Here is a 56,863-nt window from a genome sequence, read left to right on the forward strand (position 1 = left end):
CAGATCCACCACCCGGATTCGGACCTCAGCCGCAAACACCTTCGGCATGACAACACTCCCTCACTCAGCGTTGCCTCGACCGATTGATTCCGCCGGATTCACAAAGCGTCATCGTCTAGTAAAAGGTCCGATCGTCCGATCTGCAGTTGACAGCTCACGCACGAACGCGGGCAAGAAACGCTCGCGTGCGCTCTTCAACCGGGTCGCCGAAGAGCTGCTCCGGCTGACCCTGCTCCAGCACTCGCCCACCGTCAAGGAAGCAGACCTTGGTGGCGACCTCGCGGGCGAAGGACATCTCGTGGGTGGCGAGCACGAGGGTCGTACCCGCCTCCGCCTCGGCGCGGACGATCTCCAGCACCTCGCCGACAAGCTCGGGATCGAGGGCCGCGGTGATCTCGTCCAGGAGAAGCAGGCGCGGCCGCGTGCACATCGCGCGCACCAGCGCGACCCGCTGCTGCTGACCTCCCGAGAGGGCGTCGGGGTGGGCGTCGGCCTTGTCGGCGAGGCCGAACCGGGCCAGCAGCGTCCGCGCCCGATCAGCGGCCTCATCAGCTCGGACGCCATGGACGCGCACCTGCGCCAGCGTGCAGTTGTCGAGCACGGAGAGATGCGGGAAGAGGTTGTAGGCCTGGAAGACCATCCCGATCTCGCGGCGCACCGAGCGCGGGTCCACGAGCGGGTCGGAGATCTCCCGGCCGTCGAAGGTGATGACCCCGTCGTCGATCGTCTCGAGCAGATTCAGGCAGCGCAGCAGGGTCGACTTTCCCGACCCCGACGCACCGATCAGGCAGACCACGTCGTGCTCGGCGACGGACAGGTCGAGGTCGTCCAGGACGACCCTCCCGCGGTAGGCCTTCCGCAGCCCCTTGGCCTCCAACAACCCATATCCGGTCATCGGCCCTGCTCCTTCTCGATCTGTCGCCGCATCAGCCAGTCGGTGAGCCGGGTGAGCGGGACCGCGACGATGAGGAAGTACGCAGCCGCGACCAGCAGCGGCGTGCCGTTGAAGTTGTAGCCCTGGTAGTCCTGGGCCGCCCGGAGCGCCTCGAAGACACCCACCGCCGAGATCAGCGCGGTGTCCTTCTGCAGCGAGACGAGGTCGTTCATGAGCGGCGGTACGACGCGGCGTACGGCCTGGGGAAGGACCACGAAGCGCATCGTCTGGGTGTGGGTCAGGGCCAGCGCCTCGGCCGAGGCGACCTGAGTCGGATGGATCGCCAGGATCCCGGCACGGAAGACCTCGGCGACGTAGGCGCCGTAGCAGAGCACCAGGGCGAACGTGGTCAGCCAGAACAGCGAGCTGGTCACCCCCGAGAGTCCCAGCGCCGGGATTCCGATGCCGCAGATGACGACGACCAGGATCGACGGCACCCCGCGGAAGAGGTCGGTGTAGCCGGTCGCCAGGAGCCGCAGCGGCGCCAGCCACGGTGAGGTCGTCTGGCGGGCGATGGCGACGAGGGCACCGAGGATGAGTACGCACGGCTCCGCCACTAGGAAGATCCGGATGTTGATCCAGAACCCCTCCGCGATCGCCGCGAACGACTCGCGCGCGTGCGACCAGCTCAGGAAGTAGTCCCGGACCCGGTCCCACCCGGGCGAGGAGAGGACCAGCAGCACCAGCCCGACCGCGACCACGGCGGTCACCACCGTGGCGATGGCCGTCTGCTGGAGCCGCTGCCGGCGACGTACAGCCTGTCTTTCGAGCTCCCGCTCGCTGGGTTCCCAGCTCACACCGTTGGCCGAGCTTGTCGAGACCCCCATCACTTCAGCACGGGCACCGAGACGACGTCGGACAGCCACTCCTTCTCGAGCGCAGCGAGGGTGCCGTCCTCCTCGAGCGCGGTCAGCGCCTCGTCGAGGCAGGGCGCCAGTCCGCTGTCCTTCTCGGTCAGCAGACCGAACTCCTCCGGCTTCTCGCTGCTCTCGAACTGCCCGGTGATCGTGCTGCCCTCGATCTCGGCGGCGGTGATGTAGAACGCGGTCGGCAGGTCGAAGACGAGCGCGTCGACCTGACCGTTGAGCAGCGCCTGCTTGGCCTGGTCGCTGGTGTCGAAGACCAGCGGGTCCGTGGTCGGCTGCACGTCCTCGCGGATCGCGGTGAGCGACGTGGTCGCGGTCTGGGCGCCGAGCTTGAGGTCCTTCAGGTCGGCCAGCGACCCCGCCGCAGCGGCACCATCCTCCATGGTCACGACCGCCTGGGACGCCGTGTAGTAGCCCTGCGAGAAGTCGACGACGTTCGCACGCTCGGGCGTGATCGAGATCTGGTTGATGTCGAAGTCGAACTTCTTCTCGCCCGGTGTGTAGGAGGTGTTGAACGCCTGCTTGACCCAGACGACGTCGTCCTTCGCGAACCCGAGCTGCTCGGCGACGGCGTAGGCGACCGCCGACTCGAAGCCCTTGCCGTTGCCGGGGTCGTTGTCGGAGAACCACGGCTCGTACGCCGGGGAGTCGGTGCCGATGGTCAGCTTGCCGTCCTGCTTCAGCGGCAGGTCGGCGGCCTCGCAGGAGGCCGGTGCGCCGCCCTCGGCGCCGGTGTCGTCCTCGCCTCCGCACGCGGTCAGGGCGGCGGCGAGAGCGAGCGGAGCGACGAGAAGGGCAGTAAGGCGAGTGCGCATGTCCTGAATGGTAAATGGAACGGGCACTGGCCGCTTCTTATTACTCATGAGTAGCATACGGGCCATGGCGTACCAATCCCTGCTCTCACCGCTCACCATCGGGTCGCTCACGCTGCGCAACCGGGTGGTGATGGGGTCGATGCACACCGGCCTCGAGGACCACGCGTGGGACATCCCGAAGCTGGCCGCCTACTTCGCCGAGCGGGCACGGGGAGGCACCGGGCTGATCATCACCGGCGGCTACGCCCCGAACAAGCGCGGCTGGCTCAAGCCGTTCGCGAGCGAGATGAGCTCCCGGCTGCACGCCGCCCAGCACCGCCGGGTCACCGGCGCGGTGCACGAGGAGGGCGGCGCGATCGCGATGCAGGTGCTGCACGCGGGTCGGTACGCCTACACGCCGTTCTCGGTCAGTGCCTCGGCCGTCCAGGCGCCGATCAACCCGTTCAAGCCCGCGGCCCTCTCCGACAAGGCCGTCGAGACGACCGTGAACGACTTCGCCAAGAGCATCTCGCTGGCGAAGAAGGCCGGCTACGACGCGGTCGAGATCATGGGGTCGGAGGGCTATCTGATCAACCAGTTCCTCGCCGAGCGGACCAACCAGCGCGAGGACCGCTGGGGCGGCACCGCGACCAACCGGATGCGGTTCCCGGTGGAGATCGTGCGGCGCTCGCGCGAGCTGGTCGGTGACGACTTCCCGATCATCTTCCGGCTCTCGATCCTCGACCTGGTCGAGGACGGCCAGACCTGGGAGGAGACGATCGAGCTTGCGTACGCGCTCCAGGATGCCGGCGTCTCGGTGTTCAACACCGGCATCGGCTGGCACGAGGCGCGGGTGCCCACGATCATCACGCAGGTCCCGCGCGGCGCCTGGCTCGACATGACCGCGCGCCTCAAGGCCGAGGTGAACATCCCGGTCTGCGCCTCCAACCGGATCAACACCCCCGAGCTCGCCGAGTCGGCGATCGCCGAGGGCAAGGCCGACCTGGTCTCGATGGCCCGCCCGCTGCTGGCCGACCCCGAGTTCGCCAAGAAGACCGCCGAGGGCCGCACCGACGAGATCAACACCTGCATCGCCTGCAACCAGGCCTGCCTGGACCACGCCTTCGCCAACAAGGCCGCCTCCTGCCTGGTCAACCCGCGCGCGGCGCGCGAGACCACGCTGGTGCTCAGGCCGACCAAGCTCAAGCAGACCGTGGCCGTCGTCGGCGCCGGACCGGCCGGCCTCGCCGCCGCGACCTCGGCCGCCGAGCGTGGCTTCGCGGTGACCCTGTTCGAGAAGTCCTCGCAGGTCGGAGGGCAGTTCCGGCTCGCGATGGCGGTGCCCGGCAAGGAGGACTTCAAGGACACGCTGCGCTACTTCACCCGGCGCCTGGAGGTGCTGGGCGTCGAGGTACGTCTCGACACCGAGGCCACCACCGCCGACCTGAAGCCCTTCGACCACGTCATCGTCTCCACCGGCGTCACGCCGCGGCTCCCGCAGATCGCCGGCTCCGAGGACGACCGGGTCGTGACGTACGCCGACGTGCTCGCCGGCCGGGTCGTCCCGGGCCGCCGCGTCGCGGTGATCGGCGCCGGCGGCATCGGCGTCGATGTGTCCGCCTGGCTGACCCACCAGCCAGAGACCCTCGAGGAGTGGAAGGCCCGTTGGGGTGTCGGTGACCCGGCGACATTCCGCGGCGGTCTGACCACGCCGGTCCTGGACGCGCCGGCTCGCCAGGTGACCCTGCTGCAGCGCAAGTCCACCCCGATCGGCATCGGCCTCGGCAAGACCTCCGGCTGGGCCCACCGCGCCCACCTGAAGCAGGACGGCGTCAAGCAGGTGCGAGGCGCGACGTACGACAAGATCGAGGCCGGCGACGACTCCCTCACCCTCCACTACGCCGTCGACGGCGAGCCGCGCACGCTCGAGGTCGACCACGTGATCCTCTGCGCCGGCCAGGAGTCGGTGCGCGATCTGTGGACCGAGAAGCCGAACTGGCACCTGATCGGTGGCGCCGACGTCGCCGCCGAGCTCGACGCCAAGCGTGCGATCCAGCAGGGCACCGAGGTCGCCTCGGGCCTGTGACCCGATAGCCTCGGGACATGAGCGATCCCGACTGCCTGTTCTGCAACATCGTCGCGGGCAACATCCCCTCGACGAAGGTCTACGAGGACGAGGAGACGTACGCCTTCACCGACATCGCCCCGGCGGCCGAAGGTCACACGGTGGTGGTGCCGAAGACGCACACCAAGGACGTCCTCGAGGCCGACCCGGCGGTCTTCGCCGCGACCGCCAAGACCGCCCAGGCGGTCGCGAAGCGGGCGGTCGACGTTCTGCAGGCAGACGGGGTCAACGTACTCAACAACTGCGGGCCGGCCGCGTGGCAGACGGTGTTCCACCTGCACTTCCACGTGATCCCGCGCTACACCGACAAGACCAGGGACTCGCTCACGCTCCCTTGGGTGCCGCACCCGGGCGACATGGACGCGATCAAGGCGATCGGCGAGAAGCTCGCCTTCTAGTCACCCCGTCGGGGCTCCCTCGGCGTGGGCGGCGACCATGTCGGCGTACCAGCCGAAGGAGCGTTTGGGCGTACGCACCCCGGCAGCGTCGACGTGCACCAGGCCGTACTTCCCGCCCACGCCGTCCTCCCAGTCCTTGCCGGTGAACGGCGCCTCCCAGCCGTCACGGTCGAGCAGGGTGTAGGCGTAGAAGCCGCGTACGTCGACACCGCGCTCGATCGCGGCCGAGACCGCTTCCAGGTGTGCCTCGAGGTAGTCGATCCGCGCCTGGTCATCGACCTCACCGTCGACCAGCGGAGCGTCGTACGCAGCACCGCACTCGGTCACCACGATCGGCGGCATCGCGGCGCGATAGCGGGACCGGGTGATGATCAGCCACTCCCGCAGGGCGGTGGGCACCACACCCCAGCCGGTGTCGGTGGCGGGATAGCCGACGAGCGGCACCATCCGGAACGGGATGTCGTCGCCCTCGGCGGAGGCGCCGATGCGCTGCGGCGCGAAGAAGTTGACCCCGTAGAAGTCGAGCGGTGAACGGATGACGGCCATGTCGCCCGGCATCGTGACCTCGTCGGCGAGACCGGCGATGTCACGGGGGTAGCGGCCCATCAGCATCGCCTCGAGAGGCACCGCGTTCCAGGCCAGATCGATGAGCTTGGCCGCGCCGACGTCGGCGGGATCCTCCGAGAGCGGCCAGATCGGCTCGTGGTGGTTGGCACACCCGACCGACTCGACCCCGGCGGCACGCAGCACCTGCACGCCGCGGCCGTGGGCGAGGAGCAGGTGGTGCATCGCCGCGACGACTCCCCAGCCCGCGCGACGGCCGGGCGCGATCGTGCCGAGCCCGTAGCCGAGGTAGCCGGCCACGTTGGGGTCCTGGACCGGCACCCACTCCGGGATCCGGTCGCCGATCAGGTCCACGACCGTCTCGGCGTAGTCGCCGAACGCGTCGACGGTGGCGCGGTTGAGCCAGCCACCATCGGCGGCCAGCGGCTCCGGCAGCTCGCCGGCGTAGAGCGTGGCCGACGGTCGCAGACCGGCCTCGAGCAGCTCGTCGACCAGACGGTCGTAACGAGCGCGGGCATCGGGATCGAAGACACCGCGCCCACCCGGCTGAAGCTCACGCCAGGAGACCGCGAACCGGTATCCCGGCGCACCGAGACGTTGAAGCAGCGCAACATCCTGCTCGCCCCCCGGCCGGGTGGCGTCTGCAGTGCCGAACACGAAGCCAGTCGGGAACTTGGGAAACGCCACGGCACAATCATGACTGTGACTGCCCAGATCCGCCGAGGAAACGCCCGATTCACGGAACGTCCCCCCGGCCTCCGGCCAGGAAAAATTACCTGGCACACCTACTCATTCGGTTCCCACTACGACCCCGAGCGCGTCGGCTTCGGCCCGATCGTGACCTACGACGAGCACCTGCTGCGCAACGGTGAGGGCTTCGAGACCCATCACCACGCCGGCGTCACGATCGTGACCTGGCCGCTGTCCGGCGAGGTGACCCACACCGACTCGACCGGCGCCACCGGGACCGTCGCCCCCGGCCAGGTCGGCGTCTTCACCACCGGCGACGGGGTCGACCACTCCGAGTTCGCCTCGGCCGCCGGCACCCGGTTCATCCAGGTGTGGATCGCCGGCAGCACCGGCGCGCCGGCGTACGCCGTCCATGACGTCGCCGCGGTCGAGGGCGAGTGGACCGAGGCGGTCCGCCTGGACCAGGGGACACTGCGGGTGGGCCACGTCGGCACCGCCGGCCCTGGCGAGATCACCCTCCCGGAGGCGAGGCTCCGCCATCTCCACGTGGCCTCCGGCGCCCTCCTGCGCAGCGGAATGGCCGAGCCGCTCACCGCCGGCGACGCCTTCGAGGTGACCGCCGGCGACGACCTGCCGCCAGAATTCACGGTCAGTGCGGGCGTACCGACCGAGCTTCTGCTCTGGACGTTCGACCAGGCCGATTAAAGCGCGGACAGGCAGCATCAGACACGGATAGGGTCCGCCTAAGACTGCTGCTCAGTGTGGAGACTCTGCCGAAGGATTTGGTGTGACGACGTTCCTGATCATCGGAGCCGTCGGGCTGGGCCTCCTCCTGGTGTCGCTGGTGATCGGCGACCTCCTCGATGGCTTCCTCGGCGGCCTGCTGGACTGGCTGGCGAGTGACTCCTACTCCACCGCCGCGCTGGCCGGGTTCGTGTCGGCGTTCGGGTTCGGCGGTGCCATCGCCCACGGGCCGCTGGACCTCGGCCTGCTGCCGTCCATCCTGATCGGCTCCGTCGTCGGAGCACTCTTCGCCTGGTTCACGTTGTGGCTGACGCGCCTGCTGAAGGAGGACCAGACCGACGCGGCGCCCTCGGGGGAGGCCGCCGTCGGCCTGGACGCTGCCGTGATCACCACGATCCCGGCGGACGGGTTCGGCGTGGTGCGGGTCGCCCTCGGGGGCCACACGGTGACCTACAACGCCAAGGCGCCCGACTCCGACGAGGCGATCACGCCCGGCACCGCCGTGCACGTGACCGGAGTCCTCTCACCGACGGCAGTCACCGTCGCGCCGACGTGGCGCGAGATCACCTCCTGACTGAAGGAATCCTCATGGAACTGCTGGTGCCGATCGCCGGCCTTGTCGTACTTCTCATCCTGCTTCTGCTGCTGGTCACCAGCCGCTACAAGGTCGCCGGTCCCAACCAGGCCTTCATCGTCACCGGCCGCAAGGGCAAGGCGGTGCTCAACCCCGAGACCGGTCAGCTCACCACCGACCTGTCGGGCCAGAAGGTCGTGCTCGGCGGCGGCGTCTTCGTGGTGCCGTTCGTCCAGAAGCTGGCCACGATGGACCTCTCCTCGCGCCGGATCTCGGTCCAGATCCGCGGTGCGGTCTCCGGGCAGGGCATCAAGCTCAACCTCGAGGGTGTCGCGATCGTGAAGGTGGGCGGCAACGCCGACCAGATCCGGCTGTCCGCACAGCGCTTCCTCTCCCAGCAGGAGGAGATCGAGCCCTTCACGCAGGAGGTGCTCGCCGGCGCGCTGCGTTCGATCGTCGGCGGTCTGACCGTCGAGCAGATCATCCGTGACCGGGCCGCATTCGCGCAGCGGGTCGCCGACGAGTCCGAGTCGTCGCTCACCGGTCAGGGCCTGATCCTGGACACCTTCCAGATCCAGGACGTCACCGACGACGGCTCCTACCTGACGAACCTGGGCCGCCCCGAGGCCGCCCGCATCACCCAGGCCGCCTCGATCGCCGAGGCCGAGGCCCGTCGTGCCGCCGAGCAGGCCCGGATCAAGGCCGAGGAGGAGATCGCGATCGCCCAGCGCGCGCTCGCGCTCAAGCAGGCCGAGATCAAGGCGGAGACCGACGCGGCGGCCGCCAACGCCGCCGCCTCCGGCCCGCTCGCCCAGGCCGACCGCGATCAGGCCATCCTCACCGAGCAGGAGAAGGTCGCCGTACGCCAGGCGGCGCTGACCGAGCGCCAGCTGGAGACGCAGGTCCGCAAGCCCGCCGACGCCGAGCGCTACCGCGTCGAGCAGGAGGCGGAGGGTCGTCGCAGCTCGGAGATCGCCGCCGCGGAGGCCCGCAAGGCAGCCACCATCGCCGCGGCCGAGGCCGACGCCGAGCAGGCCCGGCTCTCCGGCGAGGCCGAGAAGGCCCGCCGTGCCGCTCTGGCCGAGGCCGAGGCCATCGAGGGCGCCCGGCGCGGTGACGCGCAGAAGTCGCTGCGTCTGGCCGGCGCCGAGGCCACCCGGGCCGAGGGTGAGGCGAGCGCTGCCGCCACCCTGGCCGTCGGTCACGCCGAGGCCGAGGCGATGGAGAAGCGCGCCGCGGCGTTCGCGTCCTACAACGACGCCGCCGTGCTGCAGATGCTCATCGAGGTGCTGCCCCAGGTCGCCAGGGAGGTCGCCGCACCGATCAGCGCCATCGACAACCTCACGGTGCTCTCCACCGAGGGGGCCGGCGCCATTCCGAAGCAGGTCAACGACAACGTCATCCAGACCCTCAACATGCTCAAGACCACGACCGGTGTCGACCTCGGCGCGATGCTCCGCAAGGCCGCCGACTCGACCCCCGCGAACGGCACCGTGGAGATCCCGGCCGGGCAGTGACCGATCCACACATTGCTAACACCCGGTCACATATCCGGTAGAAAACCGACATAGACGTGACAGCCAGGAACAAGTCTGGTTATGTATCCACGTCGACGTAGGGAGGGAGCACTCCAAACCTCGACCGGGCCTCGCGGCCGAAAGGCCGCCAGGCTCGCCCCCCGAGCTTCTCTACTGTTCCCCCCGTCGGTAGAGAAACACCGAGGGAAATCGAATGTGGCCCGGCCTCACGGCCGGGCCACATCCTATTTGGCGGTCCTCAGCGCTCGTTGACCATCCGCAGGAACGCCTCGACGAGCGGGCCGGAGGTGGCGGCACCGTTCTCGCCCTCGTCGACGTAGACGGCCACGGCCAGGTCGCCCTGCGCCGCGATCATCCAGGTGTGGGTGAGGCGCTTGCCGTTGCGGTCGAACTCCGCCGTGCCCGTCTTCGCGATCACCGGCTTGCCCGGTACGTCTCGCAGCCCGCTGCCGGTGCCGTCGGTGACCACACCCCGGAAGATCGTACGCAGCTGCTCGGCCTCGTCGGCGGCGAGCGGCTCGACACCCGACGGCTTGGCGACCTGGCCCTCGACGAGGGTCGGGACCACGGTGTGACCGGCCTGGATGGAGCCGATGACAGTGGCCATCACGAGCGGCGAGGCGAGCACCTTGCCCTGTCCGATCAGGTCGGCGGCGTGCTCGGTCTCTCCCGCCGGCTCCGGGATCTGGCCGAAGTAGGAGGTGAAGCCGGCGTCGCGGTCGATGCCGAAGCCCAGCGAGGCGGCGGCGGAGGCGATCTCGGCGTGGCCGACCTCACCGGCGACGCCGACCATCGCGGTGTTGCAGGACTCGGCGACGGCGTGGGCGAGGGTGATCTCGCCGAGGGCCGACTTCGGGTACCAGGAGTCGTTCTTGAAGGTCTTGCCGTCGACGGTGGTCTTCGCCGGGCACTTGACCTGGCTCTCGGCGTTGAGGCCCTTACGCAGCAGGGCCAGCGTGGTCGCGGCCTTGAAGGTCGAGCCCGGAGCTGCCTGGCCGTAGGTGGCCAGGTTCATCTTGTTGTCCTCGCCGTTGGCGGCGACCAGCACGGCACCGTCGCTGGGCCGGATCGCGACCAGGGCGCTCTCGGGCTTGACGCGCTTCAGGATCTTTTCTGCGCCCTTCTGCAGCCGCTCATCGAGGGTGACGGTGAGCGACTTCCCGTCGATCGGGTCGGTGCTGTAGAGCCGCTTGAGCACCTCGCCTTCGTCACCGAGCACCGCGACCTGGAGCCCGGGCTTCCCGCGCAACTGCTCGTCGTAGCGCGCCTGCAGGCCGGAGAGACCGGCGAGATCACCCGGGAGGTAGGTGCCGGGCTTCTTCTTCATCATCTCCGCCGTGACCTCACCGACGATGCCGACGACCGGCGAGGCGAACTCCTTGGTCGGGCCGAGCGGGAGGGTTCGGTTGAGCATCGCGGCGCCCTTGATCTTGGCGATCTTCGCGGCTTTGGCCTTCGTCATCATCGGCTTGCGGATCGAGAGCGCCTCGACGAACGCCTTGTCACCGGCCGCCTTGACGCGCTTGGCGTAGCGCTTCGGGTTGATGCCGACGATCGCGGCGATGTCGCGGGCGGCCGCGGGAGCCGCCACCGGGTCGATCAGGGTCTTGTCGATGCCGACCGTGACGACCGGTCGATCCGCGACCAGGGTCGCTCCGGACGTACTCAGGATCTCGCCGCGCTGCTGCTGGACGGTCTCGACGTGGAGGCTACGTCCTTCGGCGAGCGTCGGGGCGACGACCGTCGGCTCCCAGACGAACTCCCACTTCTCGTCGGTCTTGCGGAGCTCGACCTCAGACTCGTAGGTCCATCGGCCGCCCGGCAGTCCCCACGCCCAGGTGAGGGTCGACTTCGCGCTGTCGGTGCCGTGGCCGGAGAAGACCGGCTTGGTCGCGGACACGTCGGGCGCGCCCAGCTTCCCGAACAGGTTGCCGGTCAGATTGCTGTAATCGGTGGCGACGGCAGCGGGATCGGTCTTCGCCACGAAGTCGACCTTGGTGAAGGTGCCGGTCTCCAGCGCCGTGGTCAGGGTCGACATGCTCGGACCCGGTTCCTTGGCCCCACCACATGCGGCAAGCAGCGGTAGGGCAACAGCAAGGGCCGCTATGCCCCGGGAGACTCGCATGGAACGGTTCTATCAGCCTTGCCCCCAAGATTGGGTTACACCCGTCCAACGCGGAGGTTGTGAAGCCGAGCGCGCCTGGTGGGCACGCCCGGCTCCACCACCATCTGGATCAGTGCGTCGCCAGCCAGGCGTCCAGGTCGACGCCGCGCTGGTCGGCGAGCTTCTCCAGACGCTCACGGGTCGGCGGCTGGAACACCTTCGGCTCGATGTGGCGGTCGAGAGCGGCGTACTTCCTCTGCTTGGCGGCCTGCGCGGGACCGGTCGCCTCGGCTGCGGCGACCACGGCGGGGCTCGCGGTGACGGCGGCGCCGGTGAGCGGCGAGCTCACCAGCGGGGTGTAGCCGTCACGATGGCCGGCGGCGTTGGCGTGGTAGGACTCCTCGATCGGGTTGGAGAGCCCGTTGATCCACTCGACGTCGTCGCAGACCGCGTGTCCGGTGAACCGGCTGATCGGGTTGACGTAGCTGAACCCGGCGGCGCTCGCCCGCGAGGCCGTGGTGTTGTTGAGGAGTACGGCGGTGTCGTTGAGGATCGCCTCGTCCGACGGGCTGAACCAGGTGGCCGCGTTGCAGTCCTCGCCCATGAACAGCTTCGGATAGCCCACGACCACCACCTTCGCGCTGGGCGCGGCCGACCGGATCCTCGAGTAGAGCGTGCCGAGGCTGGCCGGAAGCGTGTTGCGGATGTAGTTCTGCGCACCCGCGACGGCTCCCGCGCAGTCGCTCGCCCAGGCGGGGAGAGCGCACTCGGTGATCACGTCGGCGAAGCCGGCGTCGTTGCCACCGACGGAGATGGTCACGTAACGGGTCGAGCTGGACAGCGCGCTGAGCTGGCTGTTGGTGACGTCGGCGACGACCGCACCCGAGCACGCGCGGAAGTTGAGGCTGTAGCCCTTCGCCGCGGCGACCAGGCTCGGGTACGCCAGGGTCGACCGCATGCAGTTGCTGCCGTCGTTGATGTAGCTGCGAGTGCCCACTCCGGAGGAGTAGGAGTCGCCGAGCGCGACGTAAGGCTCCCCGGCCGCGTTGGCCGGGGAGCCTGGGGCGACGGCGAGGCCGGCGCCGAGAAGGGCGATGGAGGTGAGGGAGACCGCGAGGCGGACTTTGGACAGGCGGAAGGTCGAACCGTTCATGGCAACTCCCGAAAGCCAGGGACCGCTTGGGGGTGCGGTCCTTCCCTTCGGTTGTACGCGCCCTTACGGACGCCCGCAGGAAATTTGTTGCACGTCCAAGTAACTGTCCGGAACCCGCTTACCCAGGTTCATCAGACGTTCTGCAGACGCGGCAGGAGCCGGTCGAGCCACTTCGGCAGCCACCAGGCGCGGGCGCCGAGCAGCCGCATCACCGCCGGCACGATGAGGCACCGCACCACGACCGCGTCGAGCAGCACCGCCACCGCCATCACGAAGCCCATCTCCTGCAGCATCCGGTCCGGGCTGAACCAGAAGGCACCGAAGACCACGACCATGATCGCGGCGGCCGCGGTGATGACGCCGCCGGTGTGCGCCAGCCCCTCCCGGACCGCCTCCTGGGCATCGCCGCTGCGCAGCCACTCCTCGCGCATCCGCGAGATCAGGAAGACCTCGTAGTCCATCGAGAGCCCGAAGACGATCGCGAAGGTCATCACCGGCAGGAACGCCTCGATCGGGCCGGGCTCGACCCCGAGCAGCCCCTCCTGGAAGACGTACGTCATCGCACCCATCGAGGCGCCGATCGAGAGGACGTTGAGGATGGCCGCCTTGATCGCGACCGCCACGGACCGGAAGACGCACATCAGCAGCAGCGCGGAGAGCCCGACGACGAGCCCGATGAAGAGCGGCAGCTTCTCGCCGACCGCGTCGGAGTAGTCGATCAGCGCCGCGGTCGATCCGCCGACGAGGACGTCGTCGCCGAGATCCTCCCGGAGGTCCTTCACCAGCTCGGTGGTCTCGGCGTCCTGCGGGCCCGTCTCCGGGAAGGCGATGGAGGTGTACACCGCACCGTCGGCCGACGGCTGCGGCGGGGTCACGGAGGCCACGCCTTCGTACCCCGTGACCTCCTCGTACGCAGCGACCGCCTGCTCCTGGGAACCCTCGGTCATGACGATGAGCGGGCCGTTGGCACCGGGGCCGAACTTCTCGCTGACCAGGTCGTGCGCCTTCCGCGTGGTCGAGGACGGGTCGTCGTTGCCGGCGTCGGCGAAGCCGAGCTGGAGGCCGAGGACCGGGGTGGCCAGCGCGCCGAGAGCGACCAGGGAGACGATCAGCGCGGCCCACGGGTGCCGCTGGACACCGGAGGCCCAGGCGCGCCAGCGCTGGCCGGGCTCACGCCGTGACCGGGCGGCGTGCTTGCGTACGGACTTCTCCAGGCGCTTGCCGAACAGCGTCAGCAGCGACGGCAGCAGGGTGACCGCGGCGATCATGGTCATCAGGACGGTGAGGGCGACGCCGAGCACGACCCCCTGGATCGAGGTCAGCTGCAGCACATAGAGGCCACAGAGCGCGAGGATCACGCTGACGCCGGCGAAGAGGACCGAGCGACCGGCGGTGTCGATCGCGGTCGCCGTGGCATGCTCGCGGGTGGCGCCGCCGAGCAGCTCGCTGCGGTAGCGCGAGAAGACGAGCAGCGCGTAGTCGATGCCCACGCCGAGCCCGACGATCATCAGCATCGGCGCGGTGTAGTCCGGGATCGTGGTCACGTGCGAGAGCAGAGTGACCACGCCGAAGGTCGTGCCGACCGCGAAGATCGCGGTGATCAGCGGCAGGCTCGCCGCCAGGAACGAGCCGAACATGAACAGCATGATCACCAGCGCGGCGAGCATGCCCATCCCCTCGGAGCTGCCGCCCTCGCCCTCGTTCACCTCGCGCATCGAGTCGCCGGCCATCTCGACCTGGAGGTCGTCGGTCGACGTCTCGTCCGCCAGCTCGAGGAACGGCTCATAGGCGCTCACCGGGAGCTCGCCGGCCTCGGCGTCCATCACGACGGTGACCAGCGCGGTCGTACCGTCCTCGCTCACCGACCCGCGCTGTGGATCCGCCGCTTCGACGGTCTCGACGTGCGGGACCTCGGCGAGGTCGGCGAGCAGCTGGTCAACGGCCTGCTGATCGGTGTTCCAGCCGCGCTCGTCGTGGATGACCGCCCGCACCTGGTCACCGGTCGACCCGCCGTGCTCGGCCTGGAGGTCGGCCATCTCCTGCGACTGGGTGCCAGGGATGTCGAAGGAGTTGCGGTAGTCGTCGCCGATGCTCTGCGCCGCCGCCGTCACGCCCACCAGGACGACCACCCACAGCAGCAGCGCGGTCCAGTGATGGCGTTGGGAGAAGGACGCCAGCCGCCGCAGCGGACTGGGTCTCGTGATCGTCTGTGTGGTCATCATGTCTCCTGTCGTGTCTCGCCTGGCTATAGGTAGCCTGGCAACATGTATGAAGACAATGTACGGCGGACTGTGTAGGCTGTCTACATGAAAGCCGATGCCCTCCGTGGCCACCTCGACTCGCTGATCCTGGCCGTCGTCGAGAAACAGCCCCTCCACGGCTACGCGATCATCGAGGCCCTGAGCGCCCGCAGCGGCGGCGAGCTCGACCTCCCCACCGGCACCATCTACCCCGCGCTGCGCCGGCTGGAGAAGGCGGGCTACCTCGACAGCTCCTGGTCCGAGGTCGGCGGCCGCAAACGCCGCACCTACGAGCTCTCCTCCGCCGGCCGCAACGCCCTCGCCGCCCACCGCCAGGAGTGGCGTACCTTCGCCAAGGTCGTCTCCGGCGTACTCGGCGAAGCCTGACCCCCAGCCGAGACGGCAGTTGCGCCGGCCGAGACGGCACTTCTGGCGAGTCATTCAGGGAGTTCCCTGATGTGCGCGACACCGCTGAGGACGGAGGATTGACCGCATGAGCGCCGTCGACGTCTACCTTGCGGACCTGCGCGCCGCGATCCCCGGCCCGAGCTGGACCCGGCGTGACCTCCTGCGGGAGGCCGGCGACCACCTCGAGGACGCGACCGATGCCTACACCGCCGCCGGCTACACACCCACCGAGGCCGAGGCGCTCGCCCTGCGCGACTTCGGCTCGGTCGACGACATCGCCCCCGGCTTCCGCGACACCGTCGCGATCGGTGCCGCCCGACGTACGGCCATCCTGCTCGTCCTCGTCATGGTTCCCCAGGCCTTCCTGTGGGACGGCGGGATCGAGCTCGGCGCGAGCGCCCACTCAGCCGCTCCGGACAGCGGCCTCTTCCACGTCCTCGACATCGTCATCGGGTACGTCGGCACAGCAGGCGCCCTCGGCGCCCTGGTCGCCCTGGCGGTGACCGCGATCGGTCAGCGTTGGCTCCGGGTCGGGCGCCGTACGGCCCGGCTGACCGCCGCCTGGTCCCTGGCCACGGCCATGATCGTGCCGATCATCGGCTTCACCATGCTGGCCCTGACCGGCGGCCTCACCGTGTTCCTGGCCCTCAGCGCCCTGGCCCTGATGGCCGCACCGTTCGCCCTGGTCGCCCTCTCGGCCCAGCGCACCCTCGCCGCCTGCTGAAACACGAGTGCCGCTAGGCAGCGGTCGGTGAGTCCACGGTCGTCCTGGGCCGCCAGCGGGCCGTCCCTCTCGCCACTTCAGTCACAGCGTTCGGGCAATGCCTGCACTTCTCAGGCATTGCAATGCCTGAGAAGTGCAGGGATACCCGGTTAACCGGGTATCCCGACGTCAGTCGAACTTGCGCTTCTGCCGCGGCTTGCGGGGACGGTCACCGAAGTCGGAGCTGCCCGGTCGGCCGCCCTTGTCGAAGCGACCACCGGAACGGCGCACGGGGCCGCCGCCGGAGTCCTCGGAGAGCTCGATGAGCTTGCCGGAGATGCGGGTCGACTCGAGGGCCTTCCAGGTCTCGGGAGCCAGGTCCGCGGGGAGCTCGACGAGCGAGAAGTCGTTGCGGATGGAGATGTTGCCGAAGTCGGCGCGGCGCAGGCCACCCTCGTTGGCGATGGCGCCGACGATCTGGCGCGGCTCGACGCGGTGGCGCTTGCCGACCTGGATCTTGTAGGTGGCCAGCGGCTGCCCGGTGTGACGCGACGTACCGGTCTCGCGGCGGGGGCCACGGTCGCTGCCGCGGTCGTCGCGGTCGCGACGTCCGCGCCGGTCCTCGTAGGCGGGCTTCTCGGGCTCGGGGTCGAGGAGCAGCGGCTCCTCGCCGTGGAGCACCGCGGCCAGAGCGGCAGCGACGTCGACCTCGGGGACGTCGTGCTCCTCGACGTAGTGACGCACCACGTCGCGGAAGAACTCGATGCGCTCGCCCTCCTGCAACGCGGCGGTGATGCCGTCGTCGAAGCGGGAGAGGCGGGTCGCGTTGACCTCGTCGACCGAGGGCAGCTGCATCTGCACGGGCTGCGCCTTGGTGTGCTTCTCGATCGCGCGCAGCAGCCACCGCTCACGCGGGGTGACGAACGAGATCGCGTCGCCGGTGCGGCCGGCACGCCCGGTGCGGCCGATGCGGTGGACGTACGCCTCGACATCGGTCGGCAGGTCGTAGTTGACCACGTGCGAGATCCGCTCGACGTCGAGACCGCGAGCCGCGACGTCGGTCGCGACCAGGATGTCCAGCGAGCCGTCCTTGAGCTGGTTGACGGTCTTCTCGCGCTGGGCCTGGGCGATGTCGCCGTTGATCGCGGTCGCAGCGAAGCCACGCGCGCGCAGCTTCTCGGCCAGCGACTCGGTCTCGGACTTGGTGCGCGTGAAGACGATCATGCCCTCGAAGTTCTCGACCTCGAGGATGCGGGTGAGCGCGTCGACCTTCTGGGGGTAGGACACCATCAGGTAGCGCTGGGTGATGTTGGTGGCGGTCTGGGTCTTCGCCTTGACCGAGATCTCCTTCGCGTCGCGAAGGTACTTCTTCGACAGCCGGCGGATCTGCGCGGGCATCGTCGCCGAGAAGAGCGCTACCTGCTTGTCCTCGGGGGTGTCGGCGAGGATGGTCTCGACGTCCTCGGCGAAGCCCATGTTGAGCATCTCGTCGGCCTCGTCGAGCACCAGGAAGCGCAGCTGGGAGAGGTCGAGCGTGCCCTTCTCCAGGTGGTCCATGATCCGGCCGGGGGTGCCGACGACGACGTGGACGCCACGGCGCAGCGCGGTCAGCTGCGGCCCGTAGCCCTGGCCGCCGTAGACCGGCAGGATGCGTACGCCGTCGAGGTTGGACGCGTAACGCTCGAACGCCTCGCACACCTGGAGGGCGAGCTCGCGCGTCGGCGCGAGCACCAGCGCCTGGGGCGCGTTCTGGTAGACGTCGAGGTTCGAGAGCACCGGCAGCGCGAACGCGGCGGTCTTACCGGTGCCGGTCTGCGCGAGACCGACGACGTCACGGCCCTCGAGCAGCGACGGGATGGTCGCCGCCTGAATCGCCGAAGGCGTCTCGTAGCCGAGCGCCTTCACGGCCTCGAGGACGCCGGCGGAGAGGCCGAGTGAGTCGAACGTCGGACCCTGCTCAGCCTCCACGCTGGACCCACCGCTGGGCGCACTCGGCTCCTCGGGCGCGGTAGTGGTGGATACGGCAGATTCAGGGTCGGTGCTCACCATCCAACGGTAGGCCCTTATAGCACGATCTCGGCATTCCTCGGCGCGGTGGCCCCCGTCACTCAGGAGACGATGACCTCGTCGCCGACCGCGATCTCGCCGGGATGGGCGACGGCGAGATGCACCGCCGCCCAGACCTTGCCGTCCCAGCGGCGGTGCTTGGCGAGAGCCCGGAGCGGGTCCTTGCCCGACTCCAGCGTGTCGGCGTCGATGGTCGTCATCACGCACCGGTCGATCGGGGCTGCGACCCGGAACCGAGCGCCACCGATCGCGACCTCCCGCCAGCCGTCCTCGGCGAACGCCTCCGGGGCGCCCTCGATCAGCAGGTTGGCACGGAAGCGCTGCGCAGGGACGTCGCCCTCGGCCCACGCGTCGATCTGGTCGGCCGAGGCGTCGGTGAGCAGCGACACCGGCGAGGAGTCGTGGAACGCGGCGAACTCACCGGGCCGATACTTGTCCGGGTTCATCGCCCGTTTCGTCGGGTCGGCACACCACATCAGCCTCAGATCGTCGCGGCCGAGCGCCTTCCTCAGCCACGCGTCGGCAGGCTCCCCGACGGCCTGCGCGGTGAGCGACTTCGCGAAGAAACGTACGCCGACGGCCGGCTCCTCCCGTTCGGGCACCGCCACCTCCAGCGGGTCCATATCGGGAGCGTTGAGCAGCAGGTCCACGCCCGCCGGCCCGCCGGTCGACGGCGTGTCCGCCACGACCGTGAACAGCTCCCTCACCTCACGAGCCGTCACCAGCTTGCCGCTGCCGTCGACGACCATCCACTCGCGGTCGCCCACGATCCCGGCCCTGCCGACGTACGCCTCCTCGACCGGTCTGATCGCCGTCGACTTCACCGGATGGATGTTGATCCCTGCGAGGCGCATGGGGCCCATTGAAGCGGACACCGCTACTCGACCGTGACCGATTTAGCGAGGTTCCGGGGCTTGTCGACGTCGTGGCCGAGGGCCTTGGCGGCGTGGAAGGCGATCAGCTGGAGCGGGATCGTCAGCAGGATGGGATCGAGCTCGACCTCGTTCTTCGGTACGTCCACGCGCAGCGCGTCGAGCTCGCCGAGGTCGACGTCGGGGTGGGTGACGACGACCAGCGGCCCGCGGCGGGCGCTGATCTCGTGCAGGGCCGCGACGTTGCGGTCGGTCAGCTCGTCCTGCGGCACGATCGCCACGGTCGGCACGGACTCCGAGATCAGCGCGAGCGGACCGTGCTTGAGCTCGGAGGTCTGATAGGCCTCGGCATGCCGGTAGGAGATCTCCTTCAGCTTCTGGGCGCCCTCGCGCGCGACCGGGTAGCCGCGTACGCGACCGACGAAGAACATCGACTCGGCCTCGGCCAGCCGCGCCGCGACCTCCTCGAGGTGGGACTCGCTCTTGAGGATCTCCTCGATCTGGGTCGGCAGCGCCTGCAGGCCGGCGATGAGCCGCTTGCCGTCGGCGATCGAGAGGTCACGCACGCGGCCCAGCTGGAGCGCCAGCAGCGAGAACGCGACGAACATGTTGGTGAGCGCCTTGGTCGAGGCGACCGCGATCTCCGGGCCGGCGTGCAGGTAGATGCCGCCGTCGACCGCGCGCGCGATCGCCGAGCCCACGACGTTGACGACGCCGAGCACCCGCCCGCCCTTGCGCTTGATCTCCTGCACGGCGAGCAGCGTGTCGATCGTCTCGCCGGACTGGGACACCGCGACGTAGAGGGTGTCGGGCTCGATGATCGGGTTCCGGTAGCGGAACTCCGACGCCGCCTCGGCGTCGGCGGGGACCCGGGCGAGCTCCTCGATCAGTCCGGCGCCCATCTGGCCGACGTAGTAGGCCGAGCCGCAGCCGAGGATCTTCACCCGGCGGATCGCGCGCAGCTCGCGCGGATCGAGGTTGAGACCACCGAGATGCGCCGTGCCGAACCGCTCGTCGAGCCGGCCACGGAGCGCCCGCTCGACCGAGGACGGCTGCTCCAGGATCTCGGTGAACATCCGCGGCTCGTCGGCGAGCTCGCCGTACTCGTACGCCGACGGATCCACATCGACCTCGCGAGCCGTGGTGGTGGTCGTGGTCAGGTCCTGGCGGAAGGTCGTGAACCCGGTCGCGGTGATGGTCGCGAGCTCCCCGTCGTCGAGGTGGGCGACGGTGGTGGTGTGGCGTACGACCGCGGCCAGGTCCGAGGCGACGTACATCTCCCCGTCCCCGACGCCGACGATCAGCGGCGAGCCGTTGCGGGCGACGACCATGCGGTCCGGGTAGTCGGCGTGCATGACGGCCAGGCCCCAGGTGCCCTCGATCTGGGAGAGCGCGTCGACGACCTTGGCCTCGAGCGTGTCGGCGGTCGACGCTCCGATGAGGTGGGCGAAGACCTCGGTGTCGGTGTCGCTGACCAGCTCGACGCCCGCCTCGGTGAGCCGCTCCCGCAGCGAGGCGGCGTTGTCGACGATCCCGTTGTGGACGACGGCCACCCGACCATCGGCGGAGAGGTGCGGGTGGGCGTTGGTGTCGTTGGCAGGGCCATGGGTCGCCCACCGGGTGTGGCCGATGCCGACCTTTCCGGAGAACCGCTTCGGCAGGGCATCGACCAGATCGCGTACGCGGCCGGCCTTCTTCACCACCTGCAGCCTGCTGCCCAGCACCGCGACGCCCGCCGAGTCATAGCCGCGGTGCTCCAGCCGGGCCAGCCCCTCGGTGAGCAGGCCGGCGGCCTGCTGGGGTCCGATGTAGCCGACGATTCCGCACATGTGTCCCGTCCAATCTATCCGTCGTTCTATCCGTAGATGAGCCGCCGCAGCTGCCGTTCGGTCAGCTGCGGCGCGGCAACGACCCGCGCCCGAAGCTCCTCGGCGAGCTGCGCGAAGATCGCGTCGTTCTTCGCGCCGTACGTCTTCAGCTGTGCATGCCGGCGGCGTACGTAGGCCTCGACCGGTTCGTCGAAGTACGCCACCACGTCCTCGATCACGCGCGCCGCCTCCGCGGGCCGCAGCCCGGTGGTGGCGATCAGGTGGTCGATCAGCGCTTGCTCGGCCTTCACTCCACCAACTGTGAGCCACCCACCGGAGAAGGTTCAAATTTCTGCCCGATTTCGGGCAGAACCTGCCTTTTCGGCCCAAGTGGGGCGCCACACACCGCATCGCACCTTTCGGTGTCACGAAGTGGAGCGCCGCACGTCATCTGGTCGACTGCTTGGACATCGGAGTGGGGGTGCGGTACCTTAGGTGAACACAAGGTGAACAGGAGGTGTCTGATGAACGGAAATAAAGTGACTGGCAAGCTCGAGCTCCGCTGGCTCCCCGTCGTCGACCGCCGCGGCCGTAAGCACATGGAGGCCCGCTGGGTCGAAGTCAGTGCGCCCGCGACCACTCGTCACGCTGCCTGACAACCGCTCAACGCTCTCGCGGCCCGCTCCCGACAGGGGAGCGGGCCGCGTGCATTTAGGGATAGCGTTGTCACTGCAACCAATTTTCCCTCGTCGTCAGGAAAGGCCACGCGAGCGGGAACATTGGGACAGATTCCCCCGTTATGATGCTTGCAGTTTCAACCAATTCTTCCAGGAGCACATTCGCTATGGGCATTTTCAGCAAGAAGGACACGGCACCCGCCGCGACCGAGTTCGACACCCCCACCGCCGCCATCGAGGACATCGCGGGTGATTACACCCTCGACGTCGCCCACACCCGCCTGGGCTTCTCGGCTCGCCACGCGATGGTGACCACCGTCCGCGGCTCGTTCAAGGAGTTCGAGGGCACCGCGACGATCGACACCGCCGAGCCGGCCAAGTCCAAGGTCTCGCTGACGATCAAGGCTGCCTCCGTCGACACCGGCAACGCCGACCGCGACGGCCACCTGCTCTCGGGCGACTTCTTCGAGAACGAGGCCCACCCCAACATCACCTTCGAGTCGACCGAGGTCGAGTTCGACGGCGAGACCTGGAACATCACCGGCGACCTGACCATTAAGGGCGTCACCAAGTCGGTCACCGTTCCGTTCGAGCAGACCGGCTCCGCCAAGGACCCGTTCGGCAACACCCGCGTCGGCTTCGAGGGTGCCGTCGCGATCAACCGCACCGACTGGGGCCTCTCCTTCAACGCGGCCCTCGAGACCGGCGGCGTCCTCGTCTCCGAGAAGATCAAGCTCGAGTTCGACATCTCCGCGATCAAGAACGCGGACGAGGCTGCCTGATCCTGAGGTCGATCTGACCCACGAATGCGTCGGGGCCACCGGGAGATCTCCCGGTGGCCCCGACGCATGTCATCCGCGGATCGCTCAGGGCGCGTCCTGGACGTAGTAGTGCTTCTCCGCCCCGACCCGACCGGTGCCGACAACGTCCACGGACGAGGAGTCACCGGTCGCTCCCCCGGCGAAGCCGACCTGGTCCGTGCCGAGATCGACACCGCGACCGCCGCCCAGTGGCGAGCCGGTGTCATCGTCGTGGTGGACGACCCCACCACCGGCGGCGTTGTCGACGGGAGACGTGACGGGAGACTCGAGGTGCGCGCGACCACTGACCACGACCGTCGTCCCATCGGTCGTCACGGTCACCGCCGCGTCGCTGCCGGCCGCCGCTCCCGAGACCGTCACCGGACCTGCCGGTCCGCGATCCGGAGCCTTGATCGGTTGCTGGGCCGCCGAGGCGGCCCGGCTGTCGGACTGCTCAGCGGACTGCGAGTCGGCGTAGGTGACCGCGGCACCGGCGACCAGCAGGCCACCTGCCACAAGGGTCACCGCCACCGATCGCCGAAGCCCCCGGAGGACCTTCGAGTTCATCGCGTTCTCCTGACGTGTTCGGGTGTTGAGGGAACGCGGGACCCCGTCAGCGCCTGCACCCGGCGCCCGAGCGCACGGGGATCGCGGCTGGCGCGGACGGGGTCCCGCCGAGCAGGGCGAGCGAGGTCCTGGTCACGCTCATAGCCCCACCCATCGGACCGGACGGATCGGCAGTCTGAGACGACTGGCCAGCTTCACGCCCGGTGGTAGATCCATGCAGGGCGACGCCCCCCGGCGTCCAATCGCCCACATGGATCCGTTGCTCGGTTCGATGCTCGACCGTCACGGCGCGTCCGGCGCCACAAGCCATCGCGGCGCGGCGTACACCGTGGCCTCGACTGCTCGTCGAGGCCGTCACAGCCTCATTGCTCACCATGGACGCTCCCGAGTTAGGTCCGAATCAGAGCCTTCAGTACTTGTTACGTACATCAATGCTCTGATGTTGCGGTTCTCCGAGAAAAGGGGAAAAAGTCCCGCAAACACGTCATTGAGACATGTTTGCGGGACTTTGTGTCCGGCTCAGTAGGGCTCAGCGCACCTCCGTCGTCGAGCTCAGCTCCTCGACGACACCCTCGTCGCCGGCGTCGACCGAGTAGTCCGAAGCCGAGGTGGCGTCCTCACCGTCCGGCACGTTGAGCGCCCTCAGGATCGGGGTCAGGACGACGACCACGATGAGGTTGAGCAGGAACGCGGTGAGCGCGATGTAGATCGGCGTCTCCGTTCCCGGGAACGGCGCCAACGGTCCGCCGAAGTGCTCCTGTGTGGGCGAGGAGACGCCGTACGCGACGATCGTCCCGTACGCCATCCCGACCGCCCAGCCGGCCAGGACCGCCCAGCGGTGGAACCACCGGGTGTAGAGGCCGACGACGATCGCCGGCAGCGTCTGCAGGATCCAGACGCCTCCGAGCAGCTGCAGGTTGATGGCGTACGACTTCGAGAGCGCCAGCACGAAGACCAGCGCCCCGAACTTCACGACCAGGGACACGATCTTGGCCTGCTTGGCCTCGTCCTGCGGGGTCGCGTCGGGCTTCAGGTACGCCTTGTAGATGTTGCGCGTCCACAGGTTCGCGGCCGCGATCGACATGATCGCCGCCGGCACCAGCGCACCGATGATGACGGCCGCGTACGCGACGCCCGCGAACCAGGCCGGGAACTGGTCCTCGAAGAGCTGCGGGATCGCCAGCTGTGGGTTCGGCGGGTCGCCGACCATCACCCCGGCCGCGAGGGCCACGAACCCGAGCAGCGCCAGGAGCCCCAGCAGGAACGAGTACGCCGGCAGCAGCGAGGCGTTGCGGCGGATCACGTTGCGGCTTCGGGTGGAGAGGACGCCGGTGATCGAGTGCGGGTACATGAACAGCGCCAGCGCCGAGCCGAGGGCAAGCGAGGCATAGGCCCACTGACCGGCCGCCTGGGTCGGGAACAGCGCCTTCGGAGCGGCGTCGCCGGCGGCGATCGCGTCGGCGTTCTCGGTGTTGAACGTGTCGAAGCTGTTCTGCACCGTGTCGAAGATGTTGCCCCAGCCGCCGAGCTGCGACGGGATGTAGATGATCGCCACGATGATCACGATGTAGATCAGCGAGTCCTTCACGAACGCGATCAGCGCCGGCGCCCGCAACCCGGAGGAGTACGTGTAGGCGGCGAGCACGGCGAACGCGATGAAGAGCGGCAGGTCACGGATGAACCAGTTCGAGGAGTCGCTCTGCAGACCCATCACCTCGAGCACGACCTCCATGCCCACCAGCTGCAAGGCGATGTAGGGCATGGTGGCCAGCAGGCCGGTGACCGCGACGGCCAGACCCAGGGATCTGGACCCGTAGCGGCCGACGACGAAGTCGGCCGGGGTGACGTACCCGTGCTTGTGCGAGACCGACCACAGCTTCGGCAGGAACGCGAAGATCAGCGGGTAGACGAGGATCGTGTAGGGCACCGCGAAGAACCCGACCGCCGAGCCGGCGAACAGCGTCGCGGGCACCGCGATGAAGGTGTACGCCGTGTAGAGATCGCCTCCGATGAGGAACCAGGCCACGAACGTACCGAAGCCGCGGCCGCCCAGACCCCACTCGTCGAGGTTGTCCATCGACTTCGCCCGGCGCCAGCGCGCTGCGGAGAAGCCGAGGATCGTGACCAGCAGGAAGAGGAAGGCGAAGACGGAGACTGCTACCGCGCTCACTGGCCACCCTCCTTCCACGGGCGCCCGGCGGCGGCACGGTCACGCCGGAACGCGGCCTTGGCGACGAAGTAGGCGATGGTCGTGAACAGGACCGAACAGGGGATGAGGACGAGCTGGAACCAGAAGTAGAACGGGAATCCGGCGAACGTCGGATCCTCCTTCGCGTACAGCGGCACCGCGAGTGACGGCGCTGCTGCCGCGAACAGGAGGACCCCGACAAGGATCCACGAGCCCTTGGACGAGGACGGCATGGGTCACCTCCGAGATCTGTCGAAGTGGGGTTGGACGACCTGTGACCTTGGTCACATCCGGGGATCCTGTCCAGCCCCATCCGGCCCACACGACGACGAACGGTCGATCTGCCGGGACGAACGGTCGAATCACCTGCCGGGCACCGCCTTCAGGGCTAGCCTGCAAGGTGATCCTCCCCCTCGGTACAGGAGCGCCCCATGAGCACTGAAGTCCCCAGGATCGACCGCCGCCGTCTGCTCGGCGCTGCCGCGGCCGGCGCCGTGGCGGCGCCGCTTCTCACCGGTTCGGCGGGAGCCTCGACCGAGCAGGTCTCACCGCTGGGCGGTGGCGAGGCGGTCAGGACCGGCGCCGAGCGAGCCGCCGGCGACGGCTGGTCGGTGCTGTCGGGCGATCGGGTCGGCATCATCACCAACCCCACCGGCGTGCTCCGCAACCTGCGCAACATCGTCGACGAGATGCACGAGTCCGGCGCGGTCCAGATCGCCGGTGTCTTCGGACCGGAGCACGGCTTCCGCGGCACCGCTCAGGCGGGCGGCTCGGAGGGCACCTTCGTCGACGAGCGCACCGGACTGACCGTCTATGACGCCTACGGCGCCAACGTGGCGAAGATGACCGAGCTGTTCACGACCGCCGACGTCGAGACCGTCGTCTTCGACATCCAGGACGTCGGCTCCCGGTTCTACACCTACATCTGGACGATGTGGACGGCGATGCAGGCGGCCGTCGCGACCGAGAAGCGCTTCGTGGTCCTCGACCGCCCCAACCCCGTGGGCGGAACCGCCCGCGGACCGATGATGACCGCGGCGTACACCTCGGGCGTCGGCGCCCGCGAGATCGTCCAGCAGCACGGGATGTCGGTCGGGGAGCTGGCCCGGTTCTTCGACGGGGAGTTCCTCGAGGAGCACGCCGGCGGGCGGCTGGCGCAGCTCGACGTCGTCCAGGTCTCCGGATGGCGGAGAAGGACGTTGTACGCCGACACCGGGCTCGACTTCGTCCTGCCGAGCCCCAACATGCCGACCCCTGACACCGCGCTGGCCTACCCCGGCACCTGCATGTTCGAGGGCACCAACCTCTCCGAGGGGCGCGGCACCACCAAGCCGTTCGAGCTGATCGGGGCGCCGTTCGTCGACCACCGCTGGGCCGCTGCGCTGGAGGAGGCGAACCTGCCGGGCGTGACGTTCCGGGAGGCGTACTTCAACCCTTCGGTCAACAAGTTCGCCGGCCAGGTCTGCGGCGGAGTGCAGGTCACGATCCAGGACCGCGACCGCTTCGATCCCGTCCGCACCGGCGTCGAGATGCTGGTCACCGCCAAGGCCCTCTACCCCCAGTTCGCCTGGCGCCAGGACTCCTGGGACACCGCCCGGCCGTTCTGGATCGACAAGCTCACCGGATCGACGAGGCTGCGTACGCAGATCGACGCCGGCGCCAGCGGCGACGAGGTCGAGGCGGCCTGGCGAGACGAGCTGGCCGACTTCGACGCGACCCGCCGCCAGTACCTCCTCTACCGCTGACCCGGCGCGTTCTGACCGAAAATCGCGTCGAGTCGGCGCGTTCGAACGCGCCGACTCGACGCGATCTCAGCGGAGGGCGGCGGTGGCGGCAGCGAGCGCGGTCACGCGGTCCCAGTCGCCGGAGGCGAGCGCGTCACCGGGGGTGAGCCAGGAACCGCCGACGCAGCCGACGTTGGCCAGAGCGAGATAGCTGGGAGCGGTGGCGAGCGAGATGCCGCCGGTGGGGCAGAAGCGTACGTCCGGCAGCACCGACGGCAGCGAGCCCAGGAACTTCACGCCACCGGACGCCTCCGCCGGGAAGAACTTCATCGCGGTGTGGCCGGTCTCGAGCACCGCGAGGGCCTCGGAGACGGTGGCGGTGCCGGGCAGGAACGGGAGGCCGGTGTCGCGCATCGCACCGAGCAGCGTCGGGGTGGCACCCGGCGAGACCAGGAACTGGGCCCCGGCCGCGGCGGCCTCCTTCGCGAGCACAGGAGTGGTCACGGTGCCGGCGCCGATCAGGACCTCCGGCACCTCCTCGGCGATGGCCCGGATCGCGTCGAGCGCCACCGGCGTACGCAGGGTCAGCTCGACCACGGGCACGCCGCCCTCGGCGAGGGCGCGGGCCACGGGCACCGCCTGGTCGATCGCGTCGACGACGACGACCGGGATCACCGGGGAGAGGTCGAGCAGGTCGGCGGAGGTGAGATCAGACATGGACAGGGGTCTCCTGGGACGTAGCGGCGCTCTGCTCAATGGAAGCAAAGGGGAAGACGGAGGCGCCGGTGTCGGCGGAGCCAACGGTGGCACGGAAGGCGGAGAAGAGCTCTCGGCCGGTGCCGCGCCACTCGGCGTCGAGCGGTGCCCGACCGGTGGTGGGACGGCGCGCGAACTCGTCGGCGTCGACCTCGATGCTCAGGGTGCCGGCGACGGCGTCGACGGTGATCAGGTCGCCGTCCTGGACGCGGGCGAGCGGCCCACCGAGCGCGGCCTCGGGGGTGAGGTGGATGGCTGCGGGCACCTTGCCCGACGCACCGGACATCCGGCCGTCGGTGACGATGGCGACGTGCTGGCCGCGATCCTGCATGACCCCGAGCGCCGGGGTGAGCTTGTGCAGCTCGGGCATCCCGTTGGCCGCGGGGCCCTGGTAGCGCAGCACCGCGACGAAGTCACGACCGTCGAGGCGCTTCTCGGAGAAGGCGGTGAGGAAGTCGGCCTGGTCGTCGAAGACGAGCGCGGGAGCGGAGACCACCTGGTGCTCGGGCGCGACCGCCGAGGTCTTGATGACCGCCGTGCCGAGCTCGCCGCGAAGCACCCGCAGGCCACCGTCGGGTGAGAACGGGTCGTCGGCCGGGCGCAGCACGTCGAGGTCGCCGGAGACGGGGGCACCCTCGACGTACTCGATCTCACCGTCGCGGGTGAGCCGCGACTCCTGGGTGTAGGCCGACAGGCCAGGCCCCAGGATCGTCGTGACGTCCTCGTGGAGCAGGCCGGCCTCGAGCAGGGTGCGGATCAGGAAACCGACGCCGCCGGCGGCGTGGAAGTGGTTCACGTCGGCGGAACCGTTGGGGTACATCCGGCTGAGCAGCGGGACGACCGGTGAGAGGTCCGAGATGTCGTCCCAGGTCAGCTGGATCCCGGCGGCGCGGGCGATGGCGACCAGGTGCATGGTGTGGTTGGTCGAGCCGCCCGAGGCCAGCAGCGCGACGCAGGCGTTGATGATCGACTTCTCGTCGATCATCTCGCCCACGCCCGGGCCGCCCTCGAGAGCGAGCTCGGTGGCGCGCGCCGCCGCGGCACGGTTGAGCGCGGCCCGCAGCAGGGTGTCCGGCGAGGCGAACGAGGAGCCCGGCAGGTGCAGACCGAGCACCTCCATGAGCAGCTGGTTGGAGTTGGCGGTGCCGTAGAAGGTGCAGGTGCCGCGGGAGTGGTAGCTGGCGGCCTCGGCTTCGAGCAGCTCCTCGCGGGTCGCCTCGCCTGCTGCGTACCGCTGGCGGACGCGGGCCTTCTCCTTGTTGGGGAGCCCCGAGGACATCGGGCCGGCCGGCACGAAGACGGTCGGCAGGTGGCCGAACGAGAGAGCCCCGATCAGGAGACCGGGCACGATCTTGTCGCACACGCCGAGCATCAGCGCAGCGTCGAACATGTCGTGCGAGAGGGCGATCCCGGCCGACATCGCGATCACGTCGCGGGAGAAGAGGGAGACCTGCATGCCATCGCGGCCCTGGGTGATGCCGTCGCACATCGCGGGTACGCCGCCGGCGACCTGCGCCAGCCCGCCGGCCCGCATGACCGCGGCCTTGAGCAGCGGCGGGTAGGTCTCGTACGGCGCATGCGCGGAGAGCATGTCGTTGTAGGAGGTCACGATCGCGACGTTGGGCTTCGCGCCGGGGTTGATGACCTTGAGGTCGGCCTTCGTCGGGGCGGTGGACGCCGCGAAACCGTGGGCCAGGTTGCTGCACGCGAGCCGGCCGCGAGCGGGCCCGGCGACGCGGGCGGCCGCGACGCGGTCCAGGTAGTCGGCCCGCGTGGCGGCGGAACGCTCGATGAGGCGAGCGGTGACGTCGGCGACGGTGGGGGAAACGGCAGTCACGGGTCCTCCAAAGGAAGTGTGCTTTGGCACACTTTGACACGATCTTTGGATCGATACAAGTAAATCTTTGGTACTCGGAAGACATAAGCAGGGTACTCTGCTCCCATGCCCGAGATGACAACCGCCGCCGACGTCCTCGCTCTGGTGCGCTCCGGACGCGCCCTGACCCGCAGCGATCTGCAGAAGACGACCGGTCTGTCGCGTACGGCCGTGGTCTCCCGGGTCTCGGCGCTCGTCGACGCCGGACTGATCCTCACCGGGGAGGAGCTCGCCTCGACCGGTGGCCGGCCGCCGGGCTCGCTGACCTTCAACGCGGACGCCGGGGTGGTGCTGGCGGTGGCGATCGGGCGCTCACGCAGCCAGCTCGCCGTCTTCGACCTCGACGGCCGCGAGCTCGCCGGTGACACCCGTGACCACGAGGTCGGGATCGCCGCCGACGACCTCATGCCCGACGTGACCGACCGGCTCGAACGGCTCCTGGAGGGCATCGAGCCGCCGGTGCTCGGCGTCGGGATGAGCCTGCCCGGCGTCGTCGACCCCGTCCGCCTGGTCTCGGTCGACTCACCGGTGATGCGGGGTTGGGACGGCGTCGCCCTCGACCCCTACTTCGACCGGCTCACCGACGGACCGCTGGTGCTCGTCAACGACACCGACGCGCTGGCCACGGCCGAGCTCTTCGGCAGCGGGCTGCACCCGCGGGACGCGCTCGTCGTGAAGGCGTCGACCGGTCTCGGGCTGGCGGTCATCGCCGACGGCCGGGTGCTGCGCGGCCACGCCGGTGCCGTCGGCGAGATCGGTCACACCCGGGTCGAGTCCGCCGGCGAGCGCCCCTGCCGCTGCGGGGCCACCGGGTGCCTGGAGACGGTCGCGGCCGGCTGGGCACTGACCCAGGGCCTGGTCGACTCCGGCGTCTCTGCCGGACACATCCGCGACCTGGTCGCCGCCGCGCTCGCCGGCGACGCCATCGCCCGCGGCCTGCTGCGCGAGGCCGGTCGCCAGCTCGGCGAGGTGCTGGCGATCGCGATCAACCTGCTCAACCCCGAGGTCGTCGTCATCGGCGGCGACATGGCCGGCGCCTTCGACCTCTACACCGCAGGCGTACGCGAGACCGTCTACTCGCGCTCGACCGCCCTGGCCACCCGCGACCTGACCTTCGTCCCCTCCACCCACGCCGACTCCACCGGCATGGTCGGTTGTGCCGCGGTGGTCATCAACCACCTGCTCTCCCCCGAGCGCCTCGACGCCCACCTCGACGCCGTCGCCAGATGACCCTTACCTCGCTGCGACGGTGAAGGCGGCCTCGACCTCGGCGTAGACCGAGATGTCGTCGGGGTCGAAGGCCAGGTCGGGGGCGGTCGACGCCTTGCCCCGGGCCATCTCAGTCGCTACCGGCATGGCCATGTCAGCCGCGTACGCGACCTGGTGGTTGACGCCGACGTCGTTGATGCTCCGGACCGCGACCGGGCCGAGGTCGAGCGCATCGGCGTAGTCCTGCGCGCGCACCTTGGCCTGGCGCACCGCCTCCTGGCGTACGTCTCGCTCGACCTTCAGCCGGGTCTCCTTGGTCAGCTGCCACGAGACGTGGTCGACCCGGAGACCCTCGTTGCCCGCGGTGCGGCCGACCCAGGTCGCCAGCGCCTTGAAATCGATGAACTCCGCCCAGAGACCGACCGCGGCGCGGTGCACCAGCGGCAGCTGCTTGCCGTCCTTGTGCCAGGGCCGCTCGGCCGAGATGCGCGCCCGCTGGATGACGAGCCTCTTGATCGCCCCCTCCTGCTCGAGCCGCTCGAGCTCCGTACGCACGCCGTGCAGCGCACGCCGCAGCTGCTCCATCACCGGCTCCGGCGCGGGACCATCGAACCGGATCTCGGCGGACACCACCCCTCGCTCCGCCGCCACCTCCACAGTGTGCGACCCGCGCACCTTGATCAGGATTTCGCTCATGCGACGAAACGTACGCCTCAGGACCTATCCTCACCAGCGTGACTGCAACGAGCCGCCTGCGCCAGATGACCGGACGCGACCCGCACGAGGAGCATCGGGCCGCGACTCCCTTGGAGCTGCTCTTCGACCTCACCTTCGTCGTGGCCTTCGGCATGAGCGGCAACGAGCTCGCCCATCAGCTCGCGGAGGGCCACATCGTGGCAGGGATCGTGGCGTTCTGCTTCGCGTCGTTCGCGATCTGCTGGGCGTGGATCAACTACTCCTGGATGGCCTCGGCCTACGACACCGACGACTGGGCGTTCCGGCTGCTCACGATGGTGCAGATGGTCGGCGTGATCATCATGGCCCTCGGACTGCCGGAGATGTTCGAGAGCGTCCACGAGGGCGAGCGGCTCCACAACGAGATCATGATCGCCGGGTACGTCGTGATGCGGGTCGCGCTCTGCGGCCAGTGGCTGCGGGCCTGGCGCCAGGACCCGGGCAGGCGCGCGGCGCATCGGGTCTACCTCGTCTCCGTCCTCGGCTCGCAGGTGCTCTGGTGCGTCATCGCCATCCTGCCGCTCGACGTGGCGACCGCGTTCGCCGCGATGATGGTGCCTCTGGTGATCGAGCTGGTCGGGCCGTTCATCGCCGAGCGTCACTTCGGTGGCACTCCCTGGCACGCCGACCACATCGCCGAGCGCTACGGCCTGCTGACGATCATCACCCTCGGCGAGGGCGTGATCGGCACCGTCGCGGTGATGTCCGCGATCGTCCACGAGCCCGAGCTGGGGTGGAGCCTCGACGCGATCCTGCTGCTCGCCGCCGGTATCGGCCTGACCTTCGGCCAGTGGTGGACCTATTTCACGATCCCCTGGGCCACGATGCTCGAGCGGCGCCGCGACCGCTCGTTCCTGTGGGGCTACGGCCACATCCTGCTCTTCGCCGCGATCGCGGCCACCGGAGCCGGCCTGCACGTCGCCGCCTACCTGCTCGAGCACCACTCCAAGCTCGGCGAGGTCGGCACGGTCATCTCCGTCGCCCTCCCCGTCGGGGTGTACGCCTTGGTCCTCTACCTTCTCTACAACCTGTTCATGCACGTCATCGACCCGTTCCACATCCTCCTGGTCGCCCTCACCATGGCGGTGCTCGTCGCGAGCGTCGCCATGGCGATCGCGGGCGTGCCGGTGGCCTGGTGCCTCGTCGTCGTGGCTCTCGCGCCGGTCGTCACCATCGTCGGCTACGAGGCCGTCGGCCACCGCCACCTGGCCATTCACCTCGACGCCCTCTGACCCCACCCCTCACATCAGCAGGTGCCCCACGCTCGAGAGCGTGGGGCACCTGTCGTTGGGGGACATCAGGGCTTCGGGTCGGGGCCGGGCTCGCCGTCCTCGGACTCCTCGACCTCGTCGATCTCGTCGACCTGCTCGGCGGTAACGGTGTGCTCGTCGTCGCCGGCCGCCAGGATGCCGTAGAGCTTGCGCCGGGTGTCGGCGAGAACGTCGGCGGCGGCCTGGCGCTGAGCGTCGGTGCCGGAGGTGGCGAGCTGCCACACGGCCGGGAGGACCTGGGCGAGCTCGCCGCCGAGGACTCCGAAGCCGGCCAGGTCGCCCAGACCACCGGGACCACCCCGGCCGCCGCGACCCTGGCCGCGGGCGTTGTCGACGGCCTTGTCGAACGGCGTCCAGACGCCTGCGAGCTCGTCGGCGTGCTCGGTGGCGTAGGTCTTGCCGGCCTCGGTCAGCCGGATCGCCCGGCGGCCGTGCTCGTCGTCGGACTCCACGAGACCCTCGTCCTCGAGCTGCTGGATGGTCGGGTAGACGGAGCCGGGGCTCGGCCGCCACTCACCCGAGCTGCGCTCGGAGATCTGCTGGATCACCTGGTAACCGTTGATCACCTGGCCCTGCTCGGCCGCCTCAGCCATCACGTAGATGATCGCGGAGCGTACGTCACCACGACGGACCCGGGGACCGGGCCGCTGCGGGGGCTGGTTCTCGAAGCCGAGCAGCGCCGCGATCCACGGCGGCGGACCAGCCGGTCCACGACCGCGACCGTGATGGCCACCCTGCCAACCGGGACCGCCAGGTCCGCCCCAACCGGGACCGCCCTGCCAGCCATGGGAGCGGCGCGGGCCGCCCTTGCCGAACTCTCGACCCATCTGGTCGATCCACTCACCCCAAGGGTTGCTGTTGTTGTACGTCATCAGGTTTCCCTCAAACTTTCAGAAGACTAGATCGCGTTCCTTCGCGATATATCGTGATCGTACGCCGGTGATCAGAGCGATTCAAGTCAAAAGCGAAGGAGCCCCCGGATATCCGGGGGCTCCCTGACGTTGACCCTGAGGGTCGTGAGTGCGATCAGACGCCGGGCGTCTGCGGCGGCGTCGGGTTCGGAGCGGTCGGCGCAGCAGCCGAACGCGCGCCGCTCTCGGCCTGGAGCCGCTCCAGCTGCCGGGCGGCAGCCTCGCGACCGCCGAGACCGAAGGCGAGCGCAGCGGCAGCGGCACCACCGACGACCACGGCACCGAAGCCGAGGTTGATGATCGAGTCGGCGAGACCCATGAACTTCAGCCCGATCGCGACGAAGAGCACGATCGTGGCGTACTTCAGGATCTGCGAGGCCGACCCGGGCACGAGCTTCGCGATGACACCCGCGATCACGACACCGGCGGCGATGATCGCGCCACCGAAGATGACCTTGCCGCCGAGCTCGAGCACCTCGGCGATGAACGCGGTGATCTGCGGGAACTCCAGCATCTGCGCCGCCATCACGGCGAAGAAGAGCACGATGCCGATCTGGATCACCTTGGTGATCGCCGGTGTCGCGCTCTGCCCGGCGGGCAGCACGTCCATCGAGCGCAACGCGTTGTCGAAGCCGAGCCCGTCGATGATCTGGCCCAGGATGTCAGCGGCGAAGCGGGCGATGAGCACGCCGATGCCGAGCAGGATCGCGGCGGCGATGAGCTTCGGGATCGCGGCCAGGATCATGTTGAGCATGCCCTCGGCAGGCTCGGAGATCGAGCTGATCCCGAGAATCTGCAGAGCGGCGATGGCGACGACGATCATGATGATCGCGTAGAGAACGAGACCGATGACCTTGACGATCTGGGCGGCGGTGCCCGGGGGCGCGGCCGGTGCGTCGTACGGGTCGGCGGTGGTGTCCACGCCGACCGTCTGGTCGACCTGGCCGGAGAGCTTGCTGCCGCTGCCGATCCACTTGTCGAACGGGACCGCGCCGAGGGCGGTCTCGACGAGCTGGCGGACGACCTTGGCGACGAGCGCGCCGACGATGAAGACGAAGACCGCGCCGATGAGGTTGGGCAGGAAGCCCATCACACCGTCGAGCAGGCCCTGGATCGGCGTCAGCACAGAGCTGAGCTCGAACAGGTCCAGCAGCGCGATCAGACCGAAGAGCCACACCAGCAGGGCGGCCACGGAACCGAGGCTCTTGCCGATGCTGTCGCCATCACTTCCGGCTTTCTGGAGCACCGGGATCTTCGAGGTCAGCTTCGCGAAGGCCCAAGCGACGATCTTCGCGATGATCCACGTGACCACCAGGATGACGATCGCGGCGAGCACCTTGCTGCCGAGACTCACCCAGTCGATGTCCTTAATGGCATCCATTGTCTCTCCCCTCAATAGGGTTTGTTGAGAAGGTGCCTGAGATCGACGAGCAGCCCGAGTGATGCACGCAACAGGCACCTCTGCTTACTCCCGACGTTCGTCCAGATGCGACCCAGACGCAAGTTTGGCGCTCCAGCGGACGCAAATAAGCAAAGGATTTACAATGTGGCGCCCTATGTATCGAACAGGGTGAAACGCGTCCTAAGAGACCAACCAGGCCGCATACGCATCGAAGGAGTAGGGCCGGCCGAGGAAGTCGGCGACCAGGTCGGCGGCGTCCTTCTCGCCGCCGCGGGCGAGCACCAGGTCGCGGTAGCGGCCTGCCACCTCGGGGTCGAACAGGTTGTCCCGGTCGAAGGCGCTGAACAGGTCCTTCGCGATGACCAGCGACCACATGTAGGTGTAGTAGGCCGAGGAGTAGCCGCCCAGGTGGCCGAAGTTGGCGAAGAAGTGGGTGCCCTCGAGATAGGGATAGGGCGAGTACGCCGCCTGGAGCTCCTCGAGCCGCTTGGTCAGGTCGTCGGGCTGCTCCTTGTGGAACCAGTAGGAGATCGCGGCATAGAACATCTGCTGCCGGGCGTGGTAGCCCTTGCCGAAGTCGTCCGCGGCCCGCATCCGCGCGACCAGGTCGGCCGGGATCGGCTCGCCGGCCGCGTTGGTGGCGAAGGTCTGGAGTACGTCGGCGTCCCAGGCCCACTCCTCGAGCATCTGGCTCGGCGCCTCGACGAAGTCCCACTCCGTCGCGACCCCGGAGAAGCGCGCCCACTCGCCCTGCCCGCCGAGCACGTGGTGGATCAGGTGGCCGAACTCGTGGAAGAGGGTCACCACGTGGTCGTGCTCCATCAGGCCGCGGGAGAAGTTGCAGACCAGCACGCCCTCGGGGAGCTGCCGGCCCTGCACGCCGGGGGCGAGGTCGAACTGCGCGGCGTGCTTGTACTTGCCCTCGCGAGGGTGGAGGTCGAGATAGATCCGGCCGAGGGGCTCGTCGCCGTCCTGCTGATAGACGTCGAAGACGCTCACGTCCTCGTGCCAGGTGACGACGTCGGAGACCGGCTCGTAACGCAACCCGAAGAGCCGGCCGGTGACGTCCAGCAGCCCCTGGTGCACCTTCGCGAAGTCGAAGTACGTACGCACCACCTGGCTGTCGACGTCGTACTTCTCCTGCCGCACCAGCTCCTCGTAGTAGAGCGCGTCGGCGGCCGAGACCGCGCTGGCGCCGGTGACGTCGCGGTCGTAGCGGTCGAGGAGCACCTCGAGGTCGCGCTTCATCCGCCCCTCGGCGGCGCCGGCGATCTTGTCGATGAACTCGGGGATTGCGGGTCCCTCGCCGATCATCTTCACCGCGGCGTCGAAGGCCGGCCAGTCCTCGTAGCCGACCAGGTTGGCCAGCTCGTGACGCAGCGCGAACATCTCCTTCAGGACCGCTTCGTTGTGCGGCCAGCCGCGCTCGAGCGAGGCCACCGTGACCGCGCGACGGATCGCGGGATCCTTCACGAACATCCGAGCAGGAAGCGCGTCGGGATAGTCGGTCGTGATCTCCACGAGCCCCTTGTCGTTGACCGGGTGCGCCTCCAGCCAGTCGGCCGGCATCCCGTCCAGCTGCTCGGGCGTGGCCAGGGTGATGCGTACGTCGTCCCGGGTCACCCGGGAGAACTCGAGGTTGAGCTCGGTGAGGCGTTCGTTGATCTCGGTGAGCCGGGCCCGGGTGGCGTCGTCGCGGTCGACGCCCGCGCGGGTGAAGTCCTGCAGCGTCTTCTCCAGGAGCCGCTTGGCCAGCGGGTCGAGGGCGTCGGTCTGCTTGGCCGGGAGGTCCGCGAAGACGCGGTAGAGCGCCTGGTCCTGGGTGAGCTCGGTGCGCAGCCTGTCGACCTCGACCTCGGTGTCCTCGCACGCCGTGCGGACCGCCTCGACGGGGTGGACGTTGGCGAGCAGGCCGGCCAGGCCACCGAGCGAACCGAGCTCCAGGGACAGCTCGTCCCAGGCTTTCAGCACCTCGGTCGCCTCGCTCGGCGGCGCGGTCCGCAGCTTCTCGGCCAGCTCCCGCACGTGGGTCAGCGTCGCGGACGTACGCTCCTTGACCCAGCTCTCCGCGGCGTCGGTCTCGGGCAGGGCAAGCGGCTCTGGCGTCATGCGGCAAGCCTGCCACGACCTGAAACGCTTCGCCGCCGAGATCCAGCGAAGCGTTGGATCAGGTCCGAGGCTCAGTCTTCCCAGGAATACTCGTTCGGGAAGCGGTGGACCTCCTGCGGCCAGTCGAGGCAGACCGCCACCCGGCCTGCCCAGTAGCGGGCGGCCTCGTCATCGGCCACGTCGATGACGGTGAAGCCGCCGATGTGCTCCTTGGTCTCGACGTAGGGACCGTCGGTGAAGACGGCCTCTCCGTTGTCAGCCTCGACGCTGAAGAGAGCCGTCGAGGCGTCGATCCCGCCGTTGGCGTAGATGAAGACCCCGGCGGCCTTCATCTCGTCGAGCACGGCCTTCGAGGCGATGCTCTTCTGGCGCAGCTGCTCCGTCGTGTGCTCGGCAACCCACTCGTCGTTGAACGCGATCATGTACTCAGGCATTCGCTCAGTCTCCTCGTCTCCGGGCGGTCCGGCGACCGCCACTCACTCCTTCTACGAACGCAGCTGTGCCGATCCGACAGGGTCGGGCGAAATATCTTCAACTTCGTCCGAGCTGGTCCCTGCGCCTGGTCAGCAGCGCGACCTCGGCGGCGTTCTCGGCGAGCTCGATGGCCTTGTCGTACGCCGCACGGGACTCGCCGCTGCGGCCGAGGCGGCGCAGCAGATCGGCTCGGGTGGCATGGAAGGCGTGGTAGCCGTCCAGGCCGAGCCGGTCGATCTCGGCCAGCGCGACCTCGGGGCCGTCCAGCTCGGCGACGGCGATCGCCCGGTTGAGGCGGACGATCGGCGAGGCGTCGACCCGGATCATCTGGTCGTAGAGCGCGACGATCTGGGACCAGTCGGTGTCGCGGGCGTCGCGCACCGAGGTGTGGACGGCGTTGATGGCGGCCAGGATCTGGTAGCGCCCGGGCCGCGGGCCGCCGTTGGCGACGACCTCGAGCCGCTCGCGCACCAGCGCATGGCCCTCGGCGATCAGCGCGAGATCCCACGAGCCGCGGTCCTGCTCGTCGAGCCGGACCAGCTCGCCGGTCGCCGAGATCCGTGCCGTACGCCGCGCCTCGATCAGCAGCATCAGGGCCAGCAGGCCGGCGACCTCGCCGTCGTCGGGGAGCAGGGCACGGACCAGCCGGGTCAGCCGGATGGCCTCGAGCGTCAGGTCGCCGCGTACGGGATTCTCGTGGTCGCCGGAGGAGAGGTAGCCCTCGTTGAAGACCAGGAAGAGGACGGCCAGGACGCCCGAGACGCGCTCGGGGAGGTCGGCCGCCTCGGGGACCCGGTAGGGGATGTGGGCGGCCTTGATCTTGGTCTTCGCGCGGGTGATCCGCTGGCCCATCGTGGTCTCCTGGACCAGGAAGGCGTTCGCGATCTCGGGCACGGTCAGGCCGCCGACCATACGCAGCGTCAGCGCGATCCGCGCCTCGGGCGCGAGCGCGGGGTGGCAGCAGGTGAACAGCAGCCGGAGCCGGTCGTCCTCGATGGCGCCGAGAGGCTCGTGCGGGGTGTCATCGTGCATCGCGACGGCCTCCTTCTGCTTGTCGTCACGCTTGGACTCGCGGCGGATCCGGTCGATCGCGCGGCGGTTGGCGGTGGTGGTGAGCCAGGCGCCCGGGTTGGGGGGTACGCCATCGAGCGGCCAGCGCTCGACTGCGACCGTGAACGCCTCGGCCGCGGCCTCCTCGGCGATGTCGAGGTCGCCGAAGCGCTTGGCGAGGCTGGCGACCACCCGGGCCCATTCCCCCTGGTGGGCCCGGGTGATCGCCTCGTCGATATCCGTCAACAGCGGTTCACGCCTCGGGGCCGGTCTGCATCGGGCGCACCTCGACCTTGCCGAGGCAGGCCGCGGAGGCCTCGGCGGCAAGCTTGAGAGCGACATCGAGGTCGGGGACATCGATGATCCAGAAGCCCGCCATGTACTCCTTGGCCTCTGCGTAGGGGCCGTCGGTGATGACCGGCTTCTCGCCCTGACCGTCGACGACGGTCGCGGTCTTGGCGGCATCGAGGCCGTCGGCGAAGACGAAGTAGCCCTGCTCCTGGAGCTTGTCGTTGAACTTCCCGGTCGCCTCGAACGACTTCATCATCTCTTCCTCCGAGGCGTAGCCGTAGTTCTCCTTCTCGTAGTCCGAGTCGGGACCCCAGACAGACATCAGGTACTTGGCCATGGTGCTCACTCCTTCGTGTGTCGGACGGCCTCGGTGACCGCCTCTCACCCTTGCTACGAACGTCTACACCCCGATCCGACACCTCTCATCGGAATTTCTCCAGGTAAATTCATTCCTTTAGCATCGGTAACCATGTCGAAGACCACACAGCGATGAGCATCAGCGCCAAGCTCAAGGGGGCCGTCGCGGACACCCGCCCCCTCCAGGAGCCGCACTTCCGACGCCTGTGGATCGCCGGGATCATCACCATGATCGGCGCCCAGCTGACCGTCGTCGCGGTGCCGGCCCAGATCTACGCGGACACCGGCTCGTCGGCGTACGTCGGCCTGACGGGTGTCTTCGGACTGGTCCCGCTGATCGTCTTCGGCCTCTACGGCGGCGCGCTCGCGGACCACTTCGACCGGCGTACGATCCTGATGGTCTCGACCACGGGGCTGATCGGCACCAGCGCGCTCTTCTGGCTCCAGGCAGCAGCCGGCAACACCAACGTCTGGCTGCTGTTGTGCCTCTTCTCGGTCCAGCAGGCCTTCTTCGCGGTCAACCAGCCGACCCGGAACTCGCTGCTGCCCAAGATCCTGCCCGCGCACCTGCTCCCGGCCGCCAACTCGCTCAGCATGACGGTCTTCCAGGCCGGCGCGATCGCGGGACCGCTGGTCGCCGGCGTGATGTTGCCGTTCACCGGGTTCACCTGGCTCTACGCCATCGACACCGTCACCCTCTTCGCGACCCTCTACGCGGTCGTGCTGCTGCCGAGGATCCCGGTCGAGGGCGCCGGCTCGAAGGTTCCGGGGCTGCGTTCGGTGTGGGACGGGTTCGCCTACCTGCGGCATCAGCCGGTGCTGATGATGAGCTTCGTCGTCGACCTGATCGCGATGGTCTTCGCGATGCCGCGGGCGCTGTTCCCGCAGATCGCCCACGAGTCCTTCGGCGGTCCCTCGGAGGGCGGGATCGCGTTCGCGCTGCTCTTCGCGGCCATCCCGGCCGGCGCGGTGATCGGTGGGATCTTCTCCGGCTGGGTCTCGCGGATCGAGGCCCAGGGCCGCGTCGTCATCTACTGCATCGGCGTGTGGGCCCTCGGGATCACCCTCTTCGGGCTCACCGTCGGGTTCGCGGATCTCGCCGTGGACAAGCGCACCACGATGCTGATGCTGGGGCTCGCCGTGTTCTTCATGATGGTGGCCGGCGCCGCCGACGTGGCCTCCGCGGCCATCCGGATGTCGATCCTGCAGTCGGCGGCCGACGACAACGTACGCGGCCGGCTGCAGGGGGTCTTCACGGTCGTCGTCGCGGGTGGCCCGCGGGTGGCCGACGTCCTGCACGGCGGCGCGGCGGCCGTGGTCGGCACCGCGATCGCGACCACCGGAGGTGGCCTGCTCAACCTGCTCGGGATCGCGCTGTGTGCGCTACTCGTCCCGAGCTTCCTCGCGTACCGGGTCAACCGGGCCGCGACCACCGAGCGCGAACTCTCGAAGTAGCCCGGCGAGCAGCTCGGGCTGGTCGATCGGCACCAGCGTGGAGGAGTCCTTGACGATCTCCAGCCGCGCGTCGGGATAGTGAGCGGCCAGGCGCGGACCGTGCTCGGCGGGCATCATCGTGTCCTGATCGGCCCAGACGACGAGCACGGGCTTGGTGAACTTCTGCTGCGCCTCGGCCAGCTCGAGCAGCTTGTCACGACCAGGAGCGCCGCCGGCGAACTTGATGAAGTCGCGCCGGATCGCCCGGTCGGTCAGCGCCGGCGCGAACCAGCCGTGAACGAGGTCGTCGTAGAGGTGGTAGCTCTTGTCGACGGACATCCCGCCGTAGCCGGAGCTCATCTGCCGGAAGCTCTCCATGCGGAACAGCTGCAGCGCGGCGGTGAACAGCGGCGGCATCTTCGAGAGCACCGCCAGCGGCTTGGCCGCCTTGGGCGGGTAGTTGTCGAAGGCTTCGCACGCCACCAGCGCCAGCCGCGCGATGCGGTCGGTGCGGTCGGCGTTGATGAGGAACTGGCCACCGCCCCAGTCGTTGAGAACCAGGGTGACGTCGTGGAGGTCGAGCGCGTCGAGGAAGTCACCGAGGATGTTCGCCACACCCTGCTGGCTGAGGTCCGCGTCGGGCCGCATCGGCTGTCGGTGACCACCCAGCGGCAGCGTCGGCCGGATCACCCGGAAGCCACCGAGGTAGGGCAGCGCACGGCGCCACAGACGGCCGTCCATCGGCACTCCATGGAGGAGTACGAGGACGGGGCCATCACCGCCGGTATCCTCGAAATCGATCGGACCGGCCGACAGCTCGACGCTGGGCATTCAGGGGGCTCCTCGAAGCAATGACGTAGGGGTCCCCACACCCTGCCCCCCGGGGAACAGGCGTGCAACGGGAATCGCTCAATTGCCTACGCATCTGGGTATATCGCAGGTCTTAGGTCCCTGAGCCACTAGGGCCGTGTTATACGCCCCAGGGCTTCCGGTGGGGGCCGCCGGGGTCCCGAGCGCTCAGAGCCCGACGGGCAGGTCCTCCGCGGCGGCGAACGCCTCGATGCCCCTGGCCGGGCCACGCTCGTCGATTGTCTCGATGAGGGCGGCGAGGTCCTCGCGGCGGTCCTGCGAGACCAGCCAGGCCATCAGGCGCTGGCCACGCGGCACGGTGGTCTCCTCGAAGGGGACGCCGGCGTCGTACCAGAACTCGAGGACGGCGCCGCGCAGCAGCGACCAGTAGCGGTCGGGGTCCTCGGTGGTGGGGTTGACGGCCGCACGGAAGTGCTCCCACATGTCGATCGGGAGGATCTCGGTGCGCAGTGTGCGCATCAGCTTCGCCGACCCCGAGCCGGCCACCAGCTCGACGGTCTGGCGCTTGGTGGTGATCCGCTCGAGCAGGTTGGCGATCTGGGCGCGCTTCTGGGTCGCGGAGGAGAAGTCGGAGCGGACCCGCCAGTCGTAGACGACCTCGCTGAGGATGTCGAAGCTCCTGGCGGCCAGGAATGCCTGGGTCAGGGCCACCTGGTCCTGATAGCGGGTGCGCTCCGGGAAGGTGATCTCGTTGTCGGTCCAGAAGGAGCGCCTGAAGACCTTGTTCCACACGAACACGTCCGCGAGCATCAGCGGAGCGTCCTCGATCCGGCACCTGAGGCGTGTCCGGGTGTGGTTGCGGCGCATCAGCGGGGTGACGTACCTCCGCTCCTCGCCGTTCACGAGGGTGACGCGCTCGGCAGAGCCGACGACGAAGTCGGAGCCCGTACGCCGCAGCGTCTTCACCATCGAGCTCCAGGCGTCGCGGGGCAGGATGTCGTCGGGATCGACGAAGGTGAGCAGGTCACCGGTGGCGGCCTCGATCCCGGTGTGACGCGCGATCGAGACACCGGAGTTGGACTGGGAGATCAGCGTGACCCGAGAGTCGTTCGCGGCGATGCCCTTGACGATCTCGGCCGACCCGTCGGTGGAGCCGTCGTCGACGACGATCACCTCGATGGCACAGACCTCACGCAACGGCTGATGAAGGATGCTGTCGAGGCTGTCGGCGACGTAGTCGGCCACGTTGTAGACAGGCACGACGACGCTGAGCAACCTCGGCTTCCTCCTTCTGATTCCCCCCACGCGCATCAACTCTAATTGGGTGCGCATCAGCGCGTCCTAGCGATGGTGAGCGTGTCGACCTCGGAGCCGTCGGTGGCGATCACTTCGAGGTCCAGTCTCGCCGTCCCGTGGGCGTCGCGCGGGTGGGCATCGAAGAATGCGACCGAGTGGGTCGCGTCGCCGACGGCGCGGTAGGTCGTGGGCTCGGGGATCTTCAGGCCGTTCTTGTCCGTGTAGTAGGAGAGCACCGGGAGAACATCGGGATAGGTCGAGCCGCCACCGCCGCCGGCGGTGATGTAGATGGTCCCCTCGTTGCTGCTGACCGTGGAGCCGCGCGGCGCCTCCTGGACCGGCTTGCCGTCGCGCATCAGGTGGGTGCGCTCGTAGCAGTGGTTGTGGCCGTTGATCACGACGTCGACCTGGTAGCGGTCGAAGAGCGCCTCCCAGCGGTCGCGGATGCCGCCGTCCGAGGCATGCGCGATGTTGGTACAGTAGGCGCACTGGTGGAAGCCGACCAGGATGAAGTCGATGTCGTTGCGGGCCCGGAACGTGGTCAGCCGCTCCTCGAGCCAGCTGTCCAGCGTCTCGCCGAGGTAGCCCGCGTTCCGCGTGTACTCGTACGTCGCGTCGTTGCCGTCGAGCGCGATGAAGGCGACGTTGCCGCGGACGAAGGAGTAGGTCTCCTGTCCGCCGCCGGCGCCGTTGCCGGGGTGACGGAAGCGAGCGCGGTGGCCGTCGTAGCCGAGCTCGCCGTTGCCGTTCTCCATCTCGTGGTTGCCGACGACGGTCATCCACGGGATCGCGTTGGCGCTGGACTGGATCTGGGTCAGGAACTCGTCCCAGACACCGAAGTCCTGCTGCAGCTCTCCGCTCTTGCCCTGGCCGCCCGTGTCCGCGTAGGCGATGTCACCGACGACGAACGCGAACTCGGCGCGCTGCTGACGGATCAGGTTCACGTTGCGCGCGGCGTCCTCGGCGACGCCCATGTCGCCGAAGGCCGCGAAGCGGAAGGACCCCGTCGTCTTCGGGGCGGTGGTGAACGAGCCCCTGGTCGCGGTGCCCCCGTCGTGACTGAGCCGGTAGTAGTAGCGCCTGCCCGGTCGCAGGTCGCTGAGGTCGACGTGGTGGTAGACGCTGTCGACCCGGATCGAGGAGAGCGACTCGGGTCGGAGGGTGAGTCCGTAGTCGGGCGTCACGCCCAGGTCGAGGCGCGGCGCCTGCACCGACCCGGCGGTCGACCAGGAGACGTTCATCTGCTTGACCGGGTTGGCACCGTACGACAGATGTACGCCGGTGGCCGGTGCGGCCGACCTGGCCGCCTGCGTCCACAGCATCGGGCCGGCGACGACACCGGCACCACCGATCAGGCCGGCCTTGATGACGGTGCGCCTGGAAGGGGCCGTCATCGTCGGGCCAATGTGGGGGCTATCGGTCACGGGAGGATCAACGCATAGGTAGGCGAGACGTTAGGCCACGTGCGGTGTCGCCGGGGTGAACGAGTGGTGATCGTTCGTCATGCGGCGACGTACGATGCGGCCATTTGCGCACCGAAGGCTGCGTTGTCGCGCACCAGCGCGATGTTGGTCGCCAGCGAGTCGCCGCCGGTGAGCTCGACGATCCTGGCGAGCAGGAACGGGGTGATCTCCTTGCCTCGGATGCCGCGGGCCTCGGCGTCGGCGAGAGCGTGGTCGATGTGTTGCCCGATCACCTCGGCGGGGATCTCGTCGGCGGCCGGGACCGGGTTGGCGACGACCAGACCGCTGGGCAGGCCGAGCTCCCAGGTGGCCTTCATGACCGCGGCAGCCTCGTCGGGTCCGTCGATGCGCAGCGGCGCCGCGAACCCGGAGCTGCGGGAGTAGAAGGCCGGGAACTCGTCGCTCCCGTTGACCAGGACCGGCACGCCGTAGGTCTCCAGAGTCTCCAGGGTCAGCCCGATGTCGAGGATCGACTTCACGCCGGCGCTCACCACCGCGACCTGGGTGCGGGCGAGCTCGGTCAGGTCGGCGGAGATGTCGAAGGACGTCGCCGCGCCCCGGTGCACGCCTCCGAGCCCACCGGTCACGAACGTCCTGATCCCGACCATGGCCGCCAGGCGCATGGTGGCCGCGACCGTGGTCGCGCCGTGGAGACCGCGGGCGACGACGTAGGGAAGGTCGCGGACGCTGACCTTGGTGACGTCCGGGTCGGAGGCGAGGAGCTCGAGGTCGTCGGGCGACAGGCCGGCACGAGGGATGCCGTCGAGCAGCGCGATCGTGGCCGGGACGGCGCCGTTGTCGCGCACGATCTGCTCGACCTCGGTGGCCATCTTGACGTTGTCGGGATAGGGCATGCCGTGGCTGATGATCGTCGACTCCAGCGCGACGACCGGGCGGCCCTCGGCGAGCGCGACCCCGACCTCTTCGGTGAGCCGGACCTTCACACCAGCTCCCGGACGAGGCTCTCGCTGAGGTCCATCCGGACGGTGTCGTGGGTGCCGCAGGTCAGCGCTGCCGCGGCGTGCCCGAACCGGGCCGCCGCGACCAGGTCGACGTCTCGGAGGAGCTCGTGGGTGAACGCGGCGAGCATCGCGTCGCCCGCGCCGGTGACGTCGACGACGTCGGCCGGCACGGCGGGAAGCTCCTGATAGATGTCGCCGTAGCTGATCACCGAACCGCGGGCGCCGAGGCGCACCCAGACGACGCCGACACCGCGGTCGTGCAGCGAGTGGACGGCCTTCTCGATCTCCGCGTCGGTGCCGGCGGGCAGGTCGGTCAGAGCGGCCAGCTCGGCCTGGTTGGGCGTGACCAGATAGAGCTCGCGGTCGGCCCGGATCAGCTCGCGCGCCCGCCTCGCCTTCGGCACCGACACCGGGTCGAACACGACGGGCACGTCGAACTCACGGGCCAGGTCGATCGCCACGTCAGCAGTGCGGACCGGGATGTTGCCCTCGACGAGCACACCGCGAGCGTTCTTGATCAGGTCGCGGGCCGCCTCCACGACCAGCGGGGAGAACTCGTCGGTCGCGGCCATGTCGGCCACCGCGACCACCAGCTCACCGGAGGAGTCGAGCACGGCGTTGTAGGTGCCGGTGCGTACGTCTGCCCGGCGGCGGACGTAGGTGCAGTCGACGCCGACGTCCTCGGTGTAGCTGATCACCTCGTCGCCGATCGGGTCGTCGCCGACGACCGAGACCAGCGCGACGGAGTCACCCAGCCGGGCGAGGTTCTCCGCGACGTTGCGACCCACCCCACCAGGCGAGAGGCCGGCGGATCCGGACATGCTCGAACCCATCACCACCTGCTCGTGCGCCCGAGCGTGGAGATCCATGTTGGAGCCGCCGATCACGACGATGTCTGGCGGAGATTGCGGGTTCATCACTTGAATCGTAAGTGGGGTGCACAGATCGCGCCCCCTCATAAAGTATGAACTTGCCGCGGCCCAGGCGTGTCCCTGCTCTCACCCGCTGTCGTCACCGTCCGCCGGACAGCTCCGCGCCGCTGATGCTAGATTCCGCCGGTCCGGCGCGAATACGCCTCATGGGGTATGTGCTCAGGTCGCCCGGCAATCTCCCACCTCGGCAGCGCCTTCGCAGCGCTGACCCGTCTCGAAGGCAGCACACATGTCTCCACGTCGGCGCACGATCGCGCTGATCTCCGCATCGACCTTGGCCAGCACGTTGATCGCGACCGTCGCGCTCGCTCCGACTCCGTCCGTTGCCGCAACGGCCACCGACGATCCGATGCCGATCGTCCCGGAACTGGTGTACGCCACCGGCGGCACCGTCCAGAACTCGCTCTCCGGCTCGTCGGCGTTCGACCCGATCGACGACCGGACCTGGGTCGGGTTCTGCGACCCGGCCGAGGTCGACCCCGAGGAGAGCTACGGTGAGGTGATCATCGAGGCCTGCGACGAGTCACCGTCCAGTCAGCGCATGATCTGGACCTTCGACAACCAGAACGTACTGGCCGAGCTGTCGCCCGATGACATCGTGTCGGCGCGGTTCCAGATGAGCGCCGACCTGGCCTGGGTCGACGAGGTCGACTGCCGGCAAGGTGCGCTGGAGCTCTACGCGGGCGCCGACTGGTCCCAGGAGCCGGCGACCGTGGAGACCTACGCGCCGAGCGGGTGCGAAGGTGCGCGCACATGGAACGGGTACTTCTCGTTCGACGCCACCGACCTCGCCAAGCAGGCTGCCTCCGGAGACGGCTCATTGGCTGTCGGCCTCAAGGCTGCCGACGAGACCTGCATGTCCTGTGGCTGGAACCGGGTCAAGACCGCTGGCTTGCAGATCGTGTTCAACCGGGCACCCCACGACGCGACGAGTCTTCAGGTCGGCACGTCCTACCCGGGCACTGAGCCGTGCACGTCGACGCCGCAGTGGCTGAACAGCGACATCTACGCGAGCGCGTACGTCGCAGATCCTGACACCCCGTTCCACGGCGGAGGCGCGAAGGTGACCGCGACGTTCGAGGTCTTCCCGGCCGACCAGTCACCTGACGCAACGCCGATCTTCGAACTCACGGCCACCGAAAAGTACGCCGATGCCCGCATCGCCGTCACGATCCCGCCCGACCTGCTCACGGACGGCGCCCTCTACGACCTCTGGATCACCTCGCGGGACGGCTACGGCAAGGCGGGCGAGCCGGTTCACTGCACCTTCGGGGTCGATCGCACCGATCCGGAGCCCCCGACCATCACGCCGGTCGTCGGTGGCCAAGCGGTCTACGTCGCGGGCGAGCCCAGAGGCGGCGCCGGGATCCCCGGCTACTTCTGGATCAGCGGGGGCGGCGCGGACGTGGAGACCTACCGGTTCTCAGGTGGCACGAGCGCGTACTGCGGCACCGGGTCGTCGGCACCCGCCACCGGCACGACCGGCTTCCCCTTCACGCCCGACTCCCGTGCCGTCTTCATCGAGGGACGTGTCGTCGCGTGCGCGGTCGACAGGGCCGGCAACTGGAGCCAGACGTCGACCTACATCTTCGATGTCGCGAGCAGCGACAACGCCGTGGCGACCCCGCCCGCGATCACCGTGAGCGGAGCGTTGTCGTACAGCTACGGAAGCAGCTACGCCTCCAGCATCGCGCTCAGCACCGACGCGATCACGCCCTACGGCGCGGTCACCATCAGCGAGGGATCGACCGTCCTCGGCAGTGCGACGTTCGACGCCCGCACGGAATCGGTGACGCTCCCGGCGAAGAAGCTCTCCGTCGGTTCGCACACGCTCACCTACACCTATCAGGCGTTCCCGGGTGCACCGAAGTGGTCCACGACGAAGAGCGTCAAGGTGATCGGGACGTTCGTCGCACCGACGCCGACGATCAGCGGCACCGCCAAGGTCGGCAAGACCCTCACCGCAGCGCGGGGCACGTGGTCACCGACACCGAGCACGGTGACGTACGTCTGGAAGGCGGGCTCCACCACGATCAAGTCGAGCTCCTCGAACCAGCTGGTCATCCCGGCGTCGGCCAAGGGGAAGCAGATCACGGTGAGCGTCGTGGGGGCCAGGTCGGGCTACACGACGAAGACCATGACCAGCGCGAAGACGGCTGCGGTGGTCGCAGGCACGTTCACCGCCCCGCGCCCCTACCTCAAGGGCACCGTCGAGTACGGCCACACCGTGACCGCTGTGCGCGGGACCTGGTCGCCGTCGCCCTCGTCGGTGACGTACGTCTGGAAGATCAACGGAACGGTCGTGAAGCGAGGCACGTCGGGTTCGCTGTTCCTCCGCAAGGCCTGGAACGGCAAGCAGGTCACCGTGACCGTGATCGGATCCGGGACGGGGTACACGTCCAAGACGATCACGTCGTACGCGAAGACGATCTGATCCGCCGGTGAGGCTGGGGGCGCGTCCCGGCGCGCTCCCAGCCTCACTCGAACTCAGCCGAGGAGCTCGCGGCCGATCTCGTCGACCGAGCGGCAGCCGACGAGGCCGAGGGAGAGGTCGAGCTCGGCGATCATGTGCTCGATGACGGCCTGGACACCGGCGGCGCCGGCAAGGGCCAGGCCGTAGACGTAGGGGCGGCCGAGGAGGACCGCGTCGGCTCCCAGGGCGAGCGCCTTGAGGATGTCGGCGCCGGAGCGGATGCCGGAGTCGAAGAGGACCGGGATCCGGCCGTCGACCTCGTCGACGATGCTCGGCAGGGCGTCGATGGAGGCGATGGCGCCGTCGACCTGGCGGCCGCCGTGGTTGGAGACGATGATCCCGTCGACGCCGTGCTCGAGGGCGCGGCGGGCGTCCTCGGGCGCCTGGAGCCCCTTCAGCACGATCGGCAGGTCGGTCATCTCCCGGAGCCGGTCGAGGTCGTCCCAGATCAGGTCGGAGCGGGAGAAGACGTCGAGGAAGGTCTCGACCGCGGCTCGGGCATGACCGGAGCGGAGGTTGTCGACGAGCTTGCCGGGATGGTGCTGGGCCATCGAGGCGACCGCGGTGAGGGCCGAGGGGATCTCCCTGAGCCCAGGTCGCACGCTCGTCCCGCTCCCGTCCGCGAGCCGGGCCTCGACGAGGGCACGGAAGGCCGGGTCGGAGGTGTACTGAGCGATGCCCAGCCCCCGGGCGAAGGGCAGATAGCCCAGGTCGAGATCACGCGTGCGCCACCCGAGCATGTGGGTGTCGAGGGTGACGACCAGCGCGTCGGAGCCGATGGCCTCGGCGCGGCGTACGAAGGACTCGACGATCGTCTCGTCCTTCGACCAGTAGAGCTGGTAGAGCCGTGGCGTGTCACCCAGGTCCTGGGCGACCTCCTCCATCGGGACGGAGGCCTGGGTGGAGATCACCATCGGGACGCCCGTCGCGCGGGCCGCCGCGGCGACCTCGTGCTCGGCGCGAGGATGGGCGAGCTCCAGCACGCCGACCGGGCCGAGCATCAGCGGCGCCGGCATGTCCACACCGAACAGCGTGGTGCGCAGGTCGCGGCTCTCGACGTTGGTGAGCATCCGTGGCACCAGCCGGAAGTGGTCGAAGGCGGCGGTGTTGGCGGCGACGGTGCGCTGCTGGCCGGCTCCGCCGTCGACATACGCCCAGGCCTCCTTGCTCATCGCCCGCTGGGCAGCCTCGGCGAGCACCGAGGGCTCGGTCGGCACCACGGGGCGGTGGCCGAACAGGCCCTTGCGGAAGATCGCGGACTGGAGGTCTCTGCCGATGCTCACGCGCGTAGGCTACTGGGTTCCGCTGCGGGCAGCGCGGCGCCGGAGATCGCGATGATCAGCCGATGGCACCGCTCCGTCATCTGAGTGGGCGTGACCTCAGGATGGTCGAGCCACCAGGTGATCAGCGCATCGACCGCACTCATCCAGACCGCGGTCAGCGCCGAGGCGTCGAGAGGATCGTCGTCACCGACGAGCCTCATCAGCTCACCGACGCCCTCGACGGCGAGACGGGTGATCCGGCCGGTGTAGACGGCGCGGGCGGCAGCCACCTCGCCGTCGTCGGGCGCCGTCGGGTCGAAGAGGAGCCGCCACAGCCACGGCTGCGGCTCGAGCGTCCGGAAGAGCCCGTCGAGGGTGCGCAGACCACGCTCGACGCCGACCGAGTCGTCGGCGGCGACCCGCTCCATCTCGGCGGCGAGCGTCTCGGCGCCGTAGTTGAAGCTGGCCAGGAAGAGGCCCTCCTTGGAGCCGAAGTACTGGTAGACCAGCGGTTTCGAGATGCCGGCGTCGGCGGCGATCGCCGCGACCGACGCCTTGGCGAACCCGACGGTGCCGAAGGCCTGGCAGGCGGCTCGCAGGATCTGCAGCTCGCGGTCGGCGCGCGGGACGCCCTTGGTTCCAGCGTTGGCCCGTGACATGACCAAGAGTCTAGCGGTGGCATATGACCTTGAGGTAACTTACTCCAAGGTCATATCCCTGGGAGGTCCCCCATGAACGACATGCTCGACCCGTTGAAGAACCCCTTGACGTACGCGATCCCGTTCTTCGTGATCTCGATCCTCATCGAGCTGGCGGCGCTGAAATGGCTCGACCACGACGACAACCTGGCCGGTTACGTCTTCAAGGACGCGCGCACCTCGATCCTGATGGGCCTCGGCTCGATCGTGTCGATGACCGTGTTCAAGGTCCTGACCTTCGCGGTCTACGCGGCGATCTTCGCCTACGCGTCGCTGTGGCAGATCCCGGAGACGTGGTGGGGCCTGGCGATCTCGGTCGTGGTCATCGATCTCGCCTACTACTGGAACCACCGGTTCGTGCACCGGACCCGAGTCGGCTGGGCGGCCCACCAGGCGCACCACTCCAGCGAGTACATGACGTTCGCGACCGCGCTGCGACAGAAGTGGAACCCGTGGTTCGAGTTCTTCTTCTTCCTGCCGCTGCCGTTCCTCGGCATCTCACCGGCTGCGATCTACATCGCCTTCTCGATCAACCTGATCTACCAGTTCTTCGTGCACACCGAGACGATCGGCAAGCTCTGGCGTCCGATCGAGCTCGTCTTCAACACCCCGAGCCATCACCGTGTCCACCACGGCTCCGACCCGGAGTACCTGGACAAGAACTACGCCGGCATCCTGATCGTCTGGGACCGCCTCTTCGGCACCTTCCAGCCCGAGCGGCAGCGCCCGACGTACGGCCTGACCTACAAGGTCGACACCTACAACCTGCTCCGGCTGGAGTACGGCGCCTTCCGTGAGCTCTGGAACGACGTACGCACCGCCGACGGCTGGCGGCTCAAGCTGAGCTACGCCTTCCGGCCGCCGGGGTGGGCGCCGGAGGCTGAGCCCACGAGCCCGGCTACGCGGCCTTCCGCCGTCCGAGAATCATCACGATGATCAGGCCGAGCAGGCCGACGACGACGAGTACGACGCCCGGGGCGGCGACCTCGACGAGCTTCTGGCCCTCGGGAGACGCGGGCTCGCTGAAGCTCACCTGCTGAGGCTCGGGGGCGATCACCTCGGGGAACTCGTTGGCGATCTCGGCCTGGAGCTTGTCGGTGTACTCCTCGACGCGCGGGGCGCTGCCGGCGGCGAGGATGGTGTCGCCCTTCTTCTGCGCGAAGAAGTAGTAGTCCTCGTTGGCGGTCAGCGACTTCTTCTGGCACACGCCGGGGTTGAGCGCGACCTGGAGGCTGCTGCCGCTGGTCACGCCCTTGAGCGCCTTGACGACGGTCACCGGGTAGACCACCGGGCCGCCCTTCTTGGTGGCCTTGCCTGGGCCGGTCACCCGTGCGTGGAAGACCAGCGGCTCCTTGACCGCGTCGCTGAGCTCGAAGGCCGGGCACTTCGCGGGAGCCGTGACCGGGGCTGCCGAGGCGGGTGCGGGGCTCGTCATGACCACCGCTGTCACCGCGAGAGCGAGGGCAGCGAGGAACTGGGGGACGCGGCGCATGGCGAAGATCAAACCAGTCACAGGCCGAAGACTCCAGCCAGGACCCGCGCGACACCGTCATCTTCGTGCCCGGGGGCCAGGTGCGACGCGCACGCGACCACGCTCGGATGGGCGTCTGCCATGGCGTACGAAGTGCCGGCCCAGGTCAGCATCGGCAGGTCGTTGGGCATGTCACCGAAGGCGATCACGTCCGAGGCGGAGATGCCGAGCTCGGTGCAGACCAGCTCCAGCGTGGAGGCCTTGGTGACCCCGGGAGCGCTGATCTCGAGCAGCGGGAACGACGAGTGGGTGACGTTGACGCGATCGCCGACGACCGCGGCCGCTGCGGCGAGCAGCTCGTCGGCGTCGTCGTGGTCGTCACGGCGGGCGAGCAGCTTGATCAACGGCTCGTCGGCGAGCTCCTCGATCGACGCAACGCGCCTGGCGGGGCGGAGGGCGTCGGCGGTGTGGGTCGCGAACGCGGGCTCGCACGACCACCCCTCGAGCGACTCGGTCGCGAAGACCAGTCCGGGCACGCTCTCCTTCAGCGCTGCCGCCACCTCGGCGGTCAGGGCCGGCTCGATCAGCCGGGTCAGCCGGGGCTGATCGGCGGCGACGTCCCAGACCAGGGCTCCGTTGGAGACGATCGCCAGCCCGACGCTGCCGATGTGCTCGAAGAGCTCGCGGGTCCAGCGCAGCGGCCGTCCGGTCACGAAGATGACCGGCACGCCGATCTCCTCGAGCTTCACGAGCACGCCACGAGTGAAGTCCGAGACCGAACCGTCCGCTCTGACCAGGGTGCCGTCGAGGTCGGTGGCGACGAGCTTCGGCGTCCTCATTCTTCCATTCTGCCACCGGGGACCGGCCTGGCCATCACCAGATGCCCGTCCTCGTCGGCGCCACGCAGCTCGGTGAACCCGCACTTGGCGAGCACTCGGAGGCTGGCCGCGTTGGTGGGCTCGACAGCGGCCCGAATGCGTACGCCCTCCTCGTCGGCGCATGCCAGCAGACCCTTGAGCGCCTCGGTCGCGAAACCCCACCCGCGTGCCTCTTCGATCAGGCCGTAGCCGACCTCGGTCTCCGGGGTGCCGTCAGGGGCTTCTTCGGGCGGCCCGAAGAAGCCGATCGAGCCGAGCACGGTGCCGTTGCGCATGATGTAGCGGGAGCTCCACCGGTCGCCCTCGACCCACATCGTCGCCGCGTCGCGGTCGTCCTCGCGCGGGAACTGCGGGTGCCAGCTCTGCGGGCGCCCGATCCCGCCGTCGGGATCGCGGATCGCCTCGACATCGGCGCGGGTCCACAACGGCAGCGTCAGCCGCTCGGTCATGATGGTGGTGGGAAGGGTCACGAGCGCAAAGACTCCCAGAACAGCACTCTCAGAACCAGCGGGAGAGTTCCAGCGCCGCGCCGTCGTCGGCGACGTGGGCGGTGACTGCGTTGGCCACCTCCTGGACCTCGTCGGGGGCGTTGCCCATGGCTACACCGCGACCCGCCCATTCGAGCATCTCGACATCGTTGCGGCCGTCGCCGATGGCAAGTACGTCGGCCGGCTCGAGGTCGAGCTGGTCGCAGACGTAGGAGAGGCCCGATGCCTTGGAGACGCCGACCGGGGTGAGGTCGAGCCAGGCGGTGTAGCCGACCACGTAGTCGATGCCGTGCAGACCGAGCTCACGGCCGAGGGCGAGGAAGTCCTCGGGGGTGGCGTCGGGGTCGCGGATGATCACCCGGGAGACCGGCTCGGCGACCATCTCGTCGATCGGAGCGATCAGATGAGCGCCGTCGAGCTCGCCCTCGGGGAACGGTCGGTTGAACCGGTAGCCCAGGCCACGGTTCTCGACCGCGACCAGCACGTTCGGCCGCCGTTCCATGATCTTCTCCACCGCCGCCCGGGCGTCGAAGGTCTCCTCGTGCACCACGTCGACCGGCGGGTAGCGGAGCACCACCGCGCCGTTGGAGGCGACGATCCACAACCGCTCCGCGCCCTCGTCCGGGAGCCCGAGCAGGTCGGCGATCCCAGTCATCGAATGGGCCGAGCGACCGGAGGAGAGCACCACATGGGCGCCGGAGTCGTAGGCCCGGCGGACCGCGTCGCGCACCTTGTCGGAGAGAGCCTCGGACGTCGTGCCGGTGCCCTCGATCCAGCGCAGCAGGGTGCCGTCGATGTCGAGCGCGACGAGCTTCGGCTGCCAGGCGGCCTCACCGGGCCGGGCGGTGGTGCTCTCGGTCGTGCTCACTTCTGGATCGGCTCCAGAACCTCGCGACCGAGCCACTTCTGCAGAGCCTTCGGCACCCGCACCGAGCCGTCGGCCTGCTGGTGGGTCTCCAGCACGGCGACGATGGCGCGGGTGATCGCGGTCAGCGTGCCGTTGAGGGTGGCGACCGGGGTGGTGCCATTCTCGGTGCGCGCCCGGATGTCGAGGCGACGTGCCTGGAAGGTGGTGCAGTTGGACGCCGAGGTGAGCTCGCGGTACTTCCCCTGGGTGGGGATCCACGCCTCGCAGTCGAACTTCCGCAGCGCGCTCGGACCGAGGTCGCCCGCGGCCACGTCGATGACCTGGTAGGCGAGCTCGAGCTTGTCCAGGAAGGCCTTCTCCCACTCGAGGAGACGCTGGTGCTCGGCGTACGACTCCTCGACGGTGGTGTAGACGAACATCTCCACCTTCTCGAACTGGTGGACCCGGATGATGCCCTTGGTGTCCTTGCCCGCCGAGCCGGCCTCCTTGCGGAAGCACGACGAGAAGGCGGCGTAGCGCCGCGGGAGGGTGTCGGGGTCGAGGATCTCGTCGGAGTGGTACGCCGCCATCGGCACCTCCGAGGTGCCGACCAGGTAGAGGTCGTCGTCCTCGATCTTGTAGACGCCGTCGTCGACCTGGTCGAGGAAGCCGGTGCCCTCCATCGCCTCCGGGCGCACCAGCGCAGGTGCGATGACCTGGGTGAAGCCGGCCTCACGGGCCTGCTCCATCGCCAGGTTGATCAGCGCGAACTCGAGCTCGGCGCCGACACCGGTCAGGAAGTAGAAGCGGCTGCCCGAGACCTTGGCGCCTCGCTCGAGGTCGATCGCGCCGAGCATCTTGCCGAGCTCGACGTGGTCGCGCGGCTCGAACCCCTCGGCCGCGAAGTCGCGCGGCTCGCCGACCTTCTCGATCAGGACGAAGTCGTCCTCACCGCCGGCGGGGGCGTCGTCGGCGAGGTTGGGGATGGCCTTGAGGGCCTTCTTCCACTCCTCCTCAGCCTCCGCCTGAGCCGCGTCGGCCGCCTTGACGGCGGCCGCGAGGTCCTTCACCTCGGCGAGCAGCTGCTGCTTCTCCTCACCCTTGGCCTGGGCGACCTTCTTGCCCATCTGCTTCTGCTCGGCCCGCTTGGCCTCGAAGTCCGCGATCGCCGCGCGCCGGGCACTGTCCGCGGACAGCGCCCGGTCCACCACGTCAGAGGACGCGCCACGGCGCTCCTGCGAGGCACGTACGCGGTCGGGGTCTTCGCGGAGGATGCGCGGGTCGATCATGCGGCAAGGCTAGTCGACCGGACCACCAGATCTCACTTCAGTAATCGGCCGGTCACCAGTAGACCGGGCTGGTCTTGCCGCACGGGCGCAGGAACGAGCGGTAGACCGTCACGTCGGTGAAGTTATAGCCGTAGGAGTCGTTCGTGTAGTAGTTGGCCTTCGTGTAGGTGACGTACGTGGCCGTCGTGTTGTACGTCTTCGGGAAGCCCGAGGGGTTCGACGCGGTCGAGCGGGACCCCTTGCTGGCGATCGTGCCTCGGATCAGCCCGCTCGCCCTGCTGGCGTAGATGTAGGCCTGCTTCCACGAGGTGCTGCGCTTGTTGGTGACCGTGTAGCGGATCGACGAGCCACCACGGACGATGAGGCAGGCGTACCAGTTCGCGTTGCTTCCCGACGTGATGAGCGTGCCCGCGCCGGACATCCCGGACTTGATCTTCCCCCAGGTACGCGCCCCGACGATTCCGTCGGCCGCCAGTCCCTTCGCGCGCTGGTAGTTCTTCACCCGCGCGGTGGTCGCCGACCCGAACGAACCGTCCGGCTTGAGCCCACCGAGCACCTTCTGGAGCAGCGTCACGCAGCTGCCGGTGTTGCCGGGACGTACGGTCTTCGGGCTGCTGATCGTGCAGCTGACCGCGGCCTCCGCAGGCGCCGTGCCCGCGTCCACGGCGACCAGTCCGCCCGTTGCCACAGCTGCTGCCGCGAGCAGGCCGCCCATGCGCAACCGCACCGATGTCTTCATCGTATGGATCCCTCTCGATTCATGTGCTCGGAACTCGAAAGGGGCAGTGTCGCCAACCGGTGCTGCCGCCCGAACCCGTACCTCTCCCGTACCTCTGGGGCTACGGAATGCGTACGCGCCGCTCGACCGACGAGCTGCTGTCGCTGCCCGTGCCACCGTCACCGTAGTCACGGCCGTAGCCGCCGTAGAGGCGGTCGTTGCCCGAGTGGCCATAGAGCGAGTCGTTGCCCGAGCCGCCCTCGATCCGGTCCGAACCGCCGAGGCCGACCAGCTTGTTGGCGCCCGAGTTGCCCCGCAGGACGTCGGCGTAGTTGGTGCCTGTCAGGCGCTCGAAGGTCAGCAGACGATCCGCTCCCGCGCCGGTCGACTGCACCGAGGTCGTGTTGAGCGCGACCTTCACGCCGTTGCGTACGTTCGAGTACTCGACGGTGTCGGTTCCCGAACCACCCTCCGCGCGGTCGTTGCCGAGGCCGGGAAAGATCGTGTCGCTGCCGCCTCCGCCGAGAAGTACGTTGGCGCCACCGTCACCGACGAGACGATCGGCGTACGGGCTGCCCGTCAGGTTCTGCATCCCGGCGAGCGTGTCGGTGCCACCACCCCCGGTCGCGCGGGACATGGTCGCGGTGACGGGATTGTCGGCAGTGAAGTACGAGGCCGTGTCGACGCCGGTACCGCCGTTCAGCGAGTCGTCGCCGGCGTTGCCCGCCAGCAGGTCGTCGCCGCTGTCACCTCGAATCGAGTCGGTGTTGTTCCCGCCTTCCAAGGTGTCGTTGCCGCTGCCGCCCTCGATCGAGTCGTTGCCTGCGTCGCCCTTCAGCCGGTCGTTTCCGCCTCCGCCGAGA

51 protein-coding genes (1 of these 51 cut by a window edge) are annotated in these 56,863 nt (G+C 69.0%); 14 read left to right on the forward strand and 37 right to left on the reverse strand.

All coding sequences use genetic code 11. The features are described from left to right. Positions 1-154: 154 nt before the first annotated feature. The 3 genes from ACIO3S_RS26695 to ACIO3S_RS26705 are packed head-to-tail and all read right to left on the reverse strand — an operon-like array spanning position 155 to position 2,615. On the reverse strand, positions 155-895 hold the full coding sequence (locus tag ACIO3S_RS26695) for an amino acid ABC transporter ATP-binding protein (RefSeq protein ID WP_400469087.1): 741 nt from the start codon (positions 893-895) through the stop codon (positions 155-157). Next, the gene (locus tag ACIO3S_RS26700; RefSeq protein ID WP_400469090.1) at positions 892-1,731 is read right to left on the reverse strand and encodes an amino acid ABC transporter permease; all 840 of its coding nucleotides are present in this window, start codon (positions 1,729-1,731) and stop codon (positions 892-894) included. Before ACIO3S_RS26700 ends, ACIO3S_RS26695 begins: the two co-directional genes overlap by 4 nt. A 29-nt stretch (positions 1,732-1,760) precedes the next feature. Next, entirely contained in the window at positions 1,761-2,615 is an 855-nt protein-coding gene (locus ACIO3S_RS26705) for an ABC transporter substrate-binding protein (RefSeq protein WP_400469093.1), read from the reverse strand. 64 nt (positions 2,616-2,679) lie between these two features. Between ACIO3S_RS26705 and ACIO3S_RS26710 the strand changes: the two genes are divergently transcribed. Both ACIO3S_RS26710 and ACIO3S_RS26715 read left to right on the forward strand, forming a co-directional pair. Further along, positions 2,680-4,680 carry an NADPH-dependent 2,4-dienoyl-CoA reductase gene (locus tag ACIO3S_RS26710; protein ID WP_400469096.1) on the forward strand — a complete coding sequence of 667 codons (2,001 nt, stop codon included), beginning with the start codon at positions 2,680-2,682 and terminating at the stop codon, positions 4,678-4,680. A gap of 17 nt (positions 4,681-4,697) precedes the next feature. Beyond that, positions 4,698-5,117 carry an HIT family protein gene (locus ACIO3S_RS26715; RefSeq protein ID WP_160025889.1) on the forward strand — a complete coding sequence of 140 codons (420 nt, stop codon included), beginning with the start codon at positions 4,698-4,700 and terminating at the stop codon, positions 5,115-5,117. Here ACIO3S_RS26715 and ACIO3S_RS26720 read toward each other — a convergent pair whose 3' ends face one another. Next, positions 5,118-6,368, reverse strand: coding sequence for a family 1 glycosylhydrolase (locus tag ACIO3S_RS26720; protein WP_350839957.1), 1,251 nt, complete (start codon positions 6,366-6,368; stop codon positions 5,118-5,120). Positions 6,369-6,383: 15 nt separating this feature from the next. Between ACIO3S_RS26720 and ACIO3S_RS26725 the strand changes: the two genes are divergently transcribed. From ACIO3S_RS26725 to ACIO3S_RS26735, 3 genes are all read left to right on the forward strand, one after another. Continuing rightward, on the forward strand, positions 6,384-7,076 hold the full coding sequence (locus tag ACIO3S_RS26725) for a pirin family protein (protein WP_400469100.1): 693 nt from the start codon (positions 6,384-6,386) through the stop codon (positions 7,074-7,076). A gap of 82 nt (positions 7,077-7,158) precedes the next feature. After that, positions 7,159-7,689 carry a hypothetical protein gene (locus ACIO3S_RS26730; protein ID WP_160025892.1) on the forward strand — a complete coding sequence of 177 codons (531 nt, stop codon included), beginning with the start codon at positions 7,159-7,161 and terminating at the stop codon, positions 7,687-7,689. Positions 7,690-7,703: 14 nt separating this feature from the next. Further along, on the forward strand, positions 7,704-9,206 hold the full coding sequence (locus ACIO3S_RS26735; protein WP_160025893.1) for a flotillin family protein: 1,503 nt from the start codon (positions 7,704-7,706) through the stop codon (positions 9,204-9,206). Positions 9,207-9,465: 259 nt separating this feature from the next. On the opposite strand, the gene ACIO3S_RS26740 is transcribed toward ACIO3S_RS26735, so the two are convergent. From ACIO3S_RS26740 to ACIO3S_RS26750, 3 genes are all read right to left on the reverse strand, one after another. Next, positions 9,466-11,265 (reverse strand): penicillin-binding transpeptidase domain-containing protein, encoded by a 1,800-nt coding sequence (locus ACIO3S_RS26740; RefSeq protein WP_400469104.1) that lies wholly within the window; start codon positions 11,263-11,265, stop codon positions 9,466-9,468. A gap of 196 nt (positions 11,266-11,461) precedes the next feature. Next, entirely contained in the window at positions 11,462-12,484 is a 1,023-nt protein-coding gene (locus tag ACIO3S_RS26745) for an SGNH/GDSL hydrolase family protein (RefSeq protein WP_350839952.1), read from the reverse strand. A 131-nt stretch (positions 12,485-12,615) separates the two neighbouring features. Continuing rightward, complete coding sequence (locus ACIO3S_RS26750; RefSeq protein ID WP_400469107.1) at positions 12,616-14,703, reverse strand: MMPL family transporter; 2,088 nt, start codon at positions 14,701-14,703, stop codon at positions 12,616-12,618. Between the two features lie 87 nt (positions 14,704-14,790). Between ACIO3S_RS26750 and ACIO3S_RS26755 the strand changes: the two genes are divergently transcribed. Then, the gene (locus ACIO3S_RS26755; protein WP_008356007.1) at positions 14,791-15,111 is read left to right on the forward strand and encodes a PadR family transcriptional regulator; all 321 of its coding nucleotides are present in this window, start codon (positions 14,791-14,793) and stop codon (positions 15,109-15,111) included. A 106-nt stretch (positions 15,112-15,217) separates the two neighbouring features. Then, positions 15,218-15,856, forward strand: coding sequence for a permease prefix domain 1-containing protein (locus ACIO3S_RS26760; RefSeq protein WP_400469110.1), 639 nt, complete (start codon positions 15,218-15,220; stop codon positions 15,854-15,856). A 168-nt stretch (positions 15,857-16,024) separates the two neighbouring features. On the opposite strand, the gene ACIO3S_RS26765 is transcribed toward ACIO3S_RS26760, so the two are convergent. The 4 genes from ACIO3S_RS26765 to ACIO3S_RS26780 are packed head-to-tail and all read right to left on the reverse strand — an operon-like array spanning position 16,025 to position 20,893. Then, a complete protein-coding gene (locus ACIO3S_RS26765) occupies positions 16,025-17,884 on the reverse strand; it encodes a DEAD/DEAH box helicase (protein ID WP_160025899.1) in 1,860 nt (619 codons plus the stop codon). Between the two features lie 59 nt (positions 17,885-17,943). Further along, positions 17,944-18,756 carry an MOSC domain-containing protein gene (locus tag ACIO3S_RS26770; RefSeq protein WP_400469113.1) on the reverse strand — a complete coding sequence of 271 codons (813 nt, stop codon included), beginning with the start codon at positions 18,754-18,756 and terminating at the stop codon, positions 17,944-17,946. Positions 18,757-18,779: 23 nt separating this feature from the next. Beyond that, positions 18,780-20,603 (reverse strand): glutamine--fructose-6-phosphate transaminase (isomerizing), encoded by a 1,824-nt coding sequence (glmS, locus tag ACIO3S_RS26775; protein ID WP_400469115.1) that lies wholly within the window; start codon positions 20,601-20,603, stop codon positions 18,780-18,782. 26 nt (positions 20,604-20,629) lie between these two features. Beyond that, the gene (locus ACIO3S_RS26780; RefSeq protein WP_400469118.1) at positions 20,630-20,893 is read right to left on the reverse strand and encodes a hypothetical protein; all 264 of its coding nucleotides are present in this window, start codon (positions 20,891-20,893) and stop codon (positions 20,630-20,632) included. Positions 20,894-21,426: 533 nt separating this feature from the next. On the opposite strand from ACIO3S_RS26780, the gene ACIO3S_RS26785 reads away from it, so the two are divergent. After that, the gene (locus ACIO3S_RS26785; RefSeq protein WP_400469121.1) at positions 21,427-22,041 is read left to right on the forward strand and encodes a YceI family protein; all 615 of its coding nucleotides are present in this window, start codon (positions 21,427-21,429) and stop codon (positions 22,039-22,041) included. An 84-nt stretch (positions 22,042-22,125) separates the two neighbouring features. Here the strand turns inward: ACIO3S_RS26785 and ACIO3S_RS26790 are convergent, their stop codons facing one another. The 3 genes from ACIO3S_RS26790 to ACIO3S_RS26800 form a co-directional block, all read right to left on the reverse strand. Further along, positions 22,126-22,626: a hypothetical protein gene (locus ACIO3S_RS26790; RefSeq protein ID WP_400469124.1), complete on the reverse strand. Its 501-nt coding sequence runs from the start codon at positions 22,624-22,626 to the stop codon at positions 22,126-22,128. Positions 22,627-23,155: 529 nt separating this feature from the next. Beyond that, on the reverse strand, positions 23,156-24,796 hold the full coding sequence (mctP, locus tag ACIO3S_RS26795) for a monocarboxylate uptake permease MctP (RefSeq protein ID WP_400469127.1): 1,641 nt from the start codon (positions 24,794-24,796) through the stop codon (positions 23,156-23,158). Next, positions 24,793-25,047: a DUF3311 domain-containing protein gene (locus ACIO3S_RS26800; RefSeq protein ID WP_350717928.1), complete on the reverse strand. Its 255-nt coding sequence runs from the start codon at positions 25,045-25,047 to the stop codon at positions 24,793-24,795. The genes mctP and ACIO3S_RS26800 overlap by 4 nt, the downstream gene beginning before the upstream one ends. Positions 25,048-25,245: 198 nt before the next feature. Here ACIO3S_RS26800 and ACIO3S_RS26805 point away from each other — a divergent pair, with 198 nt between their 5' ends. After that, on the forward strand, positions 25,246-26,559 hold the full coding sequence (locus ACIO3S_RS26805) for an exo-beta-N-acetylmuramidase NamZ domain-containing protein (RefSeq protein ID WP_400469129.1): 1,314 nt from the start codon (positions 25,246-25,248) through the stop codon (positions 26,557-26,559). A gap of 66 nt (positions 26,560-26,625) precedes the next feature. Here ACIO3S_RS26805 and eda read toward each other — a convergent pair whose 3' ends face one another. Together eda and edd are read right to left on the reverse strand one after the other, a co-directional pair. Beyond that, positions 26,626-27,255 carry a bifunctional 4-hydroxy-2-oxoglutarate aldolase/2-dehydro-3-deoxy-phosphogluconate aldolase gene (eda, locus tag ACIO3S_RS26810; protein ID WP_400469132.1) on the reverse strand — a complete coding sequence of 210 codons (630 nt, stop codon included), beginning with the start codon at positions 27,253-27,255 and terminating at the stop codon, positions 26,626-26,628. Beyond that, positions 27,248-29,131 carry a phosphogluconate dehydratase gene (gene edd / locus ACIO3S_RS26815; RefSeq protein ID WP_400469135.1) on the reverse strand — a complete coding sequence of 628 codons (1,884 nt, stop codon included), beginning with the start codon at positions 29,129-29,131 and terminating at the stop codon, positions 27,248-27,250. Before edd ends, eda begins: the two co-directional genes overlap by 8 nt. Before the next feature lie 105 nt (positions 29,132-29,236). Between edd and ACIO3S_RS26820 the strand changes: the two genes are divergently transcribed. Beyond that, positions 29,237-30,400 carry an ROK family protein gene (locus tag ACIO3S_RS26820; protein ID WP_400469138.1) on the forward strand — a complete coding sequence of 388 codons (1,164 nt, stop codon included), beginning with the start codon at positions 29,237-29,239 and terminating at the stop codon, positions 30,398-30,400. Between the two features lie 3 nt (positions 30,401-30,403). Here the strand turns inward: ACIO3S_RS26820 and ACIO3S_RS26825 are convergent, their stop codons facing one another. After that, positions 30,404-31,075: an SIMPL domain-containing protein gene (locus ACIO3S_RS26825; RefSeq protein ID WP_400469141.1), complete on the reverse strand. Its 672-nt coding sequence runs from the start codon at positions 31,073-31,075 to the stop codon at positions 30,404-30,406. Positions 31,076-31,113: 38 nt separating this feature from the next. Here ACIO3S_RS26825 and ACIO3S_RS26830 point away from each other — a divergent pair, with 38 nt between their 5' ends. After that, positions 31,114-32,346: a low temperature requirement protein A gene (locus tag ACIO3S_RS26830; RefSeq protein WP_400469144.1), complete on the forward strand. Its 1,233-nt coding sequence runs from the start codon at positions 31,114-31,116 to the stop codon at positions 32,344-32,346. A gap of 65 nt (positions 32,347-32,411) precedes the next feature. Here ACIO3S_RS26830 and ACIO3S_RS26835 read toward each other — a convergent pair whose 3' ends face one another. The 6 genes from ACIO3S_RS26835 to ACIO3S_RS26860 all read right to left on the reverse strand — a co-directional run bounded on the left by ACIO3S_RS26835 (position 32,412) and on the right by ACIO3S_RS26860 (position 38,959). Next, a complete protein-coding gene (locus ACIO3S_RS26835; protein WP_400469147.1) occupies positions 32,412-33,257 on the reverse strand; it encodes a PadR family transcriptional regulator in 846 nt (281 codons plus the stop codon). 154 nt (positions 33,258-33,411) lie between these two features. Continuing rightward, positions 33,412-34,677, reverse strand: coding sequence for a mechanosensitive ion channel (locus ACIO3S_RS26840; RefSeq protein ID WP_400469150.1), 1,266 nt, complete (start codon positions 34,675-34,677; stop codon positions 33,412-33,414). A gap of 201 nt (positions 34,678-34,878) precedes the next feature. Beyond that, positions 34,879-36,807 (reverse strand): M3 family metallopeptidase, encoded by a 1,929-nt coding sequence (locus ACIO3S_RS26845; protein WP_400469153.1) that lies wholly within the window; start codon positions 36,805-36,807, stop codon positions 34,879-34,881. 71 nt (positions 36,808-36,878) lie between these two features. Then, entirely contained in the window at positions 36,879-37,241 is a 363-nt protein-coding gene (locus ACIO3S_RS26850; RefSeq protein WP_400469156.1) for a YciI family protein, read from the reverse strand. A gap of 97 nt (positions 37,242-37,338) precedes the next feature. Next, on the reverse strand, positions 37,339-38,577 hold the full coding sequence (locus tag ACIO3S_RS26855) for an RNA polymerase sigma factor (protein WP_400469159.1): 1,239 nt from the start codon (positions 38,575-38,577) through the stop codon (positions 37,339-37,341). 7 nt (positions 38,578-38,584) lie between these two features. Continuing rightward, positions 38,585-38,959, reverse strand: coding sequence for a YciI family protein (locus tag ACIO3S_RS26860; RefSeq protein ID WP_400469162.1), 375 nt, complete (start codon positions 38,957-38,959; stop codon positions 38,585-38,587). 152 nt (positions 38,960-39,111) lie between these two features. On the opposite strand from ACIO3S_RS26860, the gene ACIO3S_RS26865 reads away from it, so the two are divergent. Further along, complete coding sequence (locus ACIO3S_RS26865) at positions 39,112-40,434, forward strand: MFS transporter (RefSeq protein WP_400469165.1); 1,323 nt, start codon at positions 39,112-39,114, stop codon at positions 40,432-40,434. On the opposite strand, the gene ACIO3S_RS26870 is transcribed toward ACIO3S_RS26865, so the two are convergent. The 5 genes from ACIO3S_RS26870 to ACIO3S_RS26890 form a co-directional block, all read right to left on the reverse strand. Then, positions 40,363-41,244, reverse strand: a complete 882-nt coding sequence (locus ACIO3S_RS26870; RefSeq protein ID WP_400469168.1) for an alpha/beta fold hydrolase — start codon at positions 41,242-41,244, stop codon at positions 40,363-40,365. The two genes, ACIO3S_RS26865 and ACIO3S_RS26870, sit on opposite strands and share 72 nt — an antisense overlap. 186 nt (positions 41,245-41,430) lie before the next feature. Continuing rightward, positions 41,431-42,555: a glycosyltransferase family 2 protein gene (locus tag ACIO3S_RS26875; protein ID WP_400469171.1), complete on the reverse strand. Its 1,125-nt coding sequence runs from the start codon at positions 42,553-42,555 to the stop codon at positions 41,431-41,433. Beyond that, the gene (locus ACIO3S_RS26880) at positions 42,555-43,913 is read right to left on the reverse strand and encodes a purple acid phosphatase family protein (protein WP_400469174.1); all 1,359 of its coding nucleotides are present in this window, start codon (positions 43,911-43,913) and stop codon (positions 42,555-42,557) included. Before ACIO3S_RS26880 ends, ACIO3S_RS26875 begins: the two co-directional genes overlap by 1 nt. Positions 43,914-44,020: 107 nt before the next feature. Further along, complete coding sequence (locus tag ACIO3S_RS26885) at positions 44,021-44,926, reverse strand: pseudouridine-5'-phosphate glycosidase (protein WP_400469177.1); 906 nt, start codon at positions 44,924-44,926, stop codon at positions 44,021-44,023. Then, positions 44,923-45,861, reverse strand: coding sequence for a carbohydrate kinase family protein (locus ACIO3S_RS26890; protein ID WP_400469180.1), 939 nt, complete (start codon positions 45,859-45,861; stop codon positions 44,923-44,925). Before ACIO3S_RS26890 ends, ACIO3S_RS26885 begins: the two co-directional genes overlap by 4 nt. 244 nt (positions 45,862-46,105) lie before the next feature. Between ACIO3S_RS26890 and ACIO3S_RS26895 the strand changes: the two genes are divergently transcribed. Beyond that, positions 46,106-48,310 (forward strand): hypothetical protein, encoded by a 2,205-nt coding sequence (locus ACIO3S_RS26895; protein WP_400469183.1) that lies wholly within the window; start codon positions 46,106-46,108, stop codon positions 48,308-48,310. Positions 48,311-48,363: 53 nt separating this feature from the next. Here the strand turns inward: ACIO3S_RS26895 and ACIO3S_RS26900 are convergent, their stop codons facing one another. Beyond that, on the reverse strand, positions 48,364-49,632 hold the full coding sequence (locus ACIO3S_RS26900; RefSeq protein WP_400469186.1) for an alpha-hydroxy-acid oxidizing protein: 1,269 nt from the start codon (positions 49,630-49,632) through the stop codon (positions 48,364-48,366). Beyond that, complete coding sequence (locus ACIO3S_RS26905) at positions 49,629-50,270, reverse strand: TetR/AcrR family transcriptional regulator (protein WP_400469189.1); 642 nt, start codon at positions 50,268-50,270, stop codon at positions 49,629-49,631. Before ACIO3S_RS26905 ends, ACIO3S_RS26900 begins: the two co-directional genes overlap by 4 nt. 72 nt (positions 50,271-50,342) lie before the next feature. On the opposite strand from ACIO3S_RS26905, the gene ACIO3S_RS26910 reads away from it, so the two are divergent. Next, positions 50,343-51,245 (forward strand): sterol desaturase family protein, encoded by a 903-nt coding sequence (locus tag ACIO3S_RS26910; protein ID WP_400469192.1) that lies wholly within the window; start codon positions 50,343-50,345, stop codon positions 51,243-51,245. Here ACIO3S_RS26910 and ACIO3S_RS26915 read toward each other — a convergent pair. The 7 genes from ACIO3S_RS26915 to ACIO3S_RS26945 all read right to left on the reverse strand — a co-directional run. Further along, a complete protein-coding gene (locus tag ACIO3S_RS26915; RefSeq protein ID WP_400469195.1) occupies positions 51,208-51,822 on the reverse strand; it encodes a hypothetical protein in 615 nt (204 codons plus the stop codon). The genes ACIO3S_RS26910 and ACIO3S_RS26915 overlap by 38 nt on opposite strands. Continuing rightward, positions 51,819-52,619 (reverse strand): HAD family hydrolase, encoded by an 801-nt coding sequence (locus ACIO3S_RS26920; protein ID WP_400469198.1) that lies wholly within the window; start codon positions 52,617-52,619, stop codon positions 51,819-51,821. The genes ACIO3S_RS26915 and ACIO3S_RS26920 overlap by 4 nt, the downstream gene beginning before the upstream one ends. Next, the gene (locus ACIO3S_RS26925; protein ID WP_400469201.1) at positions 52,616-53,128 is read right to left on the reverse strand and encodes a GNAT family N-acetyltransferase; all 513 of its coding nucleotides are present in this window, start codon (positions 53,126-53,128) and stop codon (positions 52,616-52,618) included. Before ACIO3S_RS26925 ends, ACIO3S_RS26920 begins: the two co-directional genes overlap by 4 nt. A gap of 28 nt (positions 53,129-53,156) precedes the next feature. Further along, a complete protein-coding gene (locus tag ACIO3S_RS26930) occupies positions 53,157-54,014 on the reverse strand; it encodes an HAD family hydrolase (RefSeq protein ID WP_400469204.1) in 858 nt (285 codons plus the stop codon). Further along, the gene (serS, locus tag ACIO3S_RS26935; protein WP_400469207.1) at positions 54,011-55,282 is read right to left on the reverse strand and encodes a serine--tRNA ligase; all 1,272 of its coding nucleotides are present in this window, start codon (positions 55,280-55,282) and stop codon (positions 54,011-54,013) included. Before serS ends, ACIO3S_RS26930 begins: the two co-directional genes overlap by 4 nt. A gap of 52 nt (positions 55,283-55,334) precedes the next feature. After that, the gene (locus ACIO3S_RS26940; RefSeq protein WP_400469210.1) at positions 55,335-56,021 is read right to left on the reverse strand and encodes a peptidoglycan-binding protein; all 687 of its coding nucleotides are present in this window, start codon (positions 56,019-56,021) and stop codon (positions 55,335-55,337) included. Between the two features lie 100 nt (positions 56,022-56,121). Beyond that, positions 56,122-56,863 carry the 3' end of a calcium-binding protein gene (locus ACIO3S_RS26945; protein ID WP_400469212.1) on the reverse strand. It continues 1,589 nt past the right edge of the window, so the window shows 742 of its 2,331 coding nt (coding positions 1,590-2,331); its start codon lies off the right edge, out of view — the gene reads right to left on this strand; it ends in the stop codon at positions 56,122-56,124.

It is taken from the genome of Nocardioides sp. NPDC087217 (assembly GCF_044744805.1).
Taxonomy (GTDB): Bacteria; Actinomycetota; Actinomycetes; order Propionibacteriales; family Nocardioidaceae; genus Nocardioides.

Bases quoted from the DNA above. Each gene is read 5' to 3' on its own strand.
- ACIO3S_RS26695 (WP_400469087.1), bottom strand. From the start codon at position 895: ATGACCGGATATGGGTTGTTGGAGGCCAAGGGGCTGCGGAAGGCCTAC.
- ACIO3S_RS26705 (WP_400469093.1), bottom strand. From the start codon at position 2,615: ATGCGCACTCGCCTTACTGCCCTTCTCGTCGCTCCGCTCGCTCTCGCC.
- ACIO3S_RS26710 (WP_400469096.1), top strand. From the start codon at position 2,680: ATGGCGTACCAATCCCTGCTCTCACCGCTCACCATCGGGTCGCTCACG.
- ACIO3S_RS26715 (WP_160025889.1), top strand. From the start codon at position 4,698: ATGAGCGATCCCGACTGCCTGTTCTGCAACATCGTCGCGGGCAACATC.
- ACIO3S_RS26735 (WP_160025893.1), top strand. From the start codon at position 7,704: ATGGAACTGCTGGTGCCGATCGCCGGCCTTGTCGTACTTCTCATCCTG.
- ACIO3S_RS26740 (WP_400469104.1), bottom strand. From the start codon at position 11,265: ATGTCGACCCTGACCACGGCGCTGGAGACCGGCACCTTCACCAAGGTC.
- ACIO3S_RS26745 (WP_350839952.1), bottom strand. From the start codon at position 12,484: ATGAACGGTTCGACCTTCCGCCTGTCCAAAGTCCGCCTCGCGGTCTCC.
- ACIO3S_RS26750 (WP_400469107.1), bottom strand. From the start codon at position 14,703: ATGACCACACAGACGATCACGAGACCCAGTCCGCTGCGGCGGCTGGCG.
- ACIO3S_RS26755 (WP_008356007.1), top strand. From the start codon at position 14,791: ATGAAAGCCGATGCCCTCCGTGGCCACCTCGACTCGCTGATCCTGGCC.
- ACIO3S_RS26760 (WP_400469110.1), top strand. From the start codon at position 15,218: ATGAGCGCCGTCGACGTCTACCTTGCGGACCTGCGCGCCGCGATCCCC.
- ACIO3S_RS26765 (WP_160025899.1), bottom strand. From the start codon at position 17,884: ATGGTGAGCACCGACCCTGAATCTGCCGTATCCACCACTACCGCGCCC.
- ACIO3S_RS26770 (WP_400469113.1), bottom strand. From the start codon at position 18,756: ATGCGCCTCGCAGGGATCAACATCCATCCGGTGAAGTCGACGGCGATC.
- glmS (WP_400469115.1), bottom strand. From the start codon at position 20,603: ATGTGCGGAATCGTCGGCTACATCGGACCCCAGCAGGCCGCCGGCCTG.
- ACIO3S_RS26785 (WP_400469121.1), top strand. From the start codon at position 21,427: ATGGGCATTTTCAGCAAGAAGGACACGGCACCCGCCGCGACCGAGTTC.
- ACIO3S_RS26790 (WP_400469124.1), bottom strand. From the start codon at position 22,626: ATGAACTCGAAGGTCCTCCGGGGGCTTCGGCGATCGGTGGCGGTGACC.
- ACIO3S_RS26800 (WP_350717928.1), bottom strand. From the start codon at position 25,047: ATGCCGTCCTCGTCCAAGGGCTCGTGGATCCTTGTCGGGGTCCTCCTG.
- ACIO3S_RS26805 (WP_400469129.1), top strand. From the start codon at position 25,246: ATGAGCACTGAAGTCCCCAGGATCGACCGCCGCCGTCTGCTCGGCGCT.
- eda (WP_400469132.1), bottom strand. From the start codon at position 27,255: ATGTCTGATCTCACCTCCGCCGACCTGCTCGACCTCTCCCCGGTGATC.
- ACIO3S_RS26820 (WP_400469138.1), top strand. From the start codon at position 29,237: ATGCCCGAGATGACAACCGCCGCCGACGTCCTCGCTCTGGTGCGCTCC.
- ACIO3S_RS26825 (WP_400469141.1), bottom strand. From the start codon at position 31,075: ATGAGCGAAATCCTGATCAAGGTGCGCGGGTCGCACACTGTGGAGGTG.
- ACIO3S_RS26835 (WP_400469147.1), bottom strand. From the start codon at position 33,257: ATGACGTACAACAACAGCAACCCTTGGGGTGAGTGGATCGACCAGATG.
- ACIO3S_RS26840 (WP_400469150.1), bottom strand. From the start codon at position 34,677: ATGGATGCCATTAAGGACATCGACTGGGTGAGTCTCGGCAGCAAGGTG.
- ACIO3S_RS26845 (WP_400469153.1), bottom strand. From the start codon at position 36,807: ATGACGCCAGAGCCGCTTGCCCTGCCCGAGACCGACGCCGCGGAGAGC.
- ACIO3S_RS26850 (WP_400469156.1), bottom strand. From the start codon at position 37,241: ATGCCTGAGTACATGATCGCGTTCAACGACGAGTGGGTTGCCGAGCAC.
- ACIO3S_RS26860 (WP_400469162.1), bottom strand. From the start codon at position 38,959: ATGGCCAAGTACCTGATGTCTGTCTGGGGTCCCGACTCGGACTACGAG.
- ACIO3S_RS26865 (WP_400469165.1), top strand. From the start codon at position 39,112: ATGAGCATCAGCGCCAAGCTCAAGGGGGCCGTCGCGGACACCCGCCCC.
- ACIO3S_RS26870 (WP_400469168.1), bottom strand. From the start codon at position 41,244: ATGCCCAGCGTCGAGCTGTCGGCCGGTCCGATCGATTTCGAGGATACC.
- ACIO3S_RS26875 (WP_400469171.1), bottom strand. From the start codon at position 42,555: ATGCGCACCCAATTAGAGTTGATGCGCGTGGGGGGAATCAGAAGGAGG.
- ACIO3S_RS26880 (WP_400469174.1), bottom strand. From the start codon at position 43,913: ATGACGGCCCCTTCCAGGCGCACCGTCATCAAGGCCGGCCTGATCGGT.
- ACIO3S_RS26890 (WP_400469180.1), bottom strand. From the start codon at position 45,861: ATGAACCCGCAATCTCCGCCAGACATCGTCGTGATCGGCGGCTCCAAC.
- ACIO3S_RS26895 (WP_400469183.1), top strand. From the start codon at position 46,106: ATGTCTCCACGTCGGCGCACGATCGCGCTGATCTCCGCATCGACCTTG.
- ACIO3S_RS26905 (WP_400469189.1), bottom strand. From the start codon at position 50,270: ATGTCACGGGCCAACGCTGGAACCAAGGGCGTCCCGCGCGCCGACCGC.
- ACIO3S_RS26910 (WP_400469192.1), top strand. From the start codon at position 50,343: ATGAACGACATGCTCGACCCGTTGAAGAACCCCTTGACGTACGCGATC.
- ACIO3S_RS26920 (WP_400469198.1), bottom strand. From the start codon at position 52,619: ATGAGGACGCCGAAGCTCGTCGCCACCGACCTCGACGGCACCCTGGTC.
- serS (WP_400469207.1), bottom strand. From the start codon at position 55,282: ATGATCGACCCGCGCATCCTCCGCGAAGACCCCGACCGCGTACGTGCC.
- ACIO3S_RS26940 (WP_400469210.1), bottom strand. From the start codon at position 56,021: ATGAAGACATCGGTGCGGTTGCGCATGGGCGGCCTGCTCGCGGCAGCA.